The organism is Halogranum amylolyticum, assembly GCF_900110465.1.
In the GTDB taxonomy this organism is placed as follows: Archaea; Halobacteriota; Halobacteria; order Halobacteriales; family Haloferacaceae; genus Halogranum; species Halogranum amylolyticum.
In genome coordinates this window covers 1-43,998 of record NZ_FODV01000026.1, presented here as the reverse complement: position 1 = coordinate 43,998, position 43,998 = coordinate 1, and the positions used below count along the sequence as shown (strand labels likewise).

Annotated in this window: 41 protein-coding genes and 4 pseudogenes; 29 read left to right on the top strand and 16 right to left on the bottom strand. The window is 55.8% G+C overall.

Annotation, left to right across the window (positions count from 1 at the left end):
* The first annotated feature begins 31 nt into the window (after nt 1-31).
* Entirely contained in the window at nt 32-484 is a 453-nt protein-coding gene (locus tag BSG17_RS23080) for an OsmC family protein (protein ID WP_089827737.1), read from the top strand.
* A 333-nt stretch (nt 485-817) separates the two neighbouring features.
* On the opposite strand, the gene BSG17_RS23075 is transcribed toward BSG17_RS23080, so the two are convergent.
* Together BSG17_RS23075 and BSG17_RS23070 are read right to left on the bottom strand one after the other, a co-directional pair.
* Complete coding sequence (locus BSG17_RS23075) at nt 818-1,219, bottom strand: tyrosine-type recombinase/integrase (RefSeq protein WP_089827736.1); 402 nt, start codon at nt 1,217-1,219, stop codon at nt 818-820.
* 30 nt (nt 1,220-1,249) lie between these two features.
* Entirely contained in the window at nt 1,250-1,981 is a 732-nt protein-coding gene (locus BSG17_RS23070) for a tyrosine-type recombinase/integrase (protein ID WP_089827735.1), read from the bottom strand.
* Between the two features lie 344 nt (nt 1,982-2,325).
* Between BSG17_RS23070 and BSG17_RS27675 the strand changes: the two genes are divergently transcribed.
* The 4 genes from BSG17_RS27675 to BSG17_RS23060 all read left to right on the top strand — a co-directional run bounded on the left by BSG17_RS27675 (nt 2,326) and on the right by BSG17_RS23060 (nt 4,373).
* Nucleotides 2,326-2,751, top strand: coding sequence for a hypothetical protein (locus BSG17_RS27675; RefSeq protein WP_211609305.1), 426 nt, complete (start codon nt 2,326-2,328; stop codon nt 2,749-2,751).
* Nucleotides 2,752-2,838: 87 nt separating this feature from the next.
* Nucleotides 2,839-3,198 (top strand): hypothetical protein, encoded by a 360-nt coding sequence (locus tag BSG17_RS27670; RefSeq protein WP_211609303.1) that lies wholly within the window; start codon nt 2,839-2,841, stop codon nt 3,196-3,198.
* A gap of 209 nt (nt 3,199-3,407) precedes the next feature.
* Nucleotides 3,408-3,620 carry a hypothetical protein gene (locus BSG17_RS28800; RefSeq protein ID WP_170864931.1) on the top strand — a complete coding sequence of 71 codons (213 nt, stop codon included), beginning with the start codon at nt 3,408-3,410 and terminating at the stop codon, nt 3,618-3,620.
* A gap of 27 nt (nt 3,621-3,647) precedes the next feature.
* The gene (locus BSG17_RS23060) at nt 3,648-4,373 is read left to right on the top strand and encodes a fumarylacetoacetate hydrolase family protein (protein ID WP_089827734.1); all 726 of its coding nucleotides are present in this window, start codon (nt 3,648-3,650) and stop codon (nt 4,371-4,373) included.
* Between the two features lie 296 nt (nt 4,374-4,669).
* Here BSG17_RS23060 and BSG17_RS23055 read toward each other — a convergent pair whose 3' ends face one another.
* The 3 genes and pseudogenes from BSG17_RS23055 to BSG17_RS23045 form a co-directional block, all read right to left on the bottom strand.
* A complete protein-coding gene (locus tag BSG17_RS23055) occupies nt 4,670-5,788 on the bottom strand; it encodes a mandelate racemase/muconate lactonizing enzyme family protein (protein ID WP_170864930.1) in 1,119 nt (372 codons plus the stop codon).
* Between the two features lie 26 nt (nt 5,789-5,814).
* Nucleotides 5,815-6,222: an oligopeptide/dipeptide ABC transporter ATP-binding protein gene (locus tag BSG17_RS28795; RefSeq protein ID WP_394327988.1), complete on the bottom strand. Its 408-nt coding sequence runs from the start codon at nt 6,220-6,222 to the stop codon at nt 5,815-5,817.
* 448 nt (nt 6,223-6,670) lie between these two features.
* Nucleotides 6,671-6,856, bottom strand: a pseudogene (locus BSG17_RS23045) (IS5/IS1182 family transposase); the annotation flags it as partial.
* On the opposite strand from BSG17_RS23045, the pseudogene BSG17_RS23040 reads away from it, so the two are divergent.
* A pseudogene (locus BSG17_RS23040) lies at nt 6,824-7,147 on the top strand (transposase); the annotation flags it as partial. The pseudogenes BSG17_RS23045 and BSG17_RS23040 sit on opposite strands and share 33 nt — an antisense overlap.
* 104 nt (nt 7,148-7,251) lie before the next feature.
* Nucleotides 7,252-8,472 carry a pyridoxal phosphate-dependent aminotransferase gene (locus tag BSG17_RS23035; protein ID WP_244531685.1) on the top strand — a complete coding sequence of 407 codons (1,221 nt, stop codon included), beginning with the start codon at nt 7,252-7,254 and terminating at the stop codon, nt 8,470-8,472.
* 18 nt (nt 8,473-8,490) lie between these two features.
* Here the strand turns inward: BSG17_RS23035 and BSG17_RS27345 are convergent, their stop codons facing one another.
* Nucleotides 8,491-8,658: a hypothetical protein gene (locus BSG17_RS27345; protein WP_170864929.1), complete on the bottom strand. Its 168-nt coding sequence runs from the start codon at nt 8,656-8,658 to the stop codon at nt 8,491-8,493.
* A 176-nt stretch (nt 8,659-8,834) separates the two neighbouring features.
* Here BSG17_RS27345 and BSG17_RS23030 point away from each other — a divergent pair, with 176 nt between their 5' ends.
* Nucleotides 8,835-10,154 carry an aminotransferase family protein gene (locus BSG17_RS23030; RefSeq protein WP_089827731.1) on the top strand — a complete coding sequence of 440 codons (1,320 nt, stop codon included), beginning with the start codon at nt 8,835-8,837 and terminating at the stop codon, nt 10,152-10,154.
* 242 nt (nt 10,155-10,396) lie between these two features.
* On the opposite strand, the gene BSG17_RS23025 is transcribed toward BSG17_RS23030, so the two are convergent.
* A complete protein-coding gene (locus tag BSG17_RS23025) occupies nt 10,397-11,197 on the bottom strand; it encodes an IclR family transcriptional regulator (protein WP_089827730.1) in 801 nt (266 codons plus the stop codon).
* A 736-nt stretch (nt 11,198-11,933) separates the two neighbouring features.
* Between BSG17_RS23025 and BSG17_RS23020 the strand changes: the two genes are divergently transcribed.
* The 4 genes and pseudogenes from BSG17_RS23020 (at nt 11,934) to BSG17_RS28085 (ending at nt 15,587) form a co-directional block, all read left to right on the top strand.
* Nucleotides 11,934-13,394, top strand: coding sequence for a YfcC family protein (locus BSG17_RS23020; protein ID WP_089827729.1), 1,461 nt, complete (start codon nt 11,934-11,936; stop codon nt 13,392-13,394).
* Between the two features lie 259 nt (nt 13,395-13,653).
* Nucleotides 13,654-14,650, top strand: a pseudogene (locus BSG17_RS23015) (IS630 family transposase).
* A gap of 346 nt (nt 14,651-14,996) precedes the next feature.
* Nucleotides 14,997-15,347 (top strand): recombinase family protein, encoded by a 351-nt coding sequence (locus tag BSG17_RS28090; protein ID WP_244531686.1) that lies wholly within the window; start codon nt 14,997-14,999, stop codon nt 15,345-15,347.
* Nucleotides 15,348-15,377: 30 nt separating this feature from the next.
* Complete coding sequence (locus BSG17_RS28085; RefSeq protein ID WP_244531684.1) at nt 15,378-15,587, top strand: hypothetical protein; 210 nt, start codon at nt 15,378-15,380, stop codon at nt 15,585-15,587.
* Between the two features lie 967 nt (nt 15,588-16,554).
* On the opposite strand, the gene BSG17_RS23005 is transcribed toward BSG17_RS28085, so the two are convergent.
* Nucleotides 16,555-17,331 (bottom strand): IclR family transcriptional regulator, encoded by a 777-nt coding sequence (locus BSG17_RS23005; protein ID WP_244531683.1) that lies wholly within the window; start codon nt 17,329-17,331, stop codon nt 16,555-16,557.
* Between the two features lie 138 nt (nt 17,332-17,469).
* Between BSG17_RS23005 and BSG17_RS23000 the strand changes: the two genes are divergently transcribed.
* Both BSG17_RS23000 and BSG17_RS28790 read left to right on the top strand, forming a co-directional pair.
* Nucleotides 17,470-17,958, top strand: a complete 489-nt coding sequence (locus BSG17_RS23000; RefSeq protein WP_394327986.1) for a Rossmann-fold NAD(P)-binding domain-containing protein — start codon at nt 17,470-17,472, stop codon at nt 17,956-17,958.
* A complete protein-coding gene (locus BSG17_RS28790) occupies nt 17,874-18,083 on the top strand; it encodes an NAD(P)-dependent oxidoreductase (RefSeq protein ID WP_394327987.1) in 210 nt (69 codons plus the stop codon). Before BSG17_RS23000 ends, BSG17_RS28790 begins: the two co-directional genes overlap by 85 nt.
* Here the strand turns inward: BSG17_RS28790 and BSG17_RS22995 are convergent.
* Together BSG17_RS22995 and BSG17_RS22990 are read right to left on the bottom strand one after the other, a co-directional pair.
* Nucleotides 18,046-19,263, bottom strand: a complete 1,218-nt coding sequence (locus tag BSG17_RS22995) for a mandelate racemase/muconate lactonizing enzyme family protein (protein WP_089827727.1) — start codon at nt 19,261-19,263, stop codon at nt 18,046-18,048. The two genes, BSG17_RS28790 and BSG17_RS22995, sit on opposite strands and share 38 nt — an antisense overlap.
* A complete protein-coding gene (locus BSG17_RS22990) occupies nt 19,260-20,366 on the bottom strand; it encodes a mandelate racemase/muconate lactonizing enzyme family protein (RefSeq protein WP_089827726.1) in 1,107 nt (368 codons plus the stop codon). Before BSG17_RS22990 ends, BSG17_RS22995 begins: the two co-directional genes overlap by 4 nt.
* Nucleotides 20,367-20,460: 94 nt before the next feature.
* Here BSG17_RS22990 and BSG17_RS22985 point away from each other — a divergent pair, with 94 nt between their 5' ends.
* The 7 genes from BSG17_RS22985 to BSG17_RS22955 all read left to right on the top strand — a co-directional run bounded on the left by BSG17_RS22985 (nt 20,461) and on the right by BSG17_RS22955 (nt 27,327).
* A complete protein-coding gene (locus tag BSG17_RS22985) occupies nt 20,461-21,774 on the top strand; it encodes a nickel pincer cofactor-dependent isomerase, group 22 (protein ID WP_089827740.1) in 1,314 nt (437 codons plus the stop codon).
* A gap of 107 nt (nt 21,775-21,881) precedes the next feature.
* A complete protein-coding gene (locus BSG17_RS22980; protein ID WP_089827725.1) occupies nt 21,882-22,670 on the top strand; it encodes an SDR family oxidoreductase in 789 nt (262 codons plus the stop codon).
* Nucleotides 22,667-23,014 carry a cupin domain-containing protein gene (locus tag BSG17_RS22975; RefSeq protein WP_089827724.1) on the top strand — a complete coding sequence of 116 codons (348 nt, stop codon included), beginning with the start codon at nt 22,667-22,669 and terminating at the stop codon, nt 23,012-23,014. Before BSG17_RS22980 ends, BSG17_RS22975 begins: the two co-directional genes overlap by 4 nt.
* Nucleotides 23,011-23,832, top strand: coding sequence for a fumarylacetoacetate hydrolase family protein (locus BSG17_RS22970; protein ID WP_089827723.1), 822 nt, complete (start codon nt 23,011-23,013; stop codon nt 23,830-23,832). The genes BSG17_RS22975 and BSG17_RS22970 overlap by 4 nt, the downstream gene beginning before the upstream one ends.
* 135 nt (nt 23,833-23,967) lie before the next feature.
* A complete protein-coding gene (locus BSG17_RS22965; protein ID WP_089827722.1) occupies nt 23,968-25,065 on the top strand; it encodes a TAXI family TRAP transporter solute-binding subunit in 1,098 nt (365 codons plus the stop codon).
* 61 nt (nt 25,066-25,126) lie between these two features.
* Nucleotides 25,127-27,121, top strand: a complete 1,995-nt coding sequence (locus tag BSG17_RS22960; RefSeq protein WP_089827721.1) for a TRAP transporter permease — start codon at nt 25,127-25,129, stop codon at nt 27,119-27,121.
* Nucleotides 27,118-27,327, top strand: a complete 210-nt coding sequence (locus BSG17_RS22955) for a hypothetical protein (protein WP_089827720.1) — start codon at nt 27,118-27,120, stop codon at nt 27,325-27,327. The genes BSG17_RS22960 and BSG17_RS22955 overlap by 4 nt, the downstream gene beginning before the upstream one ends.
* Before the next feature lie 92 nt (nt 27,328-27,419).
* Here BSG17_RS22955 and BSG17_RS22950 read toward each other — a convergent pair whose 3' ends face one another.
* Complete coding sequence (locus tag BSG17_RS22950) at nt 27,420-28,898, bottom strand: acetyl-CoA hydrolase/transferase C-terminal domain-containing protein (RefSeq protein ID WP_170864928.1); 1,479 nt, start codon at nt 28,896-28,898, stop codon at nt 27,420-27,422.
* 345 nt (nt 28,899-29,243) lie between these two features.
* Between BSG17_RS22950 and BSG17_RS22945 the strand changes: the two genes are divergently transcribed.
* The gene (locus BSG17_RS22945; protein WP_089827719.1) at nt 29,244-30,029 is read left to right on the top strand and encodes an enoyl-CoA hydratase/isomerase family protein; all 786 of its coding nucleotides are present in this window, start codon (nt 29,244-29,246) and stop codon (nt 30,027-30,029) included.
* 5 nt (nt 30,030-30,034) lie between these two features.
* Here the strand turns inward: BSG17_RS22945 and BSG17_RS22940 are convergent, their stop codons facing one another.
* Nucleotides 30,035-31,174: an acyl-CoA dehydrogenase family protein gene (locus BSG17_RS22940; RefSeq protein ID WP_089827718.1), complete on the bottom strand. Its 1,140-nt coding sequence runs from the start codon at nt 31,172-31,174 to the stop codon at nt 30,035-30,037.
* Nucleotides 31,175-31,274: 100 nt separating this feature from the next.
* The gene (gene lhgO, locus BSG17_RS22935) at nt 31,275-32,480 is read right to left on the bottom strand and encodes an L-2-hydroxyglutarate oxidase (RefSeq protein ID WP_089827717.1); all 1,206 of its coding nucleotides are present in this window, start codon (nt 32,478-32,480) and stop codon (nt 31,275-31,277) included.
* 601 nt (nt 32,481-33,081) lie between these two features.
* On the opposite strand from lhgO, the gene BSG17_RS22930 reads away from it, so the two are divergent.
* The gene (locus BSG17_RS22930; protein ID WP_089827716.1) at nt 33,082-33,576 is read left to right on the top strand and encodes an Lrp/AsnC family transcriptional regulator; all 495 of its coding nucleotides are present in this window, start codon (nt 33,082-33,084) and stop codon (nt 33,574-33,576) included.
* 75 nt (nt 33,577-33,651) lie between these two features.
* On the opposite strand, the gene BSG17_RS22925 is transcribed toward BSG17_RS22930, so the two are convergent.
* Entirely contained in the window at nt 33,652-35,064 is a 1,413-nt protein-coding gene (locus BSG17_RS22925) for an APC family permease (protein ID WP_211609302.1), read from the bottom strand.
* 556 nt (nt 35,065-35,620) lie between these two features.
* Between BSG17_RS22925 and BSG17_RS22920 the strand changes: the two genes are divergently transcribed.
* Together BSG17_RS22920 and BSG17_RS28080 are read left to right on the top strand one after the other, a co-directional pair.
* On the top strand, nt 35,621-36,931 hold the full coding sequence (locus tag BSG17_RS22920) for an aspartate aminotransferase family protein (protein ID WP_089827714.1): 1,311 nt from the start codon (nt 35,621-35,623) through the stop codon (nt 36,929-36,931).
* Nucleotides 36,932-37,025: 94 nt separating this feature from the next.
* Nucleotides 37,026-37,208 (top strand): annotated as a pseudogene (locus BSG17_RS28080) (RNA-guided endonuclease InsQ/TnpB family protein); the annotation flags it as partial.
* Between the two features lie 115 nt (nt 37,209-37,323).
* Here the strand turns inward: BSG17_RS28080 and BSG17_RS22910 are convergent.
* Nucleotides 37,324-38,115, bottom strand: coding sequence for an IclR family transcriptional regulator (locus BSG17_RS22910; protein ID WP_089827713.1), 792 nt, complete (start codon nt 38,113-38,115; stop codon nt 37,324-37,326).
* A 273-nt stretch (nt 38,116-38,388) separates the two neighbouring features.
* On the opposite strand from BSG17_RS22910, the gene BSG17_RS22905 reads away from it, so the two are divergent.
* The 4 genes from BSG17_RS22905 to BSG17_RS22890 all read left to right on the top strand — a co-directional run bounded on the left by BSG17_RS22905 (nt 38,389) and on the right by BSG17_RS22890 (nt 43,341).
* Entirely contained in the window at nt 38,389-39,501 is a 1,113-nt protein-coding gene (locus tag BSG17_RS22905) for an amidohydrolase family protein (RefSeq protein ID WP_089827738.1), read from the top strand.
* A gap of 2 nt (nt 39,502-39,503) precedes the next feature.
* Nucleotides 39,504-39,893: a Rieske (2Fe-2S) protein gene (locus tag BSG17_RS22900; protein WP_089827712.1), complete on the top strand. Its 390-nt coding sequence runs from the start codon at nt 39,504-39,506 to the stop codon at nt 39,891-39,893.
* Nucleotides 39,894-40,027: 134 nt separating this feature from the next.
* Nucleotides 40,028-40,495: a hypothetical protein gene (locus BSG17_RS22895; protein ID WP_211609300.1), complete on the top strand. Its 468-nt coding sequence runs from the start codon at nt 40,028-40,030 to the stop codon at nt 40,493-40,495.
* Entirely contained in the window at nt 40,492-43,341 is a 2,850-nt protein-coding gene (locus BSG17_RS22890) for an FAD-binding and (Fe-S)-binding domain-containing protein (RefSeq protein WP_089827711.1), read from the top strand. Before BSG17_RS22895 ends, BSG17_RS22890 begins: the two co-directional genes overlap by 4 nt.
* A 227-nt stretch (nt 43,342-43,568) precedes the next feature.
* On the opposite strand, the gene BSG17_RS22885 is transcribed toward BSG17_RS22890, so the two are convergent.
* Entirely contained in the window at nt 43,569-43,955 is a 387-nt protein-coding gene (locus BSG17_RS22885; protein WP_089827710.1) for a DUF8160 family protein, read from the bottom strand.
* Nucleotides 43,956-43,998: the final 43 nt, after the last annotated feature.

The following is a 43,998-nucleotide window of genomic DNA, read 5'->3' as shown; positions in this document are numbered from 1 at the left end:
TTGATGAGCTGGCGTCCCATCGAACGACTCAATGAGCGAGGCAGACCACATCGAACGGTTCGCGGTATCAGCCGAAAGTGAGAGCGAGACGAAGACGGTCGTCGAGGCGCGTGAGTTCGAGTTCGTCGTTGATGAACCACCGTCGCTAGGGGGGACGAACGACGGACCAAACCCTGTCGAATATCTCATCGGAGCGTGGGCCGGTTGTCTCAACGTCGTGGTGCACACCGTCGGCGAAGAGCGCGGTATCGACCTCGAACGCGTCAAGATAGCGATCGAAGGCGACCTTGACCCACGGAAGTTCCTGGGCATCGACGAAGACGTTCGAGCAGGCTATCAGGAGATCAACGTACGGATCGAAGTCGAGTCTGACGCCGACGAGGAGGCTTTAGAAGCGTTACGCGGGGAGGTCGAGGAACGCTGTCCCGTCGGCGACAACATCGACAACCCGACTCCGACGGACGTGGCCATCGAAGTGGCTTGATCGGAGTATGCAACGTACGTCTTCCAGCCCTCACCGTATCTCTGCTCGACGACCGGTCGAGTGGGCAGAGGTAGCCACGTTAGAGTTGCCCACCTGCCGAACGGCTGTTTCACCCCTGGCGGACTGAAACGAATGACGGCCGTCTACCGAACTCGACCTCTATCTGTTGCACGCAAATTCTGACAACTCCCCCGAGAGTAGACAGAGTGATTGTCCGAATCCTTTTGTTAGCCTCTATTACTTGACGCCGTCTTCGTCGGTATCACCTACCCGCCGTCAACGAGAACGGCGTGACGAATCCCAATACTCAGCCAGTTAGACCAAACGCCGCACTCATTCGTCCAGCAGGTCGCTCACACGTCCCGACCGTTCTTCGGCGACGCGGTCGCTGTACGCCTGCTTGGTTGTCTCGGGGCTCTGGTGGCCGAGTAAGTCCTGTGCTTCCCCGCGGTCTTTTTCGAAGAGTTTGTGTCCGATTCCGCGACGCGCCCCGTGCAACTTGAGGTACTCTCCGTCGATTTCGATACCAGCGGCTTCGCACATCTTCTTGATACGCCGTCGGGAAGCGTCGACCGTTATCGACGGTGGCGGACACTCGTGCTCACGTAGCAGTTCGTCGACGTCGATGTCGGAGAGATCCGCCTCGTTGCCGATGATCTCGCGTGCCACCTGGTACAGCGATGGCGCGTGCGACGTCGGGAACACGGGCCACTCGCCGGTCGGTGGATCAAGCACCGTCTTCCAGCGCTCGACTGCGGGCTGTGCCTATGTGGGGAGCGGCGTCCATTCCCACCGCTGTGTCTTCCGGAATACACGAATCTTCCCGCCCTCGAGGTCGACGTGCTTCCATCGGAGTCCCTGCCGGCCGTCACGGTCGTCTTTCGACGCCCGAAGAACCTCAGCGCCCCGTACGCCCGTGTAAGCGAGTAGGTAGACTAACGCCCGGTCACGGACAGGAGTTCCGGCGTCCATCCCGTGTTCGTCAATAGCGGCATGCGCCTCCTGGTCGACGTGCCGGAGGATCTGCCCACGGGCGACATCGTCCCAGAACTGCTGTTTCGAGTCGTCAGTGTCGGTAGGGAGTGGGTCTTTCGCCCGCTTTCGGAGACACGGGTTGATACTGAGGTCGCCGTCGTCGCGAGCGTCGGTCATGAACCCTGAGATAATGTTCCAATATGTCCGGGCTGTCCCGGCGGTGATTGCGTCGACGCTCTCTCGCTGGCTCAACCGCTTGGCGTACTTCCGCATGACGTCCGGCCCCTCTGTCTCGTCGCCGAGTCGGGAGAGATCGGCGTGGCCGGTGTCGCGACACCAGTTGTAGAACTGCATGAGCACTGGCTTCGCCGAGTTGACGTAGTATCCCGACTCGCCTTTCCCGTCTGTCGACTTGTAGCGGATGTAGCGGTCGATTGCGTCTTTTAGTTCTCGTGCGCGTACGTTCCCGGCGTCCGACTCCGGGGGTTCGGGCGTTCCATCGCCTGTCTCGCTGGAGGTCATGGTCTCGACTGAGCAGACAGCGGCGACCCGCTTCAATCCACGTTGCTTTACTGGTCTAAAGCAACGTGAATGGTTCGAACCGAATATTGGCGATAGAGGTCTTGTAATCCAAGAGATCAGTCAATAAGGACCTCGTAAATCGTATATTGGTATACAAAATTAATTCGTGGCGACCACACAAGTTCGGGATCTCAAATTCTACAAACCACTAAACGACTGATACGTTGATGGAACGGCGGTTGCTATCGCCGTGACCGATACTTGGTACCGGGAGTTCTGAACAAGTCCACTCTTCGACTAATGTGAAGCGCTGATGGCGCTCACTCCCACGAGTTCCGAACACGATGGAAGCCGAACTCACACCCGCAGTCGCCGACGACGCCCCCGCCCTGGCGGGGGCGATCGTCATCCACGCCCAGAAGCTCTGCGAGACTGCTGATCACCTCTGGCGTGTTCTCTCGGAAGTCTCGATTCCAACGGATGGACTCACGGACGCCCGGCAGCAACACAAGGTTACCTTCGGAACCGAGTCGATGGCATGGGTTTACCTCTACCAGACGATCTACGACCTCGCCCAGAGCGAGGTTGCAGATCGCCTCGCGAATCGCCCGCCGCTGCTGAAACGACTCGGCTTGGAGAAGCCACCGACCCAACAGAACATCTCCTACGCCTGGGAGCAGTTCAGTGAGCAAACCAAGACTACACTCGACGCCGCCGCAACAGGAATTGCGCTGGAAGTACGGGACAACGACGTCATTCCGACGCACTAGTCCCCATCGACATAGATGAAGACGACGGCGACGACGATGAGGTCGAGCAGGCACTGTCCCGCGCGCACGTTCGAAAGAAGGAATCAAGTGGTCGAACTCGCCCGAAGACACGGCTTCGGCGAGTTTGACTCCGACAGAGATGACAACAGAGTCTACGAGGACGAACAGATCCTTGATCTGTTCTCCTCGGCGTGCCTCACGCAAGGGAGTGCTCACTTAGAAGGGGAAGCTGGCTGGTTCCTTGATGAGAACGATGTCTGTGACGACTCTACGTTTCTTCGGGTGATCAAGCAGTTCGCGACGCCAGCTAACGAAGAGGTGGCGGCGTCAGTCCAAGAGACGCAAATCGAGGATATCGTTGCGTTCACCAAGCTATACCGGGAAGCTGTGAGCTGTACGTGCCAGCGACCAGTGACGACGCTGATGGCAACTATGCGATGTTCGTGACCAACCGCGATCACGTCGACCCCATCGGAATCAGGTACCTCACCAGCAGCTACAGCCGTCGCTGGGACATCGAAAACCAGTACAAGTCGGTAAAGTCGTTCCTGCACGGTTGTACTGACGTCCGCGAGCCCCTTCATCCTCGCTAGTTGGGCGAGTCCGGCCGCCAACACAGCGTCGACGACGAGTATCCATGCCCACGAGTCACCCTAGTGGCGTTCGATGACCGTCTGAGAACACGAATGGACTCTCGACGTGCCAGTGCTGACGATATCAAGGAAGTGTTCTTCGACAGGATCGAAGAAAACCGAACGAATGAAATTGAGACCTCGGAGGACAAATTCGAGCCAACGAAAAAATCGTCGAGTCTCATCCGAACGTGGGCCGACGAAAAGGCAATCGAGGCGGGAAAGGGGTACGACTAAATGTGGGGAGTCAATCAATAACAATTGATGCGACACGTTCGCTTTCGAGACCCCAGTGGAGCCACCCGAACCGGTACATGGACGAGTGATGGCATCGAATTCGGAGTCACCACGTACGATCCCGAAGCGGTGGACATCCTTCCACCATCTGAGCCAAGCAAAATCGTGTGTATCGGGCTGAACTACGAGGACCATGCTGAAGAAGAAGGGATGGAACTTCCTGACCGCCCGATGCTGTTCCTCAAGCCTCCGAACACGCTCGCGGGGTACGGAGACAAAATTTCTCTTCCCGAAGGCAAAGATCAAATCGAATTCGAAGCAGAATTTGGCGTCGTCATTGGTGAGCAGTGCCGTAACGTGGACAAGGCCAACGCGATGGACGTCGTCGCAGGATTCACCTGCGTCAACGACGTCTCGAACCGTGATGACCAACGCGTCGAGCAGAACTGGGTGCGAGGCAAGGCGTTTGACGGCGCTGCACCCATGGGTCCAGTCGTCGCCCCCGTAGAGAACGTCCCAGACGATGCGACGATTGAACTCCGGTTGAACGGCGAGACGAGACAGCAATCGTCGCGAACGGAGCTCATCTTTTCCGTTCCAGAACTGATCGCAGAGATAACCGACTACATGACGCTAGAACCGGGAGACATCATCTCAACGGGGACGACGTCAGGCGTCGGCGGACTTTCTTCGGGCGACGAAGTCGAAGTCGAAATAGAAGGTATTGGAACCCTCTATCACACAGTCGAATAACTCGGGTCCCCCCACCATTTGACCCGGCTAGTATTTTCGAAACGAATACGCACAGAGACGGCCTGATCTCAGAGTTTGTAGGAAGTGAACATCGCGACGACAGAGTACACGAGAGTAACGACGAGAAAGGCAGTTTCGGGGATTGGGGGGTCGAACGAATCGCTTTCGTCGAATTCGTCGTGAATACCTCTTGGCGTCTCTCGTCGAGATCAATGACTTGTCCCACTACGTCGAGGACGTCTTGGAATCCAGGTCGTGGGTTGCGGATCGGTGGTCAATCCCGGCTTCTTCAGTGCTCATTTTTGGGAACTGATGATAGTCTGGTTAGTCGCAAGTTGCTCTAGCCTGTCGTGGTCTATCGTCACACCCAACCCAGGTCCATCCACCTCGATTCGTGGTTCAGCGACTTGAAGGTCCGTGATGCCGTCTTCCGTCATGAATGGTCCAACCATTTCATTCCAGATGACGTTCTCGAAAGCTGCGACGAAGTGAGCCCCCGCAGCGGTTCCGACGTGTCCTTCAACCATTGACCCAAGCTGAGTCGGCCGATTGTCTGCCTCGGCAACTGTGTTGATACGAATAGCCTCGTTCAGTCCACCTGCTTTCATCAATTTGATATTGTAGACGTCTCCCGCCTCCATTTTTACCAACTTGCTCGCGTCGCTCGCCGTCTTGACGCTCTCGTCAGGCATAACTGGGATATCAAGCCTCGAACGGAGGAACGACAAGTCGTCCACGTTGTCGTCGGCGACGGGCTGTTCGATGACGTTGATATCCGACTGGGTGTGGCGGAGGACTGATAGTGCGGTTTTGGCATCTTTCCATCCTTGATTCGCGTCGGCTTTCAGGCTGACGTGGGTTGGAATCGCCTCCCGAACGGACCGGATTCGTTCGATATCGGTCTGTGGATCCCCACCGACCTTGATTTTGAATCGGTCATATCCCGAAGCGACTGCATCGCTTGCATCTGAAGCCATCTCGTCGGGGTCTTTCAGGCTGATGACTTTGGGGACGGTGATCGACACTGACTCTGCGGGGTCGCCACCCCATAATTCGTACAATGGTACCCCGGCATTCTTGCCCCGGAGATCTTGCAGCGCCATCTCGACCGCAGCGTGTGCACTCGGAGCCCCGTCGACGACGTCCTTCAACTCCTTCGTCAGCGTGTTGATCGCCAGCGGGTTTCGACCGACAAGAAGGGGTGCAAGAACGTCTTCGAGTATGGCAACAGTCGAACGCTGTGACTCGCCGGTCACCTCGTAACTCGGTGCCGCCTCTCCAAGTCCAGTCAAGCCTGTGTCCGTCGTAACCTCGACGAGGACGCGCTCAAGTTCGGGAATGGGTCGCAGCGCGGTCACGAATGGTTCTGAGAGTGGCAACTGAAACTCGTGGAGAGTAACTTCTTGTATCTTCATCATCCTATGTCACTGCGCCGTATTCTTTAAGATTTGGGTGAAATGGGTAGTTCCTTCGTCGCTGGGCACGACCTCGAAGTCCGACCATGGATCGAGGTCAGCGTCTGTAACCGATTCGAATGTTGTTTCCATCCGTTTCCGGTCCTTCTCGCTGTAATTGGGATGACAAGCAACCCGTGTTTCGCCGTCCGCTTCGAGAAGCTCGGGGCCGATGTGGCCCCAGATGTTCTTCCTCTCGGGCAACGGTCCTTGAACCGACAGCCACTGGGCAGATTGATCGGGTCCGGAATTGACCCTTGAATCTCAGCGTGCTCTCTGTCGTTGAAGGGATCCGATTCGGGTGTGGCCGCGAGCAATGCTTTCGAATACGGGTGTTCCCACCGGTAGCCAGTATTGATCAGGAGTTCGACGGCTGCTTTGTTACCGTCGTCCACCCAGGGTGTTTCGGGGTTATACCAGAACTTGATGAGTTTCGAAATTGATGAGTGAGCACGTTTTCCGAAGCTATCGTAGATCTCCTCAATGAACACTTACTGGAGTCCAGCTACGACTGCGCTGTAGGCCTGTCGGAAGGCTTTGTCATCAAGCGGAGCCGATTTGGTGTTTGCCCAGGTAGCTTCCTGGAGGTTGCTCATCTTTGCTTGCATTTCGAGATGGTCGTTCTCGCTAACCATCTTCTCCAGCGACTTGTTGTTCCAAAACCAGTAATCGAGAATGCCGTATTGGCCCTTGCTCAGTGCTTCCTGCTCTGCAGACCCAGAGGAGAGTGGCCGTTGAATTCGTTTTTCGATGCTCGGTGGTGCAATCGGGTGGTTCTTGTTCGCTTCAAGTTCGAATCGCTCGCCTCGCGTCCAATTTCCGTACTTGAACAGCCCACATCCAGCGGCGGTTGTAGTGCATCGAACTCAGCCGTGCGTTGTGCGCAAGATCAAGCGAAGAGTAGATACGATGCTTGATAAGCGGACGAATTCCGTAGTTGCGGAGTTCCTCGCGGAACGGTTTGCCGTCGTACGCTCGGCCAGCGGCCAACGAGAGCAGGTCGCCCGCGTTCCGGCGGGCGACCTGCGGAGCCTTGCAGCTGATCGCGGATACGACGCGAAAGCCTTCCGCGAGGAACTCCGTGAAAAGGGTGTTCGACCGCTAATCAAACACCGCATCATGAACCCACTCGATCACGCGCACAACGCCCGCATGGACAGTGATCGGTACCACCAGCGATCCATGTCTGAAACCGCCTTCTCGTCAATCAAGCGCACGCTCGGCGCTGCCGTGCGTGCGCGAAGCTGGTGGCTGGAGTTCCGTGAAATGCTTCTCAAAGCTACCGTCTACAACCTTCACCGGAGTGTGAGATATCCGTGAAATCCAGCGCCGTATACCGAAACTACGGGGCCGAAGAAATGCAATAGTGTGTAATATGCGCCCGTTGAGGGCATTACCACAGATTCACTAGGGCAGACACATTTATGTTGGATGCAGATACAAGAGTGAGAGAGGGAGTCACAGTGTTGAACACGCCAGCCCAAATAGCAGAGCGAGTAGAGCAGTTTGAAGAGAGCAAGATCCGCGTCATGTTCGACTTGGCCGAAGAACACGAGGGAGACCTCGTCCGACTCGAAGTCGGCGAACCGGACTTCGATACGCCCCAGCACATCGTTTCGGGAGCAATGGATGCCGCACATGACGGTGCGACCCACTACACGTCTAATGCTGGCCTGCCAGAGGTGCGTGAAGCTATTGCAAACAAGATGGCCGACGAGAACTATGTCCATGTCGATCCGGAAAGTGAACTTGTCGTCACAAACGGTGCGATGGAAGCACTGCTCTTAGCGATGCTTGCGGTCGTGAACCCAGGGGACGACGTTCTGATCCCGACACCGGGGTGGCCAAACTATTCCGCTCAGGCGACGCTCGCAGGGGCGAAGCCTGTTGAGGTGCCGATGTCACCGGAAGACGACTTCGATCTCGACGCTGACAGAGTTATCGACGCGATGTCGAGTGATACCGCGGCAGTGCTGCTAAACACACCCTGCAATCCAACTGGAAGGGATTTCGACCGTGAGGAAATCCAGAGGGTCACTGACGCCGTCGCAGACTACAACGCCTATCTCATAGCTGACGAGGTCTACGAAGGACTGGTCTACGACGGGTCTTCCGAGGGAATCGCCTCATACGTCGATCACCCCGAACGAGTGTTGACTGTCAACGGATGTTCAAAAAAATACGCAATGACCGGATGGCGACTCGGGTGGCTTGCAGGCGACGAAACCGTCATTGATACGACGACAACCATCCATCAGAGCACCACATCGTGTGCATCCAGCGTGTCTCAACACGCTGCACTCACTGCGCTCACTGGAGACCAATCTTCTATAGAAGAGATGTACGACGTCTTCGAACGACGACGTGACTTCGTCGTTGACCGCATCGCAGAGATACCGGGAGTCTCCTGTCCGCGACCCAACGGAGCAATCTACGTGTTTCTCGATGTGAGTGAGTTCGAGGGGTCCAGCATGGAAATCGCGAAAAAGCTCCTGAACAACTACGGTGTAGTCACAGCACCTGGGAGCGGATTCGGAGACGTTGGCGAAGGTTACCTCCGACTGAGTTTTGCGAATAGTCTGGATGAACTCGAAAAAGGGCTGAACCGTATTGAAGAGATGGCGCATGACGAACTGGGGGACTAATCGGGCGTCGACGTTCAACTAATCACCAACCGACTTGATACCGGCTGAATCATCGATGGCAGCGGGTATAGCACCGAAGCCGCTGCTGGGTTCTTCGACGACGGCATTGAATTTCGCAGGCGATAGATCCTCTCCGTTGCGATAGCGGAAGAACGCCGCCTCAACTGCATCAACCACCTCGTCCATCTCGATGCAGGTCGGGAGTTCATCGGAACCGAGTATCAGTGTGCTGCGGTCAGACTACTCTGTATGGACTTTTCTACTCATTTCGGGTTGGTGCTGAATCCATATTATTAAAATGTTTTTGTGAAATTAGAGGGTTGCCCCTAGATTTAACATAGCGTGCCCAAAAGTGAGTTACTATGTTAGACCCAGAGACACCTGGAGCTGACACTAACCCCACTATTCCTCACTGGAATACGCCGGGGGACGAACCACTCTCGCTTGAGAAAGGCGACGGAACACACGTGTACGACGAAGAGGGGGAGGAGTACCTCGATTTCACGTCTCAGTTGTACTGTGTCAATGCTGGACACAGTAACGAAAACATCATCGACGGTATTCGGTCGCAACTCGACCGGATTCAGTACGTCTCGTCTGCTGAGGGTAACGACGTGAGAACCGAGCTGGCCAGACGAATCACAGACATTGCACCGGAATCGCTCTCGGATGTTTACTTCTCGATATCGGGGAGTGAAGCCAACGAATCGGCGATTCAAATTGCACGAGACTACCAGGGAGCATCGACGGTGCTGTCACGATGGCGTTCATACCACGGTTCGACGTATGCAACCGGAGGGCTGACTGGAGATTCTCACGGACGCCTCTCGGTAGAATCACACGCAACGACCACGAATAAGACCAAATTCCTTCCCCCGCTTGGTGGATCTCAGAGCCCATTCGACGCCGATTCGCCGGAGGAACTGGCCGAACAAGCAGCAGACCATCTCGAGTACGTCATTCTGAACCAGGGACCGGATTCAATAGCCGCATTGGTTACAGAGATTGTGGGAGGAAGTAGCGGAGCATACACAGCGCCGCCAGGTTACTTCGAGCGAGTACAGGATCTTTGTGACAAGTACGACATCCTTCTCATAGCCGACGAGGTCATCACCGGATTCGGTCGCTGTGGGGAATGGTTCGGAAGCGAAACGGAGAACATCGAACCGGACATGATCACCTTCGCAAAGGGTGTGACAAGCGCGTATGTTCCCCTTGGAGGCGTTTTGGTTAGCGATGATGTCGCATCCTATCTTCGACAGGAAGGCCTCAGTTTTGGCCAAACGTTCGCCGGAAATCCGCTCGCCTGTGCTGCAGGGTTAGCAGCCATCGATGAGTACGAGAACCTCATGGACAACGTTCGCCGTCTCGGCCCAGTTCTGCACGACCGACTCGAAAGCCTAACCCACCACGACGTAGTGGGCGAAGTGAGAGGTCGAGGGCTCTTGGCTGCTGTTGAGTTCGTCGATCCCGAGACCGGTGATCCAGTTTTCGACCCTCGCGTCGAGGATGGACCCAACCCAGTCAAAGAAGTCATCAAGAAAGCAAAGCAGAATGGAGTTATGTTTGGACCCGGCCGACCTGCGTTCCAAGTGATTATGGGACCTCCCTTCTGTACTACTGAAGAGGATATCGACACTGCCGTCACGGTACTCGATCAGACGATTGACGAGGTCTTCTGACGGCGGATAGGCCCGAAACTGATCGGGTACTATTTCACCCTGTAATCGGACTATTTTTTGAACAACCGATGCCACTTTCGTACAGGGCATTAGTGAACGGAATAAGAAAGAACAGTGAGAACCCCCGGGAACACTATAGTCAGGAACACACGGCAGAGGGAACGAAGTACATGAACACAAGCAGAACTGCTGGGGTTCTGAGTAGGTCAAGACGAACCATTTGCATAGCTCAAATACAGGTCTTAGTGGGTTTGCATTGACGCCGTTTCGAGATTCACCTCGATGATGTTGGACGTCTCCATCACGAGTTCTGGAATACGGTCCTCGAAGTTCTCGCCGGACAACCGGCTTGTTGGGGCGGTCAAGCTAATCGCCCCACACAACTCATTGTTCTCACCATGAATGGGTGCACCGACCGCCCGAAGACCTCTAATTACTTCCTCAGCGTTAACTGCGTATCCCAATTCCCGTACCTGCTCAAGTTCCTCAAATAGTGTATCACGATCTGTGATCGTGTGCTCGGTTTCTTTGACCAAACCATGCTGGTCGATTATCTTCTCAACGTAATCCCTGTCGAAGTGCGCAAGCATCGACTTGCCAGCAGCCGTACTATGGAGATATTGAAGTACCTCACGCATCTGAATATGATAATCCGTGGCAATTGCCTTGTCTCCACCAGTTTCGTAGATTGTGAGTTCCTGACCACGATGCTCAATCGTGAGATGAACCCACTCGCCCGTCCGTTCTGCGAGATCATCAGCAACCTCCATACCCCCCCGATACAGGTCTATGTGGTTCCGAACGCTCTCGCCTCTGATCAAGAAGTCCAATCCAAGTTGGTACGTTCCATCTGTACACGAGATGAGTCCTTCTTCCTCCAGTGTTTTGAGATACGTACAAACACTGCCCTTCGATAGACTCACTTCTTCGCAGATGTCATCGAGCGTTGGGTCAGAGTGGGACTGAACGATTTTCAGTAACTGGTTTGCATTTTGGATAGATTTGATCCGGCGGGGTGTGCTTTGATCGAGGTCATCCACCATATGACAAATACTACTACATACCATGATAAGGCTTTGCATATCTCAAACATAGATACCACGACAAGCCTGCTGAAAGACTGTGTGTGGACTTATTGCCGGGGTCCAACGCTGTCTCTTCCTCACCATTACATCTCTAGTATTGTCACCCCACACTTCGAGTACATCGACGATGTTGCTTTAGTACAGTAGGAGAACTCAAACTGCGACATGTACGTCTGTAACAGGCAGACGCGCCAAGTCTCACCCAATCTCTAGCCGACCAATTCCATTACACACAGTACTGTTCGAGAATGTTCCATGACAAGTATCATCATCGAGGACCACAACGTATTTGGATAAATCAAATGCTTCGGTTCAAAATTCGAGAACCGACGTTCTTTCTTCATCAAATAGAGAGTCAACTGCCGCTTCAGGTCACCTCTGGCATGAGTCTAGCTATCATTTGCGTCGATAGACCGCGTCTTAAACTCACGTCACACGGTCACAACACTATGGACGACTAACCGTGACTCTTCAATTAACGTGAAATGACCGGCTCGAGTCGCCGAACTCGCTACGATAATCAGAGTATTTAACACGATCGCGAATGTCCAACATCCAATCAGTTAATATACACTATTGGGCCAAAACGTTTATATTCCTGGAGTAAAAGATCTCAACTGGATCTCATGAAGATAAACATTAACGATGAACTGTGGTCGTCGGTTACAATTGATCTTGAGTTCACAACAGATTAATGTCAGAGCAAAATATTGAAGATGCGACAAGTCAACCTGGAGGACAGTCCCAAAAAAACTCACTGGCAGCTAGTATAGCGGAAAAGATCCCAGATCCATACGTCCTTATTACAGCCATCATTGGAATTGCGGCAGTATCAACTCACTTTATACCAGCAGGTGAGTATAAAAGGAAGATGGTCGAGGGGCGGGAAGTGATCGTCCCAGGAAGCTTTCATTATATCCAAGAGCCCCCAGTTTCGTTCATGGGGATGCTGAAATCAGTCCAGCTTGGCCTGATAGACGCCGCGTCAATCGTCTTTTTTGTCCTCATTATCGGAGGCGCCTTTGGTCTGATAACAGCGACTGGTTCTATCACTGCAGCGCTGTCAGGGATCGTAACTCGCCTCGAAGAAAGTAACCGGGAGTACCTAATCCTGATTTGTGTGCCACTCTTCTTTGGTGTAATAGCAGGTGTGGCCGGACTTTACGAGAGCGTGATCCCGTTTGTCCCGTTAGCGGTATTGTTAGCCCTTAGCCTCGACTACGATGCGATCGTTGGCTGTTCGATGGTGTTACTGGGACTTGCAGCCGGATTCGCATCTGCACCCCTCAACCCGTTCACTGTAGGTATCGCACAGGGAATTGCTGGTCTTCCAATTTACTCTGGTCTCTGGTACCGGGCTATCTTTTGGGTGCTCTCGATGACCGTTACTATCGGGTACATCTACCGCTACGCCTCGAAAGTAAAAGAATCTCCCTCAGAGAGTTACGTGAGTGATCTGGATTACAGTAATCTCGAACTCGAAGATGACCCATCGGAGATAGACTTCAAACGAATCCATAAGGCCGTACTGGGAGTTTTCGCTCTCGCAATCGTCATGCTGATAGTTGGCGTGACACAGTATGGGTGGTATATCAACGAGATCGCGACGCTTTTCCTCGTTACCGGGATTCTAGTCGGGGTGATTTATGGAATGAGTGGAGACGAAATAGTTTCAAACTTTATCGACGGTGCGCAAGACCTACTCTATGCTGCATTAATTATCGGGTTCGCACGCGGTATTATCGTCGTCTTGAGAGATGGTGCCGTCCTTGACACCGTAATCTGGGCTCTTGTACAGCCATTGAAGGACATGTCTCCTGTGGTTTCTGCTTCATTGATGGTTCCTCTCATGTCTGTGGTTAACTTTTTCATCCCCTCTGGAAGTGGTCAAGCTGCTGTCGTGACGCCGATTCTGGTTCCGATCGGCGAGATCGTCGGGATCCCAGCCCAGGTTATAGTCCTCGCATTCCAATATGGAGATGGATTCTCTAATATGTTTATCCCGACCCTCGGTCCGACAATGGCAATGATTTCGATCGCAAACATTCCCTACGGACGCTGGCTTCAGTTCACCTGGAAATTATTGGTCGTACAGATACTTATCGGCATGAGCGCTGTTGGGATTGGTGTGGCAATCGGTCTGGGGCCGTTCTAATTCCAGCAAACGAGATTTGATTCGAGCATCCTCAGTTGTGAATTAACAGTTAATCGAGACTTCTTTTTATTTCAGTTTCCAACCCATGCAGCGACCTCCTATCGGAGGGTCACTGCATCGGGGATGCGGCGGTCGAGACGCTACCGGCTGAGGACGTTGATTTCGATCTCAGCCATGTTTAGCCAGCTGCCGTGAACTGGCGTGTAGTGAAGCTCTATAGTAGGCATTAGAATTTTTACCTAAGTGTTAGTGGTTACTCATGGACCATCTCGACAAAATATCTGTCGAGAAACTTCAGTTGACGCTCGACGAAGTTGAAGGAAAGAAGCCGACACAACGGCTTACTGCAGCGATTGCGTACAAAAACGGAGTCACACAAACTGAACTTGCCGAGTGGTACGGTGTGCAGAGACGGACAATTCACACCTGGCTCAAGCGGGTCTGATTCGAGCCGCTTGAGTAGGCTGTTCAGGACGATTATCGGTCAGGAAGGTCACGTAAGTTCACCGAGGAACAACAGAAGTAATTGGAAGAAAAGCTTCAGCAGCCACCAACTGAAGCAGGGATCAACGCGCCGGCGACCACGCCGGCGCTCCTCAAGGATTTCCTCGAAGAAACGTTCGACATTGACTACTCACTCCCCAACTGCCCGCGGTTGATGAAAGAAGTGGGATTGAGTTACCAAAACCCTCGTCGAACAGCCGCCGAAGCCGAGCCTGAAGACAGAGACGAGTTTCACGACGAACTCGAAAAAGCGACGAGAGATGGACGCCACGATAGTTTGTATCGACTAAACCAAGACATCCGTGCAAGTTGAGCCGCGTGCCGCGTGGTTTCCGCGCGGCACGCGTCCATCGGTCGAACTCGCTGGGCAACGTGACTGGACGTGCTTACTCGGCGCGGCCACCGAGAACGGTGATCGCTTCTTCTCACGATTCGAGGAGTACGTAACTGCCGATCATGCGAAGCATTTCATTCTCACATTGTGTGAAGAATTCCAAGAAGATCTGACCGTCGTACTCGATGGTGCACCGTATTTCCGGGCGTCGTCCGTCACGGACCTGACGGCCCGTGACGACCTCGCCCTCGTGAGATTGCCGGCGTACTCACCGGAATTAAACCCGGTTGAAGAGTGCTGGAGACAACTGAAAGACGCTCTTGGCAACCGATTCTTTGAGTCTCTCGACGAACTCAACACAGCGATCGACAGCGCACTTGATCGACTTCCTATCCCTAGTGTGAGCAACTACTTCTAATGACTACGATAGTGCCGCTTCAAGCGTGATTTGTTGGATATAGCTGACGGACATTTTTCTCGCTTGACGAAACGTAAGTATTCTTTCGATGAGTGGAATGAAACATGTACCTTCTGTCTGTTGCACGCAAATTCTGACAACTCCTGGAGAGTAGATAGAGTGATTGTCTCAATCCTTTTCCTAAACTCGATCCGGTTCAGTCAATAACCTGTATGAGAACGGGCGTTCTCGTACAGACTATATGTGTATAATGTCTTTCATATACTACCACCCCCTGCACGAAACGATGGCGACCATCGGGTGTTATTTGCGGGTCAGCACGGAAGACCAGAGTCTCAGTCGATAACTGAGTAGCACCAGCGAGTATGCCGAACGGGAGCTCGACGTTGATCTCGCCCACCTACGGAACTACCGTGACAAGAGCACCGGGACGACGACCAATCGCTCGGGCTGTCGGAAGTTGATGAGCGACGTCGAAGCCGGGACACTCGACGCCGTCGTGATTCACAGTATCTCACTTATTTGTCGGAGTATCCGAGACCTCAATCAGACTGCCTCCCGCCTCGCCGACGCCGGCGTCGAATTGCACATCATCAGCGAAGGCATGGTGCTGCGAGCCGGCGATGACGACCCCTGTCAGACGGCGCTGTTCCAACTGTTCGGTGTGTTTGCCGAACTTGTAGCGAACATGGCCTAACAGCGAACCAAAGGTAGCCTGACTGCACGGATGGAAGACGACGAGTACCACCCGACTCCGCTCGGCTTTGAGAAGGATGACGGCTTTCTCATTGAGGGCGAGAATTCCCACGACGTCGTAAGCGTCCTCGAGATGGTACAGAAAGACGAGTTGAGCAAGCGCAAAGCCGCCCGGCGGTTGGAGACCTTACCGTCGACAATTAATCGGGAGTTCAATCGCGGCGAACTATACGGGCTCTGAGTCTGTTGTTGTCGCACTAACTTCTCTAGGTCCTGTTAGAAAGTGCGTGATGGATATTTATAGGGGCTTGAGACCGCAATGTATCTGGTGCGACAAGGGTGAGTCGGCCGATCGAATAGTTGCTCCTTGAGGAGCGAGCGCGCTGTCCAGGTCGATAATTCACTGAGTACTTGATCAGAATAGATAAAACAAATTGGATAGTATTTGCAGTACAATTTCTATCGGTAGGGTTCCAAAAAGACCAAAACAATTGAACGTGATTAATACAAAATCAGAAAAGAATAGTGACGATTGACCTATATCGCGCGCATCAAAGACACTAGTTCACAGAATGGGGTCTAGTTCATCGAAAAAGACAGGATGAAAAGAGAGTGGTACAAAATTCGGCATTTTAACGATTCTAGTGGGTTTTTGAACCTTAAGGGAGAGGCCTCTGCTGTGACAATAGACGAGATAGACTCGCGCGTTAATATCTAAGTAGATATATTTAGAGGGGGCGGCGATCGCGATTTTGTCGCTATCGGAGTTATCCGGGTACGCGCCTCATTGATGCGACCGGGTTGTGTCGAAGACCCGCACTTGGTGTTCGATGTCGTCGAACAACGGTGGGTCAGAGACGGATGGTGAGAACCGTCCCGAGCGACTTGATCGAGCAGCTGATTCGCGCGACGTGAGACGGTTCTCTCTTGATTTCGCTCGTTCCGCGGTATTTCGTTACATTACTAAATATGTAATGTCTGTTGCTGAGTCTGCCGAGAATGATGTCACGATTTATCTACAGGGTTACCACTCAGGAGACTGTTCAAGCGCGTCGTCTGACCTTACGTGATTGTCCGTCTGGTCCAATCAGAGTGGGATTCAGCACTATCGAACATGAGGGAGACGCCCTGGGTTTATCAGACGCCTGTACGGGCAGGAGAGTAGCTAAGAGAACAGGAGTGCCCGTATCGAGGGACAGGCGCTCACCTCATGAGAAGGCAATGTTGAGTTCGAGTTCGTTCGCTGCCCCTAGAAGGAGATCCGGCAGTTGATTCTCAAATCGGTCCCCCTTCAACCGGTGTGACGGTCCGGTGACGCTGACCGCCCCAATGGCTCCCCCGTTCGAGTCACCGACGGCGACGCCGACGGCGTGCGTCCCGCGCAGCGTCTCCTGTCGGTTGAAACTGTAGCCACGTTCCTGGATCTTCTCTATCTCCGCTAGAAGTACCTCAGAGTCGGTAATGGTGTTCGGCGTGAGCTGTTCGAACTCGACCTGTTCGATGTAGTCGAACAACATCGGCTCCGGCATCTTCGCCAACATAGCTTTTCCCGCAGACGACGCGTACAGCGGGATCCGGCTCCCGAGTCCAGGGTCCGTACGGACGGCGTTCTCCCCGACCGACCGTGCCAGATACACCGCCTCTCCGTGTTCTTCGACGAAGAACTGCGCGCGCTCACCCGTCGTCTCGGCAACTTCTTCGACCTTCTCCCGGATGAGCTTGTAGCCAGTGTGGCTGTTTCTGGCCGTCACACCGAGATCGAGGAAGCGTAGCCCTACGTGGTAGCCGTCCGCACGCTGGACGAGGTACCCGAGTTCTTCCAGCGTGTGGAGATGCCGATGGACCGTACTCTTCACGTAATCGAGTTCGTTCGCGACCTCCGTGACTGTCTTCCCCTGTCCCGATTTGACACACTGCACGATGTCGAACAGTGTCTCCGCTGTCTGTACCGTATCCGGCACATCGCCGCTGCCTGTCTTTGCCATGCACGGTAATCTCATCTATACGAATAAAACATGTTCGACATCGTCGAACAGCGCACCAGTGTATCTCACACTCCCGGTGACGGACAGTTTAGTAGTCGTCGCTGCTACACGGCAGCCACGAACACGATCCCCAAAACGATGACGACACCACGAATCACACTAACGGTTCTGCCCCACGATGCACACGGGATTCCAGCCATCGAGTATGCTGATACGCTTCGGTGGCGACTACCCGACCACACGGTCAGACTCGCGGAGACCCCCGAGGAGCAGCTCCGACTCGTCGCCAAGTCAACGGTGGTCACCGGAAAGCAGCTCGACGAGGAGCTCATCGAAGCAGCACCAGACCTTCGGCTGTTCGCGTGTATCACAGGCGGAGTCGATCACCTTCCCTTCGACAGCTTCGAGGCGAACGACGTGGCGGTGACCAACGCCTCAGGGGTGCACGGGCCGAACATCGCCGCACATGTGTTCGGGTGGATTCTCATGTCCGGGGGCTGGACGAAGGCTACCGACGGCAGCGACGGCGAGAGTGGCGACGCATTCAGTCGTTCACCAAACTCGCGGGAAGTACTGTCACCGTCGTCGGCCTGGGGTCGCTCGGAGAGGCGGTCGTTCGTCGGTTAGCGAGGTTCGATGTCGAGACGCTCGGTGTTCAGAACTCGCCGGCCAAAGGCGGGCCGGTCGACGAAAGGACGAGAATCGCGCGCTCGGTCAGAAGCCCGAGGTGCCTTCGAGAAGATGCTCCTTGACGACTGCCTCGTCGAGTTCGATACCGAGCCCCGGTGCCTCCGGCACCTCGATGACGCCGTCCTGAATCAGGGGGTCGTCGCGGACGAGCAGGTCGTCCCACCAATCGACTTCGAGTGCGTGGAACTCCAGGAGGTCGAAGTTCGGCACTGCCGCCCCGAGGTGGACGCACGCCATCGTTCCGACGGGACTACAGACGTTGTGCGGCGACATCGGGATGTAGTTCTCCTCGGCTCTATCGGCGATGCGCATCGTCTCTGCGAGTCCTCCGACGGTCGTCGGATCCGGCGTGACGATGTCGACGCCATGTTCGTAGAGGAGGTCGGTGAGTTCGAAGACGCGGAACCGGTTCTCGCCCGTCGCGACCGGCGTCGTCGTCGACTTCGTCACCTCGATCTGCGCGGACATCTTCTCCGGCGGAATCAGATCCTCCAACCACATCAGCTTGAACTCCTCTAGCTCCCGAGCCAGTCGCTTCGCGCTCTCGACGGAGTAGTCCCAGTGGCAGTCGAACGCAAGGTCGACGTCGTAGCCAATCTCCTCGCGGACGGCGGCGACGATGTCACGTTTCTCCGCGATGGCGCTGTTGGTGAGCCGACCGTTGTAGGGGTCGTTGTCGTTGTCGGCCGCCAGATCGAGGTCGAACTTCAGTGCGGAGAACCCCATGTCGACCACGCGACGAGCCTCCGCTGCGTACGCCTCGGGGGAGTACGCCTCGGTCTCGGCGTACGCGGTGGCTCCGTCTTCGACGGCGTATGCCTCTCCCGCGTGACAGTCACAGTACATCCGCACTTCGTCGCGATACTTCGAGCCGAGCAGTTGGTACACCGGGAGGTCGAGAACCTTACCGGCGACGTCCCAGAGCGCGATCTCGATACCTGACGCCGCCGTCACGACCTTCCCGGTCGTCCCACCGTGGCCGGACATCTCCTGGAAGATGTGCCGGACCAGCCGTTCGACGTCCAGAGGGTTTTCACCGACGAGAAAGCGGTTCGTGTACTCGACCAACTCGGGGACGCCCCCACCGCGATATGACTCGCCGATGCCTGTTACGCCGGCGTCGGTCTTTACCTTGATGAGGTTCCACTCGAAGTTGCCTTCGACCACGCAGGATTCTATCCCGGTGATCGAAACGTCTCGGTCTGTGTCGCGGTTCGTCGTCTGTTGTGAGTAGTCTCTCATTGGCTGAATCTGTGGAGGGCGCGTTCGTCTAGCTGTACACCGTGTCCGGGGGTATCCGGGAGGGGAATCATCCCGTCGTCGTCCGGCTGAAGCGGGTCGACGACGATGTCGTCGAACACCTTCACGTCCATGTCGCGGTAGAAGTATTCGATGAACAGACCGTTCTCGACGGCACCGAGTAGCGACGCGTGGAGGTTCCAGTTGTAGTGCGGCGCGATGGGGACGTCGTACGCCGCTGCGTAGTTCGCGATTTTGAGCCACTCGGTGATACCTCCGCATACCGTCGCGTCCGGTTGCAGGATGGTCGCCGCTCCGCTGTCGTGAAGTCGGGCGAAGCGGTGCCGCGTCCCCTCTAACTCGCCGGTGGCGACTGGGTACGACAGCGCGTCGTTCACCTCGGCCATCGTATTGACTTTGTCTATCATCACCGGTTCTTCGATGAAGTACGGGTCGTACGGTTCGAACGCACGACACGCTCTGATGGCCTCCGTCGACGACGACCAGACGCCGTTGGCGTCGAGGAGGAGCCGCCGGTTCGGTCCGGCCTCGTCGCGGACCGCGGCGACGCGCTCGACCTCCTCGGCGACCGACCGTCGGCCGACCTTCATCTTGACCGTGTCGTGGCCCTCGTCGAGATACCGGCGTATCTCCGCGCGCAGCCCTTCATGGCCCTTGTCGTCGCGGTAGTAGCCGCCGCTCGCGTACGACGGAACCGCGTCGGCGTAGCCACCGAGCAGTTTGTACAGTGGTTGCGCTGCCGCTTTCGCCTTCAGGTCCCACAGCGCGATGTCGACCGTCGAGATGGCACGGAGCAACAGCCCGGAACGTCCGATCTGGACGTTGCCGTCGTACATCTCGTGCCAGAGTCGTTCGGTGTCCCGTGGGTCTTCACCCACGAGTAGCGGTTCGAGGAGGGACTCCACCGCCGCAGCGACGAGATCCGCACCCTCGTAGCCGAGCGAGTAGCCGACGCCCTCCAACCCGTCTTCGGTCCGGACGTACGTGATGGCGTGGTCACGGTACGTCAGCGTCCGGTTCGAGAACGAGACCGGCGACTCCAGCGGTATTGACACCGGAAAGGACTCTACCTGTGTGATTCTCACGACTGCAACGGCGCGTTTATCACATAAATTTCCTCACCCCACGGCAACAACTGTTACCAATGGACATATGTACGATAGCGTGACAGAGACCTGTATGGAATTCCCCAGTCGGAGTGACCTGGACGATCTCATCGAACCGCAGCCATTGCCGTCGTTTGCCCGTGTCCGGTACGAACCGGAGACGACGCGGATCGACGACCCCGCGGCCGCCGCACGGTCCGAGGTCGCCGATCTCACCCTGTCAACACTCGACCCCGGCGCGAGAGTCGCGGTCGGCGTTGGGAGCAGAGGAATTCACGCACTCGACGAGGTCGTCCGCGCTGTAGTGTCGACACTCGACGACCGGGGGTTCGAGCCGGTGGTCGTCCCCGCGATGGGAAGCCACGGCGGCGCGACGGCAGCAGGGCAGCGTGAGGTACTCGCTGCACTGGGAATTACCGAAGCGAGCGTGGACGCACCTATCGACGCGACGATGGAGACACGAGAGTTGGAGACCGTGACGGTCGGCGAGACACCGACGACCGTCCACTTCTCGACAGCGGCACTCGACGCTGACGCTGTCGTCGTCGTCAACCGCGTGAAGGCGCACACGAACTTTACCGGCCCGATCGAGAGCGGGCTCTCGAAGATGACCGTCGTTGGCCTCGGCAAACAGCGTGGCGCGAAGAGTTTCCACTCGACGGCCATCAAAGAGGGGTACGTCGAGACGCTCGAAGCGGCGCTCGACGTCATCAGGGAGGCGGTCCCATTGCTGGCGGGTGTCGCCCTCGTCGAGAACTTCGAGGAGGAGACGGCGCACGTCGAAAGCGTCGAAGGAGAGTCGTTCACCGACAGGGAGCCCGCACTGTTGGAGTGGGCGTACGACGAGATGCCGACACTCCCGTTCGACGACGTCGACTTCCTCGTCGTCGACGAACTCGGCAAGGAGATCTCCGGCGCCGGGATGGATACGAACGTCATCGGTCGGTACCGCGTGTTGAACGCCCCCGACCCCGAGACGCCGAACGTCAAGCTACTCTACGTCAGAGGGTTGACCGAGAAGACGAAAGGGAACGGAAACGGTGTCGGTCTAGCAGATATGACGCGTCAAGCCGCGATCAACCAACTTGACCTCCAGAAAGCGTACGCGAACGCGCTGACGAGCGGGTCCATCGCGAAGATACAGCTCCCAGTCGTCGCGCCCGACGACGAGTTCGCGATTCGCGCCTCGTTGGTCGCCCTCGGTGGGTACGACCCGGAGGCGGTCAGAGTCGTCTGGATACGGAACACACAGGATTTGACCGAGTTCCGTATCTCGGAGGCACTCATCGACGAACTGCCGGCGACAGCACAGGTCGTCGCCCGCGAACGACTCGCGTACGAAGACGGGACGGCGTCGTTCGAGGCGTGGAACAACGACCGACCGTAGAGCGGTGAGGGTAATGCGCCGCAAGTGGGGCAGTCGTACACTTATCAATGAGGTAAGAGACCGCCCCCTTCGGAAACGTTTTCAACATCATCCTGATTATTGGTGACATGGACCTACAGATAGACGGGAACGTCGCACTGGTCACCGCGTCGTCCAGTGGACTCGGTAAGGCGTCGGCGAAGGCACTCGCTCGCGAAGGTGTACACGTGGTCATCAACGGACGTGACGAGGAACGGCTCGCCGAGGCGGAGGCCGAAGTAGACGACATCGGAAGCGGCGACGTCCTCGCTGTCTCCGGAGACCTCACGAACCCTGACGACATCCAGCGACTCGTCGACGAGACGGTAGAGACGTTCGGCCGACTTGATCACCTTGTTACCTCCGCCGGCGGACCGCCCTCCGGCGCGTTCCTTGAGACCGACGATGACGACTGGGAACATGCGTACGACCTGCTCGTGATGAGCGTCGTCCGTCTCGCGCGTGCGGCCGAGCCATACCTGAAGGAGGACGGCGGCGGAACCATCGTGACGATTACCTCGCGAAGCGTGAAGGAGGCTATCGACAGCCTCGTGCTCTCGAATTCCGTCCGGATGGGCGTCATCGGACTGGAGAAGACGCTCTCAAAGGAGTTCGCCCCCGACATCCGGTCGAACGCTGTGCTTCCCGGCCCACACGAGACATCCCGAATTCGCGACCTCGTCGAGGCTGCCGTCGACCGCGGCGACTACGACAGCTACGAGGAGGGACTCGCTGACTGGGGAACGAACCCGCTTGAACGCATCGGCGACCCGATGGAGTTGGGGAACACCGTCGCGTTCCTCTCCTCGCCGCAGTCGGGCTACATCAACGGCACCGCGATTCCCATCGACGGCGGCTCCACGGGAGCGAACTTATGAAGCCTGTTCCGTTTGACGACGCCGAGACGTACGAACCCGAAGACGAGTGGCGGCGCGTCTCGATGGCCGGGAGCGACCAGTTCAGCTTCGAGTGGTTCGAGAAGCCCCCGGGCCACTCTTCGCCGATGCACGACCACGAGAACGAGCAAGTCTGTCTCTGCCTCCAGGGCGAGCTCACCGTCGCCACCGAGGACGACTCCGTCACGCTCCAGCAGTACGACTCGGTGCTCCTCGAGTCAGACGAACCACACCGCGTCGAGAACACGGGTAACGAGTTCGCCGTCGGCTTGGACGTGTTCGCTCCCGGCCGGTCGTTCGACTTCTGGACGGAGCGCGAGGAATGAAGTTCCTCGCGCGGACAGTAACGGGTCGGCCGCTGCTCGGCGACGAGGCGGGGTTCGTCGACCTTCAGTCAGTCCACCCTGAATTTGACAGCATCTCTGACGCTCTTCCGCACGCCGCAGACGAGACGCTCGGCGACATCGACGACGCGACGGCAGAGCGAGTACCGGCAGAGACAATCTCGTTTGGGCTACCGCTCGAACAATTCGGGAAGCTCTGGGGTATTGGACTGAACTACGAGGAACACGCCGGCGACCTCGACGAGGATCGACCGACGGAGCCGGCGAGTTTCATGAAACCGTCGACGGCGCTCACCGGTCCAGGTGGTCCGATACGTCTCCCGCCGACGTCGCAGTCCGAGCGGGTGACCGCCGAGGGCGAGTTGGGAGTCGTCCTCGGTCGGACGTGTCGGGACGTCGACGAGGCGGACGTCGACAACGTCGTCGCCGGCTATCTGCCCGTCATCGACATGACCGCGGAGGACGTCCTCCAGCGGAACCCGCGGTTCTTGACCCGGTCGAAGAGTTACGACTCCTTCATCGTCGTCGGACCGGCTATCGTCGTTCCCGAGGAACGAACCGACTTCGAGGACCTGACGGTGCAGACGATCATCAACGACGAGGTGCGAGCCGAGAACCAAATCAAGAACATGCTGTTCTCACCGGCTGAGCTCATTTCGTTCCACTCGAAAATTATGACGCTGCAGCCCGGCGACCTGATAAGTACTGGAACCCCAGGTGCGTGGCCCATCGAACCAGGTGACGATGTACGGACTGCCGTGGAATCGATCGGCTCCGTGACTGCACCGGTCGTTCGGTAGATTACTGCCGTGGCCATTTACGTTTCCTCCCGGGACGCTACCCAGATGGTTTCTTACCAAGAGACCAGTAGCCCGCTCAATCAAAAGATATAAGTCCTCGACTGAGATAGTCACCAATGCTAACTAAAGACAATAATGGTCGATGATAGCATACACCGCCGGAAGTTCTTGTATGGAGCCGCAACTGCGAGTATCGCTGGTTTTGCTGGCTGCACCAGTGGTAGCGGAGGCGACGGTGGGTCGTCTGATGGAAACGCGTCAGGGGACGGCAGCAGTGGAGACAGTAATGGCGGCGGCGGCAGCATGTCGCTCCGCGTCGGTACCTCTGCGGGTGGGACAAAGAACGTCGGACTCGCTGTCGAGCGGGCGGTCAGTCAGAACAGTGACGAACTGAGCTACTCGACCGTAGAGAGCCCGGGGTACGTCGGAACTATTTACCGGATGGCACAGGACCAGTTCAACGGTGGGATCACCGACAACAACTCACTAACCAAGGCACTCGACGACCGTGGAAGCTTCGCCGAGAAGTCGGTCGACGAGATACCCTACTACGGGTTCTACGCGTTCCCATACAGTATCTACGTTGTTGCCCGCAACGGGACCGGCATCGAGACGTTCGATGACCTCGCTGGCAAGAATGTTTATCCGGCAGAACCGGGCTACTCGACACGGGCGACGACGCTCGACGTCTGGTCCCAGAAGCCGACGAAGGGAATCTACGACAAGATGAACATCCAGAACATGGGTGTCGGCGACGCGCCGGGGGCGATGGAGGAGGGGCGAATCGACGCCGCCATCGCGTACGGAACTCCCGGTGCCGGCTACACTGGCTGGGTGACGGAGTACGACGCCCGTGTCGACGTCCACTACGTCGAACCAACCGACGCGCTTAAACAGTCTATCGAGTCGTACGCCGGTGCTGGCTCCTCGGAAATTTCCGTCGACGAGTGGGGCATGCAACAGGACATCCAGACCGACCAAGTGTTCACGTGGGACCTCGAGGTCAACTACACGTTCACACCGGAAGCGAGCGAGGACGCAGTGTACGAACTCTGTCGCGTCGTCGACGAGCACAACGACGCAGTCAACGAAGCGGAACAACAGTTCAACGACTTCGAGTCAACGTCGGATATGCTTGGCTCTGCGCGGAAGCGGATTCCGGTCCACCCCGGTGCGGCGAAGTACTACAAAGAGAACGACGCGTGGGACGATAATCTCTCGGTCGGTAAGTAAGCAGAACCCGAAACATCTGTGAAACTCGCCTTTTCGACAGACTGACCACCAAAGATATACAATGAGTTCAAACACAGAGCAGCAGAGTAGTTTCGTAACGAGTGCCCTTCGAGGGTTAGACCTGAGTGTCACGGTCAGCGCGATTGTGTTCTGGCTCATCGTTCTCGGCTGGGCGTACACACAGGATATGTCGCGTGTAAAGTACGGCGTCATTTTCGTCGGTGCAATCCTGAGCGTGTACGCCCTTGACCAGACGCGACAGGCGCTCGAAGAGGGTGACAGAACCGATGCGGCGGTGCTGCTGCCGGCAGCAGTTATCCTCATCAGCGCCTCTGTCTACTTTACGATGAACTTTACGCAGGTGTATGTCATGCAGCAGGGGTACGCCCTTGAACACGAGTACATGCTGGCACGGATCATCATCCTCTCGATCCTCTATCTCACGTGGCGCGAGTTTGGGAACCTCTTTCTCGGACTCGTTGGCGGCGCGATAATATATGGGGTGTACGGCAACTACGCGCCGGGTATCCTGAACCACGGGGGAATGACGGAATTGACACTTCTGCAGTCGCTCGTCACCGACCTCTACGGGTTCTACGGGAGCCTGACGCAGCTGACCGCCGCGTGGATCGCTCCGTTCCTGCTCTACGCCGGACTCCTGTTCGGCTACGGTGCGTTCGACCTGATTCTCCGGGTCGCCATCCAGTCAGGTAAGTACATCGAGTCCGGCGTCGCCCAGACAGCCGTGCTCGCGTCCGCGGTCATTGGGTCTATCAACGGCTCGTACACGGCGAATGCTGCGATGACCGGTTCGTTCACGATTCCGACGATGAAAGACAGCGGGATGGCACCGCATCGAGCCGCCGGTATCGAGGCGGTCGCGTCAACATCGGGGCAAGTGCTCCCGCCGGTCATGGGTGCCTCGGCGTTCGTGATGGCCTCGTACCTGCAAGTCGCCTACCTCGACATCGTCACTGCCGGTCTCATCCCAGCAGCGATACTCGTCGCCTGCATCGGTATTGCAGTCCACTACGTCGCGATCAGCGACTCCAGTAGTCAGGAGATGGACTTCTCAGAGTTCTTCGACGACGAACTCTCGACGAAACAGAAACTGTTCGAGACCGTCCGGTTCGGTATCCCGTTCCTCGTGCTTATTTACCTGCTGGGCGTCGCTCAGTTTACGGTGATGACCTCGGCACTATGGACGATCGTCTCGATGGTCATCTGCGGCGTCACTGTCCCCGTAATTCAACGATTAGTCGACCGCTCGGACACGTCGCCGACGACCGAGTTCGTCGACCAACTTCGAAACACTGTCCGCGGGTTCCGCCGGGGTGCCATCATCCTCGCACCTATCGCCATCATCCTCGTGGCGGTCAACGGCGTTATCGACATCTTCAGTGTCACGGGCGTCCCGAACAAGATTGCACTCCTGTTGATCGACCTTTCGGGCGGCGTGCTGCTGTTCGCCGTTCTCCTCGCGATGCTGGTGGCCATCCTGATGGGTGTCGGCATGCCGACGGTCGCCGCGTACGTCATCGTCGCGATTCTTATCGCACCGACGCTCGTCGCCGATTTCGGCATCCCGGACATCACGGCTCACTATACCGTGTTCTACGCCGCCATCCTGGCTGGAATCACACCACCAGTTGCCACGGCGGCGGTGGTCACCGCCGGTATCGCTGGCGCGAACTTCTGGCGTGTCTGTGGCGCGGCTATCAAGATTTCCGCACCGCTGTTCATCCTCCCTATCGCCTTCGTCTACAACCCAGCGATGATTTCGATGGATCTCACCATCGGCGGTCTCGTCGCGGGGACGTTGGTGCTGATGGGCGGTATCATGATGATCTACGGGCTCAACTACCCCTTTGAGATGCGCGCTGGACGTCGCATCCTGCTTCGGCTGTTCATGACCGCCATGGGTGTCTTCGTGATGGTCTACCCGGGGCAGTTGGTAAAACTCGCCGGCACGCTCGTGTTCCTCGGCATCTTCGTCGCCGAGAAGATGGTGACGAGCGGGAAACGTCTCCCGTTCACCAAGGGGGTCGACCAATGAGTTCGACCGACGGCTCGACCGAAGACGTCGGTGGGTTCGAGGAGTTCGTCCCGGCGCCGCTCATGCCGGTGTGGATCCGGTTACAGACGGTGCAAGAGTTCCGTGAGACACATGGTGACTCCTACACGAAGGTGCTCGAAGGCATCGTCGCCGCCATCCTCACCGGCGGCTATCTCTTCTGGCTCTTCCTCTATTTCACCGCGTAACCTGCCACCTCGTGGCCGGTTTCGGTTTTCGCGCTGCTCCGAGTGGAGATGTAACCCGAGAGACGGATCGAAGAAGTCGAGAGGCCTCGCAGTCAGTATCCGTGCCACTTCGCCGCACGCGGTACGTCGTGTGGGATGTGATACGCGTCTTCGGCGACGTCGTTCAGATACGACCGGAGTTTTGGGGCGAAATCGGGGTGTGCACAGTGCTCGATGATACGTTCTGCTCGTTCGACCGGCGAACAACCACGGACGTCGGCGACGCCCTGCTCGGTGACGAAGACGTCGATGTCGTGTTCGGTGTGGTCGACGTGGAACGTCATCGGGACGACGCGTGAGACGTCCTCCCCGTGGACGGACGGCAGTGCACAGACGGAGACGAGCGAGTTCCGATTGTAGTCCGCAGAGCCGCCGACACCGTTTATCATCCGCCGACCGCCGATGTGTGTCGAGTTGACGTTGCCGTAGATGTCGACTTCGATGGCGCTGTTGACGCCGACGACGCCGAACTGGTCGATGAGTCCCGGGTGGTTCGCGACGTCTGCGGGTCGGAGGACGATGTCCTCGGCATACCGCTCGATGTTCTCAAAGAGTCTGGTCTGTCCCTCGGCGGTGAGCGCCATCGACGTCGCACTCGCACACTCCAGGCCGCCGGTGTCGAGCATGTCGAGCAGGCCGTCTTGAATTAGCTCACCGTAGTAGACCACGTCGCGGTCGCCGAAGTCGAGTTCCTGCAGTTCGCCCATCAGGGCGTTGCCGAGCGACCCCACGCCGAACTGGAGGTGGACGGCGTCGTCGAAGACGGGCGACCGCTCCATCTCCGTGGTGAGAAATGACCGGAGGTTGGCGGCGATAGCCAGGTCGTCGTCGGTTGGATCCCGGAACGTGTAGGTCGAATCCTCCCGGTCGGTCTCGACGACGCCGACGAGTTTCGCCGGGTCGAACGAAACGTACGACTCGCCGATGCGCCCGTCGGGTTCGGTGAGTGGAACCGGACCCCGGTTCGGAGGGGCGTCGGGCCGATAGACGTCGTGAAGTGCCTGGAGTTCGAGCGGTTGACAGTGGTTCAGTTCGACGAAGAGTTCGTCCGCGGCCTCGACGAACGCGGGGACCTGCCCGAGCGACGTTGAGGGGATGAACCACCCCTCACCGACGGCGACCGCCTCGACGACGGCTACGTCGGCGTCGACCATCCCGCCGTACTGCACCTCGTCACCGATGGACGACGCGTTCCGGTCGCTGAAAGCGACCTCGCGTTCGTTGGTCGCCGCGCGTGCGACACGCGACGACTGATAGGAGAAGCGCCGCTCGACGGCCCCGGCCTTGATGAGGTCGACGTCGATCTCTTCGCCGACGTTGCCGCTGTTGACGACGGTCAGCTGAAGGTCGCGTATCGAACGGGCAAGTGCGAGTGGTATCTCCTTTGGGTAGCCGACGCTCCCGAACCCACTCGTGAGCACCGTTGCGTCGGCGTCGACGTGTGCAGCGGCTGTTTCGGCGTCGACGAGCGGGAGATCTCCGTGGATGCGCTCCGTGACCGGGCCCTCTCCGAGCAGCAGTTGGTCGGTCATACTCTCACCGGGTCGGTTCGTCGAGCGCGTCGGCCGGTCGGTTCGGTCTGCAAGTCGATGGTGACGGTATCACCGTGAGTTAGTCCGTACATCGTTCCGTTGAGGTTCTGCGAGCGGGTACCGTCGCTCCGCGACCGGTCCGATGGGGCGTCATCGTCAAGTCCAGAGCGTAGCGCTCGCTGGCGCACAGCCAGTCGCCCGATAGCCTGCGCTGGACGGCCGGTTGCGTGGCTCGCTCGCAGTGGTAGCGTATAGTTACGGGCTATGTGTAATAAACGATATGGTGGATCCAGCGGGGGTTCGAACCGACGACCGAATTATATGCGTCCCCGACAGAACACCAGTATGGAGTACGAAGAGGTGCGGTTCGAGGTAGCCGACGGCATCGCGACCATCACCATCGACCGACCGGACGTGTACAATGCGTTCACGCGGACGACCATCTTGGAGTTGAACGACGCCGTCCGCCGGGCAGGAGCGGACGATGACGTGTACTCGGTGATTCTGACGGGTGCAGGGAAGGGATTCTGTGCCGGAGCGGACACCACCAAGATGCCCGACTGGGACGACCAGTCGATGGAAGAGTACGGGGCGTACCTCTGGATGATTCAACAACTCGTCTCGAAACTCCGGTCGATGGCGACGCCGTCTATCGCGGCGGTGAACGGGCCGGCTATCGGTGCCGGTTGTGACTTCGCGCTCGCGTGTGACCTGCGGGTCGTCGGCGACGAGGCGGTACTCCGCGAGGGGTTCGTCAACATCGGGCTGGTGCCGGGCGACGGCGGTGCGTGGCTGCTCCCGCGACTCATCGGCGAGTCGAAGGCCCGCGAGTATCTCCTCACCGGCCGCGACATCACGCCTGAAGCCGCCGTCGACATCGGACTAGCAGTCGAACAGGCTGACGACGCACTCGTTGCGGCGCGAGCATTGGCTGAGGAGATCGTGAACAAGCCGGCGACGGCCGTCCAGCACACGAACAGCCTCGTCGACCCTACCCGGAGCTTCGAGGAGTACTGCCAACTCGCGGCCGAGTACCAGTGGGACTGCGTAACCGACCCCGAACACCAAGAGGCGGTCGCCGCGTTCAACGAGGGCCGAGAACCCGAGTACGACCGTGGCCTCGGCGAGTAGAACGACTATCGGTCCGAGACGGCGGGGACGCCCTCTTGTTTCAGTGCTCGGGCGATAGTGTTCTTCTGAATTTCGTCGGTTCCGGCGGCGATACGGCGACTACGGGTCAGCCGATAGAGGTACTCGAGCGGGTGGCCCTGCTGGTAGGCACGTGCGCCGACAATCTGGACCGCCTCACTGACAACGCGTTCGGCCATCTCAGAGCAGTGCAGCTTCGCGACGGACGTCTTGAGTCGAGGCGGGGCGTGGTCGGTCCCGTGGGAACTGGCGGCCGTGTTGTAGACAACGGCGTTCGCCGTCTCGACCTGCCGGTACATCTCTGCAAGTTTCCACTCGATACCCTGAAAGTCGTCGATAGATTGGTCGAACTGCTCTCTGTCGGCGGCGTAAGACAGCGCAGTCTTCAGACCGGCAGTCGCCCACGCGGCTGTGAGAATCGAACTCCCGAGTCGCTCCCAGTTGAGCGAGACGAGCTGTCGTCGGAACCCCTCTTCGCCGCGGGTGAGGACGTGTGACTCGGGGATAGGGACGTCGTCGATACGGAAGTGCGTCTGGCTGTAGCCTGCCATGTTCGTGTGTTCTTCGACGACTTCGACACCGGGGTCCGTTAGGTCGAGCACGACCGACCCCAACCCCTCCGGGAATCGGACCCACGTGACGGCGACGTCGGAGAACGGAATCCCACCGACCCACGTCTTTTCACCGTTACACACCAACTCACCATCTTCCTCAGTGACAGTAGTGCTCATCGAACCTACGTCGGAGCCGGCCTCCGGTTCGGAGATCGCGATGGAGATGTGCCCCTCGCCCGCAGTGACGTCCGGGAGATAGCGTTCTTTGACCTCTTCGCTTCCAAAGAGGTCGATGGCCCGCGGGGCGACCATACACTGCATGTACGTGAACCAGCCCGTGTCGGGGCAGACCCGGCCGACCGCGTCGGTCAACAACATCGCCGCGAGGTCCGAGCGCCCACCACCCCCGTACTCCTCGGAGATGGACGGACAGAATAAATCCGCATCTGCGAGTGTCTGAAGGTTCTCCCACGGGAGGTCACCTTCCCACGTGTATGCGTTGTTAGCGAACGTTGCAGCGACATCTTCGGCCCGTTCGGCAAATTCGCGTTGCTCTTGCGTCAGCGCTTGCATCACCGGTAGTTATGGGTGGTATGTAATAAACAACCGGCCTGTATCGCCGTCCGACGGAGAGCACCAAACCGAGCGACACTGTACTGACGAGTGACGTCGGTCAGTCCGTCTTGGCTGCGATGGTCTCAGCGACGTACTCGCCGAACGGGAGCGACGATGTTAGCCCCGGAGAGACAGCGTTGAGCACGTGGACCGCGTCGTCTGTCTCGATAGCCAGCGGATCTTTGACCAACTCACCGTCGTCGCTCACGAGCTGTGCACGGATGCCTGCGTAGCTCTTCCGTAAGTCTTTCGCGCGAACCTCCGGGACGAGCCGTTGGGCCGCCTCGGTGAACTTTTCCTTTCGATAGGACTTGTTCAGTTCCGACCACGCCACGGAGAGCATTGTCTTCGACTTAAGGAGCTCTCTGAACCCGTCATATCGGAGTGTCTCGGCGAGTTCCGATGGGTTGAGGTCAGTGTTGTCGTACGCTTCGCGACCGAACGCGAGGACGGCGTTGGGACCGACGATTACTTTGCCGTCTGTCCGTCGGGTGTAGTGGACACCGAGAAACGGCAACTCGGGGTCGGGCGTCGGATAGATCATCGTCTGACAGAGGTCTGTCTGGTCAGGTGTGACTTCGTAGTACTCACCGCGGAAGGGAACCACCTGATAGCCGTCGCCGACGCCCACTTGCTGTGCTAGCGTGTCAGCGTGGAGGCCGGCTGCGTTCACAAGGTATGCCGTCTCGATGATACTGTTACTTGTCGTCAAGTGGTAGCCAGACGGCGTCTCGTCGATTCGCGAGACGGCGTGACCTGTGTAAAGGTCAACATCGTTCTGTTGAACCTCTCGTGCGAGCGCGTAGACGTACTGCTGGGAGTCGACAGACGCCGCCTCGGGCGCGTAGAGGGCCGCCTGTCCGACGGCGTGCGGTTCGTGTTCCCGTATCTCCGCCTGTGAGTTGAGTCGTTCGTACGCGACCCCATTCTCGTCAGCCTGGGAAGATAGAACGTCCAGTTGGGCTTCGTCTCGGTCGTTTTTTGCGACGACGAGCACACCGAGCTCCTCACACGGAATCCCGTGTGTAGCACAGTACTCTTTCATCCGTTGTGTACCCTCAGTTGCGAACCGCGCTTTCTCCGAGTCGGGTGGGTAGTTGAATCCAGGGTGGAGGACGCCGGAGTTTCGGCCGCTCTGGTGTGCGGCGAGGTGGTGCTCCTTCTCTACGACGGCGACGTCGAGGTCCGTTTGCTCTGAAAGATGCTTGGCAGTGGAGAGACCGACGCAACCGCCACCGACGATGGTGACGTCGTGCTGAATCATTGCGAACTACGCACACAGTGGGACGACTGTGCAATAGCTATGTCGCTCCAGACAACGTTCACCCGTTCTCTCTCGTCCAAGACATCCAATTAGTTCCATCTCTCCAAGAATATCATAATAACATCCACAATCAAGTTAGCCATCTAGTACATAGAAAATACCACTCAACTAAGTACGGTTTTGACTATTTTCTTGTGTTATGATCTAAAAAGGTCAGAATATATCTCGAACTAAGACAGATATTGGCAGCACAGGTATGAGTGGAAAATAGAGTAAGGCCAAGTTAGCCCCCCTAGTAACAAGAGTAAAGAACAAATAAAGTAAAAATTTTTTATCTTGATAGAATAAATTAGATTCCAAAAAATTATAGTATACCTCGAATATTTGGTGAGGGTAATCGTATGTGGCGCTCCAGCGGAGTAGACCAGATAGATAACTGACAACCTTGTCTCACTGTGGCGACAGGGATGGCCTCGGAAGGCCCCAAGTGAGCCTAGGAGGTCGGTCTACAGCTCTTGATCTTGCTGAACCAGCCGTATCGAGATGTGGCAACCTAGTTGGACACAGAACAATAATATCGCTGCCCTTCTGATTGTGTTCTATGGACGACAAGGATCTTCGAATTCTTAAAGCGGTTGGAACACTCGAATCAGGAAGCCCCGATAAGATAGCCGAAGAAACCGGAATTCCGAAATCGACTGTTCACTACCGTCTTGACAGATTACAGGAAGAGGGGATTATAAAGAACGACATCTTCGATATCGACTTCAAAAAGGCGGGACTCAACCTCACCCTTGTCACGGAAGTCTGGGCCGAATATGGCTCTGAGTACCACAAGCAGGTTGGTGACAAACTTGGTGATGTGAACGGTGTCAACCAAGTGTATTTCACCCTCGGCGATACCGACTTCGTTCTAATTTCGCATCTTGCATCCCGTGGGATGGTTGAAGACCTCGTCTCGGAATTCGAAGAGATAGACGAAATCTCAAGAACTAGTTCGATGTTTGTTATTACGACGATCAAGGACGAACCGAACCCATTCAACGACTACGATCTTGAGAGTCTGAAAGACGCACTTCTCCCGGACCTCTCATAGCGAGAACCAATCTCAAGCGGCTATCCAACCCGGATCTCAAGCGGCACTTCTTATCCAAAAAAGTTCGCGCGGGTACTATCTTTCCAATTCGTGAGCGCTCATGTGGGCTTTTGCTTCACTTTGCGTGGGAAGGCCCCCTGCAAGTATGAGAAGAACACCGCCGAGCAGACTCCAGAGTGCGACAATAGCCCATTCGTAGGGCCACGAGAGTGCTGAAGGCGATCCGGGGAGGTAGAGTCCAATAAAGAAGACTGTCAAGACCAACCCGAGTGCACCGACGACATACCCACCGGGAAGTCTAAACGGTCTGTTGAGTCCAGGGTTACGGTATCGCAGAATCAGGAAGGAGATTACCACGAGGAACCACGCCGTGACCATCCCGAGACCGCCGGCGTTCACAATCCATACAAGCATCTGTTCGCCGAACAGCGGTGCGAGCGCAGCGAGAGCGCCGACGAGGACGACTGCCGTTGACGGCGTGTTGTGTTCTGAGTGAATCGTTGCAAGAGAGCCAGGCAACATGTCCGACTCGGCGAGTGCGTAAATCGCTCTGCTCGCGCCAAGCACAAACCCATTCCAACTCGTGAGAATCCCAGCAAGTCCGGCGAGTGCCATGATTCGTCCGATGATTTTACTGTTGAACGCAATTTCCATAGCAGTCGCTGCGGGGAGTGGACTCTCAACGAGCGTTGTTCCTGTGGCGACCTGCCCTGCCGCCCAAATCACCGCAATATAGAATGCAGCGGCACAGGCAACTGAGAGGCCGATGAGCCCTCCGAGCATTTTCGGGGAAACATCGGCCTCACCCGCCGCCTGAGGAATTACGTCGAATCCAACGAACATGAAGGGCGTCATTATCGCCACAGTAAACACGCCCCCAATTCCGGCGTTCGCAAACGGCGGTGACGATGGTGAGGTCCCGTTGAAGAGTGCTCCGAGTAAGAGCGTTAAACCAGCAAGTGTGATTATAAGCGCAAGAATCGCTTGAAACTGTGCTGCTGGACGGACGCCACGATAATTGAGATAGGTGATAACTACTGAGCCCACGACACCCGTGAGAACCCACGTTCCGTAGACAGGTTGACCAGCAATCGTCCACAGTTCAAAGACGTTGAAACCAGGGACAATGTACGCAAGTGCGCTCGGAAGTGCGACCGCTTCGAAGGCGACGACGCTAACGTAGCCAAAGATAATCGCCCATGTGCAGACGAATGAGCCTGCTGGCCCGAGTGCACGCATACTATAGACGTGTTCACCGCCGACGAACGGCATCGCCGAGGCGAGCTCACCATAGATGAGCGAAACGACACTCACCATAATACCTCCAAGAACGAATGCCGAGATTGCTCCGGTAACACCACTTTGATCAATGAAATAGCCTGTCTGAACAATCCAACCCCAACCAATCATTGCGCCAAGCGCGAGTACAAAGACGTCGCGTTTTGAAAGGACGCGTGAGAGTTCACCAGTCATGGTTATGTGCGACACTCTCACAGTCAAACTTCCCCACTATATATCTTTCTGTGTCCAATATTCGACCCGATTTATAAACACAGTCCAGAGATCGGTTCTACCACGGAATCCAATTTAAGGGAAACTCGACGTCAATCCGATAGAGGCACGACAGCTTTCTCTTTAGCGAACCCACAACAGACGAGTGAAAGAGCAGGAGTTAGGTATTCGATACTGTTGGATGTGTCGTCAACTCGTTTTCTTTGGGACGAACTCGCGGGTAGCGTGGTGGAAGAGTTTTGTTCCACCGCTCTTGTGTAGCACATTGTTGATGGAGAGCCATCTTGTGATTCTGTGGTGCAGTCGATGAGACGAGAACCGAATCGTTGGGAGTGTCAGCCGGTCAACCTCTGTTCCGACTCGGCTAGAGAGATCGGTATCAACAATCTCCGACAGATGAGCGTTGTTCCATAGCCGGACGCCTATGGGGGCGACTCGTTGTATCAGTCTACTTTCGTCAGTTCTGAACCCTTATTCTGGACTGTGTCCGGTTTAGAATATTTTATTAGGATTCAATCCTGACTAGTGCTCGATGCAGGAACAGAAGACAAACCGGTCTGTCGAGGCTGCCTACGACGACCACGTCATGCCAATCTGGAAATCACTGAACGTTCCAGTGAAACGAGCATCAGGCTGTACGCTCGAAGATTTCGAGGGCAACGAATATCTCGATGTGTTTTCGGGAATTTCGGTGACGAACGTCGGACATGGGAACGAAGCTGTCGTTGAGGCTGCAACCGCCCAACTTGAGGAGTTTGTCCACGGTTGTTCGTATGTGCATCCGAGTGAGCCGGTGGCCGATCTCGCCGAAACGATTGCTGATATCACACCAGCGAACCTCGAGAAGAGCTTCTTCTGTAACTCAGGAACAGAAGCAGTCGAAGGGGCAATCAAACTCGCACGAAAATACACCGGATCTAAGGAAGTCATCGCCCTCGAAATGGGATTCCATGGGCGTACGCTCGGGAGCCTGGCTTTGACAGGGAACAAGGCGTACAAACAGGGAATGGCCCCAACAATTAACGATGTTGCTCATACTGCGCCGCCGTACGCATATCGCTGTCCCCGCTGTAACGGTACCCGGTGCGGCGCCAGCTGTGCCGACGAACTCGAACGGGTCATCGGTTCACATACAAGCGGCGACCTCGCGGCAGTTATCGTCGAACCTGTTATGGGCGAAGCCGGTATTATTGCTCCCTCAGAAGCATGGCTCAAGCGTGTTCAAGAGATTGCTCACAACCACGGAGCACTTCTTATTGCAGACGAAGTCCAGACCGGCTATGGTCGTACCGGGAAACTATTCGCAAGCAGCCACTTCGACGTCGAACCCGACATTCTGACGCAAGCGAAAGGCATCGCGAATGGACTCCCACTTGGGGCGTTCACCGCATCAAAGGAAATCGCAGACGCATTCGAGGCTGGTGATCATCTTTCGACGTTCGGCGGAAACCCCGTCGCGTGCGCAGCTGCACTGGCTACCATTGATGAATTGCAGGGTGGGATCGTCGAGAATGCACGTCAGAACGGTGAGTGGCTTGCATCGAAACTTGAGACACTTGAGAAAGACTACGACGTCGTCGGTGAGACGCGTGGCCTTGGATTGATGCAGGGTATCGAACTTGTAGAACCGGGAACGACTGGTCCGCAGAACATCGCTCCTCGACCGGACAGTGAGCTTGCATCTGCTGTTAGCAAACACCTCCGTGAAGAATCGAATGTCGTGATGGGTGTTGGTGGATATTACAAGAACGTCATGCGCTTCCAGCCCCCGTTGACGATTTCACGCACTCAGCTTGGAGACGCAGTCGAAGCGCTTCAGACGGCGCTCGAAAGCGTTTCCTAAAAGTAAGGTTACATCGCCCGAGCAGTCATTCGATTTTTCGTCATCGGCAGGGACGTCCACTCCTTCTCGTACTACTTGACCCCGAGGGTGAATGCCGGCATGTGGTCACGTGGAAGATAGAGATTTGAACGCAGCGAAGAACATTCTTTCTCGCGGTCGTCAGAAGGTAGGGGCGGGACGCTCCGAATCAATGCCTGTGCAGACTGCGCTCCCTGTGTTGGCTCCATTGCAGGTGAATGCAAAGCGCGTCGTGGAAGCAAGAAGCCCCGAGGCTTGACCTCGGGGCAGGTTCACAGCAGTCGTCTCATGGGGACCATACGGGCACTGCTAGAGTTTTGACATCGAACTCTATTGGTGTATGGGAGTCGCTGGGGGTTTGATTCTGAGTTGGTTCAGGAGTACGCCAAATTCAATTCGAGTTCATTGACGATACTTCGGACAAGATCTGGAATCTCTGTCTCGAATCGATCGCCGGTGATTCGATGTGTCGGTCCGGCAACGGCGAACGCACCAAGTACGTCGCCTTCCGCCCCCGTGACCGGAACCGCCACAGAACGAAGGCCCTCTGTGCTTTCTTCACTGTTGAATGCGACGCTGCGTTCTCTAATCTCGGTGAGCTCATCGAATAAGACCGACTCGTCGGTAATTGTATGTGGTGTTGCCTCTGGGAGCCCGTGTCGGTCGACGATTTCATGGATCCAGTGGTCGGAGTATTGGGAGAGAATAGCCTTTCCCGCCGCAGTCTGGTGCATATGGAATCGACGACCAACCCGCCCGCGTGAGTAGACTCCACCATGGCTGACTTCACGATAAAGTACAACTGTCCGCCCACGTTCCTCGACTGCAAATTGGGCACTTTCCCCGGTTTCGTTGGCGAGATCTCGGAGCTTGTGCTTTATTTCACTCGACCCAGGGATCTGCGCACGGACGTGTGCACCGAGGTCGAGATAGCGGAGGCCAAGCCGATACTCATCACCCTCTTTCACCACGAAATCGTATTTCATAAGTGAGCGAAGATGTTTGTGTACTGAACTCTTTGAGAGATCGGTTACATCGGCTAACTCAGTTACGCCCGCTCCATTTCTCTCTCGCAACGCTGTAACGATAGCGAACGACGTGTCGATGCTCTGTATCGTCGATCCTCTCGATTCTGGGTCTGTACCTCCTGGCTTCCAGTCTTTCATCGATCTACTAATCTCACTCGGACTGTAAAGTAGTTCCCTATTAGGAAACAATTCTCATTTTCGTTTCTTGTTAGTGAACACAGACCGAGCACCCACAGGCTGTCAGATATCTTCGCTCTGGTGACGGAGACAGTAAATTGAGCAACGTCATTCGCTAACACTGCCGGGCGAACTCCGCGGACCCCATTAGAGACACTGAAAATACCTAAATCGACGTTTCATGGTCGCTAATGGCGTTTGGTTATATGTGTCCAATCTGCATTGCAAAAGATGATGAGTTCGACAGCAGGACAAACAGTGCGGTCACTGGACGACATTGAGGTTATCGTCGATACCGACTTTCATCTGACGGAGCGTCAAGAAGACATACTCCCATACTTGGAAAGTCCGTTCGACGAGATGTTGAATAGTCAAGGAGGAGATGACTACGGATATCTCGGCCGTGTCTACCCAACTCATGGGATGGTGTACTCGGTGACGATGGGGAAAGCCGATTCTGAGACAGTCAGAACACCTGAGGATATTAAAAAAGGCAAAAACCTCATTGAGTGGGATAAAGCTGTTATCACGCCGACTCAGAACCTCTACTTGGGTGCCGTTCACCACGACGACTTGGCTGCAGCACTTGCGACCGCGTACAACAACTGGTTGCTCGACGAAATAGTCGATCCCGATGAGGGACTCTACGGTGCCGCACTCGTGGCTCCTCAGAAGCCAATCAAGGCGGCAGAAGAGGTTGATAGACGGGCTAACGAGGATGGGATCGCTGCAGTGATGATTCCAAGCGGGTCTGTTGATCCTACTCTTGGTAACGAGAAGTACTACCCGCTTTACGAAGCCTGTGAACGAGCGGGACTTCCGATAAAGATGCACAACGCTGCTGGGACGATGATGACCCGGTTCCCCTCGACGTGGAAATCGCTGAATCGGGCGCTACCCGTTCATGCAACGTCACACAACATGATGCATCAGACGAATATAGCGGATATGTTGACTCAGGGCGTCCCTGAACGGTTCCCTAATCTCGATTTCATCGTTCAGGAGTCCGGTCTTGGATGGTATCCATACTTTATGCGTCGGTTCGACCACGACTACATGGGGGCAAAGTGGGATGCACCCATGCTGGATAAGTTACCAAGTGAATACCTGAAAGATCAGTTCTATCTTACCAGTCAACCCGTCGAAGGACTGGACGACCCACAATACCTCAATCAGATCATCCGTCTCTTCGAGGGAGAGGACAATCTGATGTTCTCGTCCGACTATCCGCACTTCGACTTCGATATGACGGATGAACTGCTGAAGATTCTCCGCTCGGAATTCTCCAGCGAAGAAATTCAGAATATCTACGGCAAGACCGCAGATCGGGTGTACGATTTCGACTAACCATGGGAACCAAAGATACTCTCAAGACGACTTCTGAAACAGACAACCTACACCACGTCATCGCTGTCGATGACTTCGAAGAAGGTGACCGGGTAATCGTGGACATCGAAGGAAGAGAAATTGCTGTCTTCCACTCGAATGGGGAGTTTCACGCACTCTCCAACTACTGTACCCATCAAGGAGGACCAGCCTGTGAGGGGTTGTTGAGTGGGACGCTTGACGTCGATGACGACGACGAGTTGATTTGGTCTTGTCAAGACGAAATTGTGGCTTGCCCCTGGCATGGATGGGAGTTTGATATCACCGATGGGAAACACACTGCGAGTGATACGTATCGACTCCCGACATATGACGTCCAAGTCGTCGACGGCCAACTGTACGTAGAGCTATAACGACGGATAGCCTACCAGAGGGGACTTTCGGAGACGAGCCCCTAGTGTTGTGACACGACTCATCTTGTATCGTCATCCCTTGGCGGCAGCATGACTCTGTACAATTACCACACACAGTGAAAACACTCGATACAATGGCTCAACAAAAAGACATTAATATAGTAATTGATGGCACCGACCCGACGAACTGGTTAGACTGTGATGACCCCTACGAGGACGTCAACACTGAACAACTTCCAAATTGGTGGACAGATGCAATCAAGGAATTCAGAGAACACGATCTCAAGCCGTACAAACCTCCTCGATTCACTGATGACGTAATTGTCCCGCCAGTGGTTACACAGCTGGAGTCCTCGTACGATATCGACATTCGATTTATGGGTGTTGGTGTCAAGTATGGTGACTCTTGGGAAATCTACGTGGATGATGAAGTCATATCAACTGTCAGTCGGGAGCGTACATCTGACGCATACACCCGCTATGAAATAACGAGCGGCGAATTCCAACGAGAAGTCTACAATCATGTGAATGAAAGAAAAGAGGGTTCAATCCCTCATCCGGACTCATTGCATACGATTCGTTCGGATGTGAATCGCGAATGAGCTTGGACTCCTCATCGCCGCTGCTACGCACAATTGATGGTGACGTGGACTTCAGCGAACAGACACGGCTTCTGTATGCGACCGATGCTAGTATTTACCGTGAGACTCCTGCTGGAGTGATTGCCCCACGTTCTACGACAGATGTGTGCCAAATAGTTGAGTACGCACGGAAAATGGAGACAAGTATCACGCCCCGTGGCGCTGGCAGTAGTCTCACTGGCAATGCAATCGGTGCGGGTATCGTGGTAGATTTCGAGCGCTACTTTGACAATATTGTTGATGTGAATCCAGACGGCCGGACCGTCACTGTTCAACCCGGTGTCGTCCTCGATAATCTTAACGCCCATCTGAAAGAGTATGGGTTATACTTTCCACCTGACCCAAGCACATCGGGCACCTGTACAATCGGTGGGATGGTTGCAAACGATGCAGCCGGTGCTCACTCTGTCAGACATGGAACAACCCGTGATAACGTCCAAAGCGTAGAGTGCGTTCTCGCTGACGGTACCGTTGAACGATTCGAACGGCTATCAAGTGATGATGTGGCGAGTAAGTGTGATCGCGACGACCGAGTCGGTGAAATCTACCGAACCGTCCGCGATATTGGAATTGAGTACGTGGATGAGATTGACGCACGGTATCCCGATGTTGATCGTAACTCGAGCGGGTATGATCTCGATACGGCCATTGGCCAGGATGGATCGTGGGTTGACCTCTCAAAGCTCATCACCGGTAGCGAGGGTACACTAGCCGCGATTACCGAAGTTACACTAGAGGTTGCTGAACGACCTGAAACTCGCATTGCAGCGCTCGTCTTTTACGAAGATATCATTACGGCAGCCGACGCTGTCCCGGGAGTACTTGAGGCGGATCCGAGTGTGGTTGAACTTATTGATGATGCCGTTCTGGGGTACGCCCGCGAAGCGTGGGGCATTGATCTCGTTCCTCAAAACACAGGAGCTGCTCTCCTTATCGAGGCTGAAACCACGGCCGAACTGCAAGAAACTCGTCTCGAAGAACTCGTCTCAGCGGCGACTACAGAAAGCACTGTGAGTGTCGAACGTGCTATCAACGACGCTGCACAAAACGACATCTGGAAAATTCGGAAAGCCTCCAACCCACTATTGAACCGCCAACCCGGCGACGAACAAGCACTTTCGTTCATCGAGGATGCAGCCGTTCCTCCCGAACAGCTTGCTGAATATCTTGACCGCGTAGGTGAAATCCTCGCCGCCCATGATCTTCGAGCATCAGTGTTCGGTCACGCTGGTCAAGGTGTCCTTCACATCAAGCCTTTTCTCAACCTGAAGACTCAACAAGACCGAAACAAACTCCGATCTGTTTCTGAACAGGTTCACGACCTCGTGTTGGACGTTGGTGGCTGTGTGAGCGGTGAGCATGGGGATGGCAGATTACGGTCGACGTATCTTGAGTCGATGTACGGGGAAGACCTCTACGCTGCATTCATTCAACTGAAGAGAGCCTTCGACCCGGACGACGTATTCAATCCCGCGAAAGTCGTCCCGACTCAAGACGGCTCCCTTGCGGAGGTTGACGACGAATTACGATACGATAACTATAGTCCCGAGCCGATAGACACTGCACTATCGTTCGACGAGGAGAACGGGTTTAGTTCGCTTGTTGAACAGTGTAACGGATGCTCAAAGTGCCGGACAACAGATGCGGGTGTGATGTGTCCATCCTATCGTGCTGTCGAAGCCGAAAGCACAACTACACGCGGTCGAGCAAACATGCTGCGTGAAGCATTAAACGGTACGCTCGGTGAGGACGCCATTACAAGCGATTGGTTCCAAGAGGAAGTGCTTGAGCTCTGTCTGTCGTGTAAGGCGTGCGAGAGAGAGTGTCCAACTGGGACAGATATCTCGAAGTTGAAGACGGAGGTAAAACATCAAAAGCATCAAAAATCCGGAGTACCGCTGCGGTCACAGTTGTTCGGAAACGTTCGGACGCTCAATCGACTTGGGAGTCTATTTACACCGGTTTCGAATTGGCTAGCAGATTCCAGGCCGGCACGGTGGCTAATGGAGAAAGCATTGGGGATCGACCAGCGACGTGAATTACCAGAGTTTGCGAGCGAGTCGCTGGAAGCTTGGTTCCAATCATATACGCCATCCAATCAGTCGAACGAGAATGGGGAAGTAATTCTCTTCGCTGACTGCTACACGAACTACAATCATCCTGAAGTTGGTCAAGCAGCGGTTGAGATCCTTGATTACTGTGGGTATACTGTGGAACTGTTAGAAACAGCCTGTTGTGGCCGACCAGCACTCTCGCAGGGGATGGTCGAGAAAGCACGTGCAGACGCAGAAACGAACGTGGAACGGCTCGGGGACCGTGTGGCAGAGGATGTTCCAATCTTGAGTGTCGAACCATCCTGCGTGAGTGCTCTGGAAGAATATAGTGACTTAGTCGACGACCCCCGAGGAATTCCAACAGTTGCCCGAACCGTCGTTGAATTTCTCCACCAAGAGGGCGCCCTTACACAAGTGGATTTCACACCGACTGGAGAGCGTGTCGCAGTTCACGGGCACTGTCACTCGAAGGCCCGCGGAAGAGACCAGGCTCCCCTTGAATTGTTACGTACTGCAGCGTTCGAGGTTGAACCTGTCGAATCAACTTGTTGTGGAATGGCCGGTGCATTTGGCTATGAAGCCGAACACTACGACCTCTCTGTGTCTCTCGGTGATGAGCTTGCGACAAAGCTTGATGCCATTGATGCAGACCATGTGGTTACAACTGGTGCTTCCTGTAGCCAACAAGTTGCTGAGCGATATGCCCAATCGACCCATCCATTGGTTCTATTAGCCGACTGTCTTGAGCGCTGAGACATGAATACGCGTGCGCGCGAGTTATTCACAAATTAGCGTTGGGAAACGAGAGGGGATCACGTTCTGGAGGAGGAGCAAAACAGAGGCGACTAGAATCGCTATCAAGACTGTCATCGGCGGATCGTGAGGCAAGATGTGAGTCTTCTGTGAGTGAATTTTTAGGGTCTCTGAGCTATTCGGGTAATACGGTCCAAGCTATCTCGTCTTTCTATCCGTGCCAATTTCTATTTGACTTCTAATTCTTCTATTCTCTCTTTGATTTCTTTACTCTCTAATTCTTCTAATCGCTCTAATCCGAGTTTAACGATTAACGGGTAGTAGTGCCGTGTCTTCTTGATTGAGAGGCCGTAGTCTTGGTCGAGGTCGAGGTCGAGTCGTTTGTAGTTGTGGCTGAGCGATGACGCCAGGTCGCCGTTGAGATAGATCGAGTGGTTGGTCCACTCCGATTTGATGTTTACTGCCTTCTCGTTCTTTGAACTCTTTACCATCCGTTCCTTCTTTTCTTTCTTCTCTTGATTTTCGTTCTGTTCGTTCTCTGACTTCTCATCGTTCTCGTCATCGAACCGTTGTGCGAATCGGTCTTTTACCGAGTCGCCGGTCTCATTCGCCATTACGCAGTCACCTCCGCTTGTTCGAGGTCAATTGCCAGCTGCT

Coding starts and splice junctions, on each gene's coding strand:
- BSG17_RS23080 (WP_089827737.1), top strand. CDS start 32: ATGAGCGAGGCAGACCACATCGAACGGTTCGCGGTATCAGCCGAAAGT.
- BSG17_RS23070 (WP_089827735.1), bottom strand. CDS start 1,981: ATGACCTCCAGCGAGACAGGCGATGGAACGCCCGAACCCCCGGAGTCG.
- BSG17_RS27675 (WP_211609305.1), top strand. CDS start 2,326: ATGGAAGCCGAACTCACACCCGCAGTCGCCGACGACGCCCCCGCCCTG.
- BSG17_RS23060 (WP_089827734.1), top strand. CDS start 3,648: ATGCGACACGTTCGCTTTCGAGACCCCAGTGGAGCCACCCGAACCGGT.
- BSG17_RS23055 (WP_170864930.1), bottom strand. CDS start 5,788: ATGAAGATACAAGAAGTTACTCTCCACGAGTTTCAGTTGCCACTCTCA.
- BSG17_RS23035 (WP_244531685.1), top strand. CDS start 7,252: ATGTTGGATGCAGATACAAGAGTGAGAGAGGGAGTCACAGTGTTGAAC.
- BSG17_RS27345 (WP_170864929.1), bottom strand. CDS start 8,658: ATGGACGAGGTGGTTGATGCAGTTGAGGCGGCGTTCTTCCGCTATCGC.
- BSG17_RS23030 (WP_089827731.1), top strand. CDS start 8,835: ATGTTAGACCCAGAGACACCTGGAGCTGACACTAACCCCACTATTCCT.
- BSG17_RS23025 (WP_089827730.1), bottom strand. CDS start 11,197: ATGGTGGATGACCTCGATCAAAGCACACCCCGCCGGATCAAATCTATC.
- BSG17_RS23020 (WP_089827729.1), top strand. CDS start 11,934: ATGTCAGAGCAAAATATTGAAGATGCGACAAGTCAACCTGGAGGACAG.
- BSG17_RS28085 (WP_244531684.1), top strand. CDS start 15,378: ATGGAAGACGACGAGTACCACCCGACTCCGCTCGGCTTTGAGAAGGAT.
- BSG17_RS23005 (WP_244531683.1), bottom strand. CDS start 17,331: ATGGCAAAGACAGGCAGCGGCGATGTGCCGGATACGGTACAGACAGCG.
- BSG17_RS23000 (WP_394327986.1), top strand. CDS start 17,470: ATGACGACACCACGAATCACACTAACGGTTCTGCCCCACGATGCACAC.
- BSG17_RS22995 (WP_089827727.1), bottom strand. CDS start 19,263: ATGAGAGACTACTCACAACAGACGACGAACCGCGACACAGACCGAGAC.
- BSG17_RS22985 (WP_089827740.1), top strand. CDS start 20,461: ATGGAATTCCCCAGTCGGAGTGACCTGGACGATCTCATCGAACCGCAG.
- BSG17_RS22980 (WP_089827725.1), top strand. CDS start 21,882: ATGGACCTACAGATAGACGGGAACGTCGCACTGGTCACCGCGTCGTCC.
- BSG17_RS22975 (WP_089827724.1), top strand. CDS start 22,667: ATGAAGCCTGTTCCGTTTGACGACGCCGAGACGTACGAACCCGAAGAC.
- BSG17_RS22970 (WP_089827723.1), top strand. CDS start 23,011: ATGAAGTTCCTCGCGCGGACAGTAACGGGTCGGCCGCTGCTCGGCGAC.
- BSG17_RS22965 (WP_089827722.1), top strand. CDS start 23,968: ATGGTCGATGATAGCATACACCGCCGGAAGTTCTTGTATGGAGCCGCA.
- BSG17_RS22960 (WP_089827721.1), top strand. CDS start 25,127: ATGAGTTCAAACACAGAGCAGCAGAGTAGTTTCGTAACGAGTGCCCTT.
- BSG17_RS22955 (WP_089827720.1), top strand. CDS start 27,118: ATGAGTTCGACCGACGGCTCGACCGAAGACGTCGGTGGGTTCGAGGAG.
- BSG17_RS22950 (WP_170864928.1), bottom strand. CDS start 28,898: ATGACCGACCAACTGCTGCTCGGAGAGGGCCCGGTCACGGAGCGCATC.
- BSG17_RS22945 (WP_089827719.1), top strand. CDS start 29,244: ATGGAGTACGAAGAGGTGCGGTTCGAGGTAGCCGACGGCATCGCGACC.
- BSG17_RS22940 (WP_089827718.1), bottom strand. CDS start 31,174: ATGCAAGCGCTGACGCAAGAGCAACGCGAATTTGCCGAACGGGCCGAA.
- lhgO (WP_089827717.1), bottom strand. CDS start 32,480: ATGATTCAGCACGACGTCACCATCGTCGGTGGCGGTTGCGTCGGTCTC.
- BSG17_RS22930 (WP_089827716.1), top strand. CDS start 33,082: ATGGACGACAAGGATCTTCGAATTCTTAAAGCGGTTGGAACACTCGAA.
- BSG17_RS22920 (WP_089827714.1), top strand. CDS start 35,621: ATGCAGGAACAGAAGACAAACCGGTCTGTCGAGGCTGCCTACGACGAC.
- BSG17_RS22910 (WP_089827713.1), bottom strand. CDS start 38,115: ATGAAAGACTGGAAGCCAGGAGGTACAGACCCAGAATCGAGAGGATCG.
- BSG17_RS22905 (WP_089827738.1), top strand. CDS start 38,389: ATGAGTTCGACAGCAGGACAAACAGTGCGGTCACTGGACGACATTGAG.
- BSG17_RS22900 (WP_089827712.1), top strand. CDS start 39,504: ATGGGAACCAAAGATACTCTCAAGACGACTTCTGAAACAGACAACCTA.
- BSG17_RS22895 (WP_211609300.1), top strand. CDS start 40,028: ATGGCTCAACAAAAAGACATTAATATAGTAATTGATGGCACCGACCCG.
- BSG17_RS22890 (WP_089827711.1), top strand. CDS start 40,492: ATGAGCTTGGACTCCTCATCGCCGCTGCTACGCACAATTGATGGTGAC.
- BSG17_RS22885 (WP_089827710.1), bottom strand. CDS start 43,955: ATGGCGAATGAGACCGGCGACTCGGTAAAAGACCGATTCGCACAACGG.